Consider the following 57,671-nt stretch of genomic DNA (forward strand, 5'->3'; position numbering starts at 1 on the left):
TCGCTGTCAGAATCAGAGTCACTGTCAGAGTCAGAATCGCTGTCAGAGTCCGAGTCACTGTCAGAATCCGAGTCACTGTCAGAGTCAGAGTCGCTGTCAGAGTCAGAATCGCTGTCAGAATCAGAGTCGCTGTCAGAGTCCGAATCGCTGTCTGAATCAGAGTCGCTGTCAGAATCAGAGTCGCTGTCGCTGTCCGAATCAGAGTCGCTGTCAGAGTCAGAATCAGAGTCGCTGTCCGAATCAGAGTCGCTGTCCGAATCAGAGTCGCTGTCGCTATCCGAGTCGCTGTCAGAGTCAGAATCGCTGTCAGAATCCGAGTCACTGTCAGAATCCGAGTCGCTGTCAGAATCCGAGTCACTGTCAGAGTCCGAGTCGCTGTCTGAATCAGAGTCGCTGTCAGAATCAGAGTCGCTGTCAGAGTCCGAATCACTGTCAGAATCCGAGTCGCTGTCAGAGTCAGAGTCAGAGTCAGAATCGCTGTCGCTATCCGAGTCGCTGTCAGAGTCAGAATCGCTTTCTAAACTATTATTTTTATCACTGTCATGAGCCCACCACAAAATTCCTGCTGCGGTTAGCGGTACAGATAGCCATGCCCATGGAGATGCAGCTCCATCATGATAAAGCAGTGGTTCTATACTATCGATATAACTATAAGTAATATTTTCTAATAATGCCCCATTGGCATCAGTAAATTGTACCCAAATTAGCTTATGATTATTATCCTCAAAAACTAGACTATTATCAGTTGAATAATTACTCCCGTTAAAAAAATCAACTATTACTATTTGTTCACCATTTTTTAAAGTAACAATTGCGTTTCGACCATCTTGTCTAATTTCAGAAACATCATCTTTATTTACCTTTATTAAAATAACTGATGCTTCGGAAAGAGAGACTGTATCCTTTGTTGTAATTTCTAAGGTTTCATGACTCTCCTTAGAAATTACTCTTATCTCAGACATATTTCTTCCCCTTCACAGGATTATTTAATTAAACCAATCCAATTTAGAGCTCTTAAATTTCATTAAATAAGAAGAGCCCAAATTAAGGAATAAATTAGATAAAACAAAGGCCAACCTCAACGCATAAAGTAATTGTAAACATGAATTGCGTCACAAAAAAAGCAGTAGCAATCAGTTTATTTATTAACCAAATAAAACTTTAAAATAATAAATATTGTTTTTCAAAAACTTACTAACAAATAATAGTCAAAATATGCTTTTAATATTTTTATGTTTTAAAACACAAACAATAAAAACCACACATTTAAAACAAGATCTTATCTTTATTAATATCTATATAGCTTTTAAATATTTAAAAACCATATAGATATACATTTATTATCTTTCTCGTAATGCTTCTTTGGCTTTATTGAATGGTTTAAGCAAGTAATCCAGTACCGTTTTTTCACCCGTACGAATATCTACAGTTGCCACCATACCCGGTGTAATACCGTATGCCTTACCTTGTTTATTATAAAGCTTGTCTGAATCGGTTCGAATATAAACACGATAATAGAACTGGTCTTGTTTAACTTCATCACGAATCGTGTCTGGTGAAATAACCGTAACCTTTCCTTTTAAACCACCATAAATTGAGTAATCATAGGCAGTAATCTTAACCAGTGCTTCTTGTCCCGGTCGAATAAACGCAATGTCACGCGGTAAAATACGCGCTTCAATAAGCAACTGTTCATCAATCGGTACAATAGTCATCAACTTACCGTTTTGCGGAATAACTCCGCCATGGGTTGTGACTGCAATTTCTTTTATGACACCACGTACTGGTGCTTTAAACACTGCACGATCTAAACTGTCACTACGACCAAGTACCACTTGTTGCTGCGTTTCAATATCGGTATTGGCTTTCGATAACTCTTCACGAGCCTGCACAAAATACTGGTTCTGCACATCATTCATTTTATTTTGCAAATCATTTGCTTCACGACGTAAACGTAAAACTTCAACCTCACTGGCCGCACCTTTAGCAACCAAAGGCTCCGTCATTGCCAGTTCTTGTTGTACCAATTGCAAAGCCTGTCTAAAACCTGCAAGTGTTTGTTCGAGATTAGCTCTGCGGGACGCATATAGTGCTGTTTCTTCATGTACAAGTTTTGGCTCTTTCAGCACAATTTCAGGAAAAGCTAATGGAGTACCATTCACCTCTGCACGTAAGCGTGCTGAGGTTGCCTGAGCAGAAATCAGTAAAGATCTTGATTCACCGACATTCGATGCCAAACGGGTTGGATCTAATTGCGCAAGAATTTCACCTTTTTGAACAATGTCGCCTTCCTGTACATTCAGCTTGGTTAAAATACCGCCCTCTAACGACTGGATGACCTGCTCTTTAGATGACGGAACCACTTTACCTGTGCCTGTAGAAACTTCTTCAAGTTTAAATACCCATGCCCAGATAAAGAAAATAACTAAGCCAATCCCCACAATCCAGATCACTAAACTGGCACGTGGTAATGGTGGCTCACTATAAGAGACATTCATTGAACGGGTGAGTTCTTGTTGTGGTTCGCTCATGAATTATCCCCTTGCACTTGTTTTTGTTGGGCTGTTGATTGATTAAGGACCTGATCTCTTGGGCCATCCATCACGATTTTGCCTTCGTTAACGACAATAATACGGTCCACCAGTTCTAAAACAGCGCGGCGGTGAGTCGCAACCACCAAGGTCCGATGGGCCAGCCATCCTTTTAAATGATCAATCAGCTGTTTCTCTGCCACATCATCAATCGCTGCTGTCGGTTCATCCAGCAATAAAATGTTGGGTTGACGAATCAATAGACGGGCCAATAACAAGGCTTGTTTTTGACCACCCGAGAAACCAACACCACCTTCTAAAATCAGGTGATCGAGCCCTTCTTTTTTCTCTTGAACAAAAGGTAATGCACCCGTCACCACTAGAGCACGAAGAATATCTTCATCGGTTGCAAGCGGTGCGCCCAAAGTGAGGTTCTCACGAATCGTACCGTAGAAAAGTTGTGCATTCTGGTTGAGTAAACCCATATCACGACGTACATCAGATGGGTCAATTAAAGAAAGATCCAAACCATCTAAATGCACTGCCCCTTGAACAGGGACCTGCATGCCAGATAGAAGCTGAAGCAGGGTCGATTTACCAGCACCATTACGCCCTAAAATTGCAATTTTTTCACCAGCACGAATTTTTAAATGGCGAATTGCAAGGCTCGGACGTGGTTCATCTTCACTATATTGGAACAAGACATTTTTTAATTCATAGTCGCCATTTAAAGCAGCCTTGTGTACCAGATGTGAACGGTCAGCCTGATCAATCGGGCGTTGCATGAGTTCATCCAGACTTTGTTTAGCAACCTTCGCCTGCTGTAAACGTCCTAAAACGCCAGTAATTTGTGCAATCGGCGCCAACATGCGTGAAGATAAAATTGAACAGGCCACTAAAGCACCTGTGGTCATTTCACCTTCCATCACTGCAAAACATCCCACCAAAACCACAATTGCATAGGTCAAGCCCTGAATCTTTTGGGTCCATGCCATTAAGGTACCGACAATTTTACGTTGTTTCATACCGATATCGGCTGAAACTTCATTCATGTGGTTCCACTGGTTTTGGAAACGCGATTCAGCACGTAATAGCTTGATATCTTCAATACCCTGCACTGCTTCTACCAGAATGGCATTCCGGATTGAAGATTCTCTCATACCCTCTTGTGCGAGTTGCGCTAGCTTCTTCTGTACCAGAATACCTGGCAAAATCATAAGCGGCACAACCAGCAACATCACCCAAAATAGTTTCCCGCCAATAATGGCAAAGATGGTTAGGAACAGGAAAAAGAATGGGAAATCGGCAATTGCACTAATGGTGGTTGAAGTCACTAGTTCACGAACACCTTCGAGTTCACGAATCTGCGAAATAAAACTACCTGTAGACTTTGAACGATCTTTATTTTTGATTCTTAAGGCGTGACCAAATACACGGTCAGAGACAAGTAAATCTGCTCGTTTACCAATAATGTCAGATAGATAAACTCGGGACACACGTAAGATAAACTCAAAAATAGCGGCAATCAGTACACCACCAGCCAGCACCCATAAGGTTGGAACAGACTGTGATGGAACAACACGGTCATAGACTTGCATTGAGAAAACAATGGTTGCCAGTGCCAAAATATTGGCAATGAGTGAGGCAAACATAATATCAACGTAGCGCTTCCAGTCTCTTAAAACAATTGACCAGAACCAGCTTGCTTCATAGGGTTTGATATATTCATCAATACGTGCATCGGGAATAGAACTTTCAGGACGCAGGATATAGACATTCTTAATGGTATTTTTTAAGACATCTAAGCTTAAATTTTGAGAAAGTCCCTGATCCCCACTAAACTGGATACTGACATTACCTTGGGTATCGGCTTTATCAATAATGCCGACCTGTCCGTCATGAAACTCGACCATAACAGGTAGCCGCCACGGGTTCAGCAGCTCTAAAGAAAACGGTACTTTACGTAAGTTTAGTCCAACCTGACGTGTCATTAACTGTAAAACATCATCAAGGTTTTGATTCTGGTTCCAGTCAAGTTGTAACCGGATTCTTTCTTCGGAAGGCTCAATTCGATAATGTTTAGCAATCGTTAAGACCGCCTGTAACCAGGGCTGGTAATTTATTTTTGTCATCATGGTTGTACTTCGAACCCCTGAATTGAAATATTATTTAAGCCATAGGCTTGACGGGAACGTCCTGTTGCCGAGATGTATTGCACAATACTGTTGTAGATATCATAACGTGCAGTTTCGAGTTCTGAATTGGCACTATGAATAGCCTGCTCTGCATTCAATAAATCGACCAATGAACGTGTACCAAGTTTGTACTGCTCTTGATAAAGTTCACGTGTACGGACAGTCGTTGCCTGACGATTGGTCAGCACCTGCATTTGACGTTGTTTATTTTCAATTTGCTCACGGCTGGTTCTGATCTGGTCGAGAACATCCAGATAAACTGAATTGACTTTAGACTTTGCAGCTTCTTCTGCATAACTTGCCATTTTGACCTGTGAAGAAACGGCTCCACCTTGATAAAACTGACTGGTTGCTTCAAGCATGACAGAACTGTACAGACCATCATCTTTATCATTGTTCGGGTTTCTGCCGTTAATGGCCTGACTCACCGAACCTTTTACCGCCAAAGTCGGATAACGTGTTAAACGAGTCTGTTCCTTTTGTGCTTTGGCAACTTCAACACCCGCTTGAGCTGCGATCATTTTTGGGATGGTATTAAACTCAGGCTCATTATAGAGACCAGATTGCTTTACCAAATCATCAGGAATGACCCATGCCTTATTAAAAACATCTACTCCTACCAGAGTTCTTAGATGCTGCTGGTACTGACGTAATAAAGATTGCTGTGCAATGAGTGTCGACTGTGCAGACTCTAAATATGTTTGTGCCTGAACTGGATCAGCTTGGCTACTAATACCGGCATTTGCACGTAAATTGGCAATTTCCTGAATACGTTGAATCCCAGCAATTTGCTGCTCGGCGATTTTATTTAATTGAAGGTAACGCTGAATATTGACAATCGACTGTGCCACATCAAGTGCAATATCATCAATGCTGACCAGCACATTGGCCTGCTCGACTTGAACTTTGGCACGCTCAACCGATACACCTGATTTTACTTTGCCAAAATCAAAAACCATTTGAGTCGCAGATAACGTGAGTAACTGTCTCCCCCGCTCACCACTACCCAAATCACCTGTCGTTATTCCACCTGAAAGCTGTGGATAATAACCCGCCTTGGCATAATCAATACCTGCGTTTTGGCCAGCTAAAGTTGAAATGGCTTGAGAAATATTAGGGTTTCGTTGAACTGCATATTGAATCGCATCAATTAAACTAACTTGATTGTTCCACATCGCAGTAGAAGTCGGTAAATAGTTCCCATCATTTCCTAGTCGTTGAAATTGGCTCTGATCAAACCCTAAATTGCTTAATTTTTGGAAATCGACAGATCGGTAGCTTTCATCTGGCGTGGGTTTAAAGAGTTGAGAAACTTTTTTTGTCAAGCTTTTTCCCGAGTTAACAGACGCGGTCTCTGCCTTTGTAATTGATATCGATACACTAGAAGCAATACAAAAATATAAAAAAAACTTCGTACCTGATCTGATTATAAGTTGGAAATCATTGTGGGAAAAATGCAATTTACTCATTAGAAGATCTAATCTCTTGAAATATTGTAAAACAATCCAAAACTCAGTTAAAAATTATCAAAAATATTAAATTCCATACTTTAAATAAATAATTTTCAGAATAATTTTCTTTGCGAAAAAATAAAGTAAAAAATGATTAATTTTCAACAGCGGCAACTAAACACCTAATTTACTTATAATTTAAATTATAAAAATGAGTTTTAAACACATATATTTAAAACCAATTAAACACCTACAAAAACTATAAAATTCAATTATTAGAATAAATAATTTTCATAAAAAAAACCTACCTCTTGGGGAAGTGGTAGGCTATAAACTCTAAAAAATCATATTAGTAAAAATATATTATTTATTTAAATTCATCAATAATGATTTATTTAAAATAAAATTAAAACACATGATTAAAAACATATTAAACAAATAAAATATTTTCTATTTATTTTAGAGCACAACACATGTGCTTTAAAAAGGTTGCCAATAGTAGCCCTTTTTACATTTACATCTTTATAAAAATATATGATCTTTATGTGAGATCCAAATAAGCAAATACAGCCTTTTCAACTCGCTGCTGTAAAGAGAAGAACTTCTTTTAAACTAACAAGATGTCATAATTTCTTAAATATAATCAATCTTTTCCCGAGTACAAAACTGAGCCAACTAAAACCGCTTGTCCTGCAATGCTGACATGTAATATTGAATCTGTTTTCTCAACTGTCACTAGAACTCGCCCCGGTTTTTGTATTGCGAGACCTTGATATCCCCAATAACTTACTTTCTGGTCACATTCGATTAAATCGTAGTGAACAAGGTACGCTCCTGCTGGACCATTTGCATTACCAGTTACAGGATCTTCATTAATACCGATTGCAGGTGCGAACATTCGACCATAAGTAATAGGTTCTTGCTTACTACCTTCCAAGACAAATGGGAAAAAACCATTGCAACCTATTTCAGCGCTAATAGCTTTTAGTTTTTCATTGTTTGGAATTAATCCATCAAGCTTACTTCTACTCAGCATTGGCACCATAACCTTGGAATGCCCCGTCGTGACAACTTGTATTGGCAAGTCAGCAAAATCACCTTCACTCACACCCAGTGCGCTTGCAAGTTCACACCGTTGTCTCGCATTAAACGGTGGTAAAAACTCTACGCGACCTTGAGTCATTTTCACCAATAACCCTTCTGAATTTCCAAATATTGAAACCGGTAAATGACCAGCCCCCGTTTTTGCGATTAATGGATAGTCTGATTGGTGGCCTGTAGTTGCACGTAAAAAATGAGTGGCGATCGTCGCATGTCCACAGATCGGGACTTCATTTGTTGGCGTAAAATATCGAACATGTATGTCATGGCTTTGATCTTTAGGTAACAAAACAAAGGCAGTTTCTGAATACCCTGCGAATGCAGCAATATCTTGCATCTCTTGAGTTGTAAGATGGTCAGCATCTAGAACAACTCCCGCTCGATTTCCTGTATTTGGTTTGGTGGTAAATGCATCAACTACATAAATGGTCGTCATGGCAGAACTCCTCTGTTGTTAATATTGTGATCTCAGAAATAGCTCCCGCCATAACCAGAAAATCTTATTTAATTGCAGCAAGACATATCGCAGTTCTAAAAGGTTTATAGTCGCTTCATATAATGAGTTTTAAGTCTTTGTAGTGGTTGTTTGAATTGTATAAATCTAAACATCGGGGATACTATAGTTTTTATTGCAAACGCATTTTTTAAATATGGAAAGGTATGAACTGGGACGATACTAAAATTTTGTTAGCTATTGGCCGAACTGGTGGGTTAAGCCGCAGTGCAAAATTGCTTGGTATTAGTGTTTCTACCGTACATCGCAGAGCCGTTGAACTGGAGAAAAGTCTCAATGCGATTCTTTTTTCCCGAGACAGTGATGGCTATACACTCACCCACGTTGGAAAACATTTTTTTTCTTTGGCTGAAAAAGCAGAAGAGCATTTAATAGCGATGGAACGCTACAACGATCAAGGGCAACAATCACTGTTCCGTATTGCTTTACCTGAGTTAATCGGGCAGCAGTTGCTTCAGTCAAAGCTAACGGCATTACAACTAAAGCATCCAGATTTACAATTAGAGATATTAACGAGTGTCGTTCCTGTTGATTTTTCCCGACGGGAAGCTGACATTATTCTTCGACTTGTTCGACCAGAAAGTGGGCGTTACATTATTCGGCGACTTGGCCAACTGGAGTACGGACTTTATTGTAGTCAATATTATCTCGCCAGTTTCACAGAGCATGCTGAAACGGCTGATTTATTGAATCATCGTATAATCGGTTGGGACCGAAGCCTTCAATATACGTTCTTAGCACAATGGATGCGTGAACTCACCCAAGATGCTGCCCCTGCCTTGTCTTTTGATAACATGCACTCGCAACTACGAGCAGTTATTGAAGGACAAGGAATTACAGCCCTGCCTTGTTTTGTTGCCAAGGCTTCGGGTTTAGTGCCAATACTACCTGAGCAAACTTTAAAACAAGACGTGTGGTTAATGCGTCATTTAGATACTAAGGATAGTGACTATTCAACGTTGATTAGTGAGACGATTGAAAAAGAGCTACAAGAATATCTGTTGTGATAAACATTAACTTTTATTCTAATTTTGAATTCGAAAAAGAATTTTTAAGTTAAACCGAGTTATGTCTCACTCAAGTTGTAAAGAGTGATTTTTAGTTAAAATGATTGGCGAGAACTATCAAATCTGCTCATAAAAAAGCCGATTTGTGTCAAAATCGGAATTTTGCTTTTTTTGTAGTGGATAAAAATTTTTAACACTCTGATTTTAAAAATCTTTTTAAACATGGTTTCAGATAACGCCCATTATGTTAAATGGGGAATTTAAGTAATCTGAATAAGTTGAAAAAATATTTATATAATAATGGTTTATCACTTTTAAAAAGTCATTATGAAATATATCTTAGATACCTCAATTCTTCAGCCCTGCGATATTATTCTTACTCGTCAAAATAAACCAATATCTAAGACGATCCGTTATTTTAGTGATAGTGATTATTCACATGCGCTAACATGTTTATCTAATAGCTCTTTAATTGAAGCTACTTTAAAAGGACGTGTATTTACAGAGAATCCTGAAAGGTTGATATTTAATGAGAAAGAAGAATGTAAAGTACTTAGACTAAAAAGTGAACTTTCAATAGAAAATGTAAAAATAATAATTCACTTTCTTAGAAATCAAATAGGTACTATGTATTCAGTAAAAGAAGCTCTTTTAACTATAAAATTATCAGAAACTGATGCCTTACCAAAGGATCAAACTCAGTTTTGTTCTCGCTTAGTTGCTCAAGCTTATAAGGAAGCTAATATTTTTCTAGTAAGTAATCCGAACTATTGCACTCCAGAAGCCTTAAATTCTTCTGATTTATTAGAGACCGTTTCTGATGCTGTTCGTATAGCAACTAACGAAGAGATAAGTTTTGCTAAGCAACCTAGCCAAATAAAAGAAAATCAAAAACAAACATATATTTGGTTAGATGCTGCTACAGAGTTAGCTAAGCAAGAAAAATTTAAAATTATCACCCAAGGTGATGTTGGAAAATTTTTAATTCAATATCGAAAGTATGATCATGATATTTGTAAAAGCATTAAAAGTACTAACTACTTACAACAGTATAAATTGGATGAATTAGTAAATTCTTCAAGATATATTTTTAATTCTCATGCTCAAGTAAATTTTGATCGTGAATATAAAGTTAACTTTGAAATTATTGAAAGACATTCTATAAACTATTTTAATAGTATTAAAAACAGTCAAGATTTCAAGCTTGAATATTTTTCCTTATTAGAAAAAATGTACAAAAATCTGCTTATACAAGCTATCCAACGATTAACAACACTTGAAAATTATTTAGTAAGGGATATGCATCTTCATAAAAATAAAATTGAAAGTTTAATGAGTCTCTATCAAAAAGTTGAGACTTTAAAAGATAAGACTATAAGAATTATTAGTTAATTTATCTAAAATTAACATAATACAGCTTATGCGAAATTTAATTTTTATCTGATATAAATCATAGTCTTATTTTTAACGAAAGCCCAACTCATAGTACTTGGGCTTTTTTAATGATTTATAAAATATTTTAAAAATAAATTACTTAAGTCTAGAAATTTCAAAATTCAATCGATATGTCATAAAATTTATTAAGCAGGCTTCTCTAATTCTTTTTCTAAACAGTTCTTGAAAATAGGGATTTGTTAAAAAAATACCCAAAGCAACAATAAAATATACAACAGACTTATTTTCGATCTGAAGTAGCTTTAAAAGCTCAGAAAAGGACTCATCTACTAAGTTAAAATAAGTTGAAGTTATTAGAGAAACAAATAAATAGAAAAAAATACGATAAAAATTTCTTTTAAACATAACTATTTCTCTCCTAAATTATTCTAAGTGCATCAAAAATATAGCATAATTAAAAAACATTACACACAGAGATTTCTATAACCATGGCTTATGTCCGCTAGCTCAAATCCAAATAACCAAATACAGCCTTTTCAACTCGCTGCTGTAAATTTTTTAAATCACTTTCCCCTGCGATGCCTGCTGCGTTAATCATACCTTTGCTTAAAGCAATCACATCTTGTGCGGCTGTCTGAGCATGTGAAATACCAGAACGTATAAAGAGATCAGAAATTATGGTTTCAAGTTCGTGTTGAAGCTCTCTTTCCTCCTTGTCTTTTCCAATAAGTTCGGAAGCAAATTCTAAGGTTCGTGCCAACTGTGGACGGCTCAATTGATGTTGCACAGCAGCATGTATGATGAGTTTTAGTTTTTCTTTTAAATCTGTGGCATCACTTTGCTGTATGGCTTCAACTATACATTTTGAAAGCTCAGCCCGCTCACGTCGGATTAACTCGACAATTAGGGCATCTTTAGATGGAAAGTATTGATATAGGCTTCCAATGCTTACACCAGCAAGTTCAGCCACGGCATTTGTGTTAAATCCCGCAAACCCTAACGACTCCAGAATGCGAGCAGCTGCCTCTAAAATTGCTTCAAATGTGGCAACTGAGCGTGCTTGACGCGGACGTTTGCGTGGGTCTGGAAGTGTTTCTGACATAGGGCGAAATGCGAGTATGTAATGTGAGTAATCACTCATATACTGACTGAGTCATGTTGATATGACAAGCAAATGCTGTCTTTTCAGTTGAGTTACAACTCGGTCCAGTCATGGAGTGGTTATGTCTAGAACCTATACTTTTTTTATTCATTTAAGAGCTTTACCTGCTTGGTTGGCTTTAGCTCGTGAAAAGCGGGCTGAGTTTAGTACACAAAAGCTTGAACCAATTTTTGAGAAATACCCGACTGTAAAAATTCGCTGGTATGACGTTGAAGCGTTTAGCACTAAAGCGAGTGATATTGCTGTGTTTGAGACGACATCTCTGCAAGATTATTATTTTGTGATTGATGCGATTCGAGACTCTGAGTTTTGTACGGTGCCCTACTTTGAGTTTGTAGAGATTATTCCTGCAATTGAAGATGGGTATGTGGAGTATGAAAGTTCTTTGTAGAAGTTACGAATAATTTTTTTGCTTTGCACGGCCAGTAGATAGCATGGTTATAAATTTTAAATTAAAATACATTTAATGGCAGTTATTTAACTAAATAAATCTCATCGTAATTATTTGAAAATCATTTAATTTATAAAAATATTGTAGGTTTCCTATCTAAAGTTCCATTTTATAAAAATACTGGTTTATCAAGTTTTTATGAATGGATGTTAAAAATATCAGAGCAATCTGGTGATGAATATATTTTTTAAAAAACAAAGCAATTTTGCCAATTTCTTAAAGTAGAAAGAAAAATGTATGAGCGTTTTGTTATATGAATAATTTTTATAAATATTGGAAAAGACTATGGATAATAGAAATTTAAGTCAAAGAATTGGAACGATTGAAATGATAATTGCAATGCTTCTTTCAGGAAGCATTGGTTTATTTGTTGTCAAATCTGGTCAATTACCAATTAATATTGTCTTCTTTCGATGCATAATTGCTGCAATTTGCTTAATACCTATTTGTTTATTTTATGGATATTTTCAAAAAAAATATTTTGGATTAAAAGAAGTTTTATTGATGATAGCATCAGGCTTGCTCATAGTATTTAACTGGGTATTACTTTTCGCAGCATTCCCTAAAACTTCTATTTCTTTAGCAACAATTGTCTATCATGTTAATCCATTTATTATTTTATTTTTTGGGGCCATAGCCTTCCATGAAAAAATAAACAAAAATGATATTTTTTGGACTATCTTAGCCTTTGTAGGGCTAACTATTATTATTGGTTTAGGAAATTCTTCATTTAATTACAATGAGTTGTTTGGTTTACTTTTGGTCTTAACAGCAACTACGCTTTACTCAATCTCAGTACTTATCACGAAGAAACTTAAAAACACACCACCATTATTAATTGTTTTAGTTCAGACACTTAGTGGAGCAATTGCAATTGTACCATTTATTTCTATTCTACAAACTCCACCTGTCGGCAATCAATGGTTCTATATTATTTGTTTAGGTGTATTCCATACTGCTCTACTTTATTTCTTAATGTACTCAGCAATAAAGAAAATATCACTCAACAATATCGCAATATTGTCTTTCATATATCCGCTTTCAACAGTATTTATTGACTACATTTTCTTTGACCACTTACTGACTTCTACCCAGATCATTGGTGCTTTTTTAATTTTATTCGGTGTATTAGGAGTAAAACTTCATTGGAATATACCTGAACTTAAAAGAACATTACCTTAGTTTTATTTACACTTAACATGATTAAAATATAAGGATCTATCGAGTGAACAACAAAATACCTTTAATAGAAAATATACCACTTTATGAAAAGCATATTTTTTTGCAGTAATGTAAGAACAAATGGTAAAAAAAGTTGTGGGCAATTTAATGCTCAACAACTTACTCAATATGCAAAAAGTTTGATCCAACCACAAAATGCGGATAAAAAAATAAGAGTTAGTTCTTCAGGCTGTCTTGAAAAATGTGAACATGGTCCAGTTATGGTTATTTATCCTGATAACTTATGGTTCACATATAATACTGAAGATCAAATAGCTAATATTATTAGAAACTACATAGCAGATAATTCTGTAATGTTTAAAAGTAAAGTTATCTAGTTAAAAAGAAGGCATCAAAGGATGCCTTCTTTTTAACCTAAATTCATCAAAAAAATCTTACAACCTTATATAAGTTAACTTATTGAGTAAGGTTTAAATAATATTTTCCTTATTAAAGATGAGCTCAAATTTCATAAATACTTACATCTGCTCATTTTTTAAATAGATTATACTTTTTTTATTCATTTAAGAGCACTGCCCGCTTGGCTGGCATTACCTCGTGAAAAGCGAGCTGAGTTTAATACACAGAAGCTTGAACCTATTTTTGAGAAGTACCCGACTGTAAAAGTTCGGTGGTATGACGTGGAAGCGTTTAGCGCTAAAGCCATTGATATTGCTATGTTTGAGGCAACATCTCTGCAAGATTATTATTTTGTGATTGATGCGATTCGAGACTCTGAGTTCTGTACAGTGCCCTACTTTGAGTTTGTAGAGATTATTCCTGCAATTGAAGATGGGTATGTGGAGTATGAAAGTTGCTATACAATTTTGGCATAGAATTGGAAATCATGGCATTAACGATGCTAAAAACTCATGTAAAATGATATATCAAACACTATTTACGAAACATAGAAGTTATTCGAAAAAATAGAGCTATAAGGCTCTATTTTTTATATTTAAATTAATTTTCAGAAAAAAATTATATAATTTATTTAAATGCATTATTAATATTTAGAAATAGGAATAAATTAATGGATATTGAAACAACTGGGGTAAAAAAATATGCATTCCAAGATCTTGTATGCATTTCTCTTCTATTAAACCTGCACTTCACCGAGAATGTACAATTTTTTGTAGAGCCAGAGAATAGTGAGGATGCAAAGCTAATTACTGATGATCTAAATGGAATAAATGAAATTGAAATACAGGTAAAAGGCTCCCAAGAGAGTGTGACACCAACTAATCTAGCCCAACATTTAGCTCATTTTCCTAAGGGGAAAGCAGAGAACTGTCTTTATGACCGTTTGATAAATAATCCTCACCTTCTTGTTGTCTTTGTTATGACAGGGAGATGTAATGATGCAACATCCCCTTTTCTTTCTATGTTTGATAACTTCTATACACCCCATAAAACCACGAATATAAAAAAAGAAAATGTTAAGGCAATTATAAATGAATTTAACAATATTGAAGCTGATACCGCAGAATCCGAATTAACAACAAATAGGAAAGTTTATATCAATAATCTTTATAATAAATATAAAATTTTAAAAGTTAAAAAAGCTTTTGAGAGGTTAATAATTATAGAGAAAGTTACTGATAGTAGTCTTTTAAAAAACTGCTGTGATTCATTAAGAATAAACTATACAATCCCTGATGATAATCATCAATCAGTTATTGAGCGTTTAAAAACAGTAGTATTTGATGGCAAGTCCTCAAAACAAAATATTTTTAATATTTTTAAAGAGGAACTTTCTAAATTTATACCAGAAAATATATATCCAACAAATTATATTAAACAAGGTATTGAAGATAATTTAAAAGAGATTCTTTCTAAAAAAAATGCTCTATTAATTACAGGGTCACCGCGTATTGGTAAAACTTACATATCACGCTGGATCACTGCTGAATATTCAAAAATCGGTTTTGAAATAAAAGAAACTAGTGACGTAGCAGAAGCATCTCGTTTTATAATGGATCCCTCTAGCTCTAAACGCCTTGTATTAATTGATGACCCTTTTGGAGCAGCACATTCTGTTCCAAATGCATTACATGCTTTTCAACAATTTAAATCCTTGTTAAGCAGACTAAGTTCTAATAGAAAATTAATTACAGCCCAAGTTCAAGATAGACTATTAGAAGTAGCCTCTGCTGAAAGCTCTGATGAAATTATCATCGGGGATCATAATTGGTTGAATTTAAATAAAACTAATCCTATCTTTTTAAATTATTTATGGAACTCATTAGCTAATAAATATTCAGTTCCTAGTAAGTTAAAAGATATTGTATCTACTAAATTAGTAAATAAGGAATTATTTTTAGAAGCAGGTTGCTTGGAGTATTTAGCTATTCATCATTCTGAACTAAAAAATAATTTTAATTTAGAAAATATTAAACGTTTATCACATCAAGATGCTAAAAATTTAGGAAATGCATTAGCAGATGATGGATATAAACCAATTTTGAGAGCGTTAGCTATAGCTACAAACCATAATATAGAGATTTCTATTGCAGATTTAGCCTATATCCTTTATGACAAAAATGTTCAAAATATATTATCTATTTCTGATTATATGTGTACAAGTATGTCATTAGGTCAAATAGAACCTATAGACTATATAGATACAATTTTAATAAATTATGATCCTGAATACCAAATAACAGATATAGATGATACATTAATTGAAAAATTAGAATTTAGAAAAATATTGAATACAAAAAATTTAAAGGATATTATTTTTTCTCATCCATTTTATCGATCAGCTGCTGAGTATTTAGTCCAAAGAAATACTGCCAGAAAAGAACATGAGATTATTGATCTTGTAAGTAAAGGGATATTCTGCTTATCCTCTAAAACATCTCGTGCCACTACACGTAATCTTGAATGGATTTTTTATGGTCTAAAAGAAGCAGATAATCAAAAAGCTTTAGTAGAACTAGCCATAAAAGCTTTGAAATCCAGTTTCCCCTCTACCAGAGATATTTCATTTCAATTTTTAATCAACAACTACAACAACTTACCATCAAACATTGAAAAAAAAATAGATACATGGTCATATTTAGTTTCAAATTCTGAATTATTAGATAATGCTGTCTGGGTGAATGGAGAACCAATTTATCCGATGGGAAACGACATAACATTAGAATCAAATTTAGCGAACTATTTGGATTCTTTTTATGACAAACCCTACTCTTCAGAGTTAGATCCATTTTTTGAAGGAAATAATATCATTACCTCAGAAGAGGCTTGGGATTTCTTACAACTAATTGAGAAATATCCTGAGAAACTTACTATTTACGCTATCTCAAAATTACTTAGCTATGATGAGGCTTTAATTCGTTCTAAAGCAATCAATATTTGGTTAAGAATTCCAAGAAATGATGATAATAACCTACTTGAGCAAGTCTTTCTTGAAATTCATCCTGCTATTGCGAATAGTGCTTTAGAGAGTATTGTCAAAGTTTGGAATGACTGTGATAAAGAAAGACAAGAATTACTACTAAATGGACTAATAAAACTTGCTTCACAGCCTGCAAATGCATGTCAAATGATTGAGTATATAGTGGTTTTTGATAGAGAAGGACAAATTGAAAATCTTCCATGGATTATTTTCGGCAAAATTTTGTCAACTTTATTAGACTCAATCCCAGAGAATATTTATATAAGTGATCATCGTCTATACCACATTGTGGATATATCTATTAAATATCTTGAAACATCTATGCTAATCTCTATTATGAATAGTTGGCTGAGCTGGCTGGAAAAACAAGTAACTATAAAACTACCTACAGATTATGCCTTTGGGGTAACTACAATATTAATAAAAGCCACAATGAATCAGCCAGAACTAAGATTTAATTTTATTAAGAAGCTTTTAAATTTACATGGAACTGGGGCTGCTGTTAGAGTTATTTTTGATTTAGTATATGAATGGGATAATTTAACCCAAAAAGAAAAAGAAATGATAATTAATAAATTAAATAAAGAAAGAGTGGATAAATATTGGTTACAGGCAGCTGCACTTATTCAAAATAATATTCCCGATGAACTATGTCAATTGGTTCTTCCTCAAGATATCATCTTAGATATACCAGAATCTTTATTTACACTGGATAAAAAAAATAATGATCTGTTTCTAGCAGTTATTCGAATGTATTTAGGTCATCCACAACCTCTATGGTATCTAGGTACACATCATCGAGGAAAAAAATATTGGAAGCCTGTGATTGAACAGATTATTAAAGACTCAGCACATCCTCTATTCAATAAAGCATGGGAAGAAATATATTCATCACAAAATGATCACTACGTTGCTTCTTTTGTAAAACAGCTAAGTCCTGCTGATGTTGAAAAGGTCTTCGAAATATTATTAACAATAAAAATTAATACTACTGATAGCTATATGCCTGAGACTTGGAATTTAATTTTCTCAAAAGTAGAAGATCCTTTAGTTAAATCCCGCTGGCTTAAGAAAATTTCGTCTTATGCCAATGAAATATTTGACAATTTACCTCAAATAAACAAGTGGCTCATAGACTCAGAAATACAAAAAGATTTTTGGAAATATTTTAGCAATGATGTCGAACTTCTTAATATATCCTATATGCTCTATGAGCATATAAAACCTAATATAAATAGTACTTCTAAAAATGATTTAGAAAATAAAAAAAATATAATTGAATTATTAATTAAGATGTTTAGAAAAAGTCCACCTATACATTATTCCTCTTGCCAAATTTTAATAGATACGATTTCTGATATCGGTGCAGATAATATTATTATTGAGGAAATTACGAGCTACAAATATTCACTCATACAAAAAAGAAAAAATAAAATTATTAAAGAAGAGGATATAGAAGCTATTCAAAATTGGGTTTATTAATAAACCCAATTAAAGTAGTAAAAATCATATGATATCTAATATATGATTTTTACTACTTTAAATAATTTAGACTAGTTAATTGAAGTCATGAATAAACAAATTAGTATAGTCAAGCTACTGATTTTTATATATGATTGAAAAAATTCAATACTTTTTTGATACATGGATACTAAAAAGAAAGGCGATATTTTTGAAAATTTTGTTTTTGACTACTTTTCAGCTCTAATCCAAAAAGGTTATATGGGGCTTAATCCAAGTCACACTAAAATTTACAAGCAAAAGAAATATTATTCAAAGGATCGAGAAGACTACATCACCTTCGATGTAGCTATTGAAGTTTTCTTATTTGATCAAAAGGAACCATATTTAGTAATCCTAATTGAATGTAAAAATTATGAAAAAAATGTTCCAGTGGACGATATTGAAGAGTTTTCAACCAAAGTTAGTCAAGTCGGAAAACATTATACAAAGGCTATCTGCATTACTAAAAATGGCTTTCAGAAAGGAGCATTAAATGTTGCAAAAAATAGAAAGATAGGGCTGTGGAGAATTACCTCTAATGATAATCATGAAATTATCTTTAACAGAACGATTAATAGAATAAAGAATAACGATGAAATCATAAGTAATGCACTCACTTCAGAAAATTTCCAAGATATTTCTGCTACGAATATCTTTATTCAGACACCACTACGCTTTACAAGCATTCCAAAAGATTTAATTTATGATTTCCTTTCTTTGCAGAAAGATGTATCTCCAAAAGAATTTTTCACACAACACCGTGTAAATTCATACTCTAAAACTATCCCTTATAAATCTAAAAAAGAGTTAAGTATCCTTGCAGAAAACTTATTTGATAAATTTTATAAAAACGATGAGATAGATTTAAATGAAATAATAAATACTCTAGGTTATAAACTTATTGAGATTGATACTCCCGAACATCCAAATATTATTGGTAAGCTAGAAACTAAATTAAAAACTATTACCATTTTTGGAGTAGGGTTCTATTCTCAACATCAAATTAATTTTGCAAAAGCACATGAAATAGCACATATTTTTCTTAACCATAGCAAATATATAATTTCAGAGAACTTTTCACCAGCTATGGAATCTCACTCTGTAGATATAGAAATTACCCAAAATATTGATCGGCTAGAATTTCAAGCAAATTATTTTGCAGGTTGCTTACTACTGCCTGAAAATCGGTTAAAAGCAACTTTAAACTATTATTTACAACATTATAGCATTAGGAATAGAGGTTTCTCACCACTCTACATTGATTCACAACCATGCAATTTTGAAAATTATAGAAGAATCATTTTACCTTTGACTGAAATTTTTAACGTTTCTCAAGAAACAATGAAAATTAGACTAACAGAATTAGGTTTAGCTCAATTTGCTTTTCAACCTACTTCTACCCATAAGATAAAGAGGTCATATATAGATCGATTCTAAGCCCTCCCCCAAAACCTCTCCAACACCACATCCCTTTCATCCAAACTGTTTGAACTCAACACTTGTAGCATCAAGCCATCAATTAAGTTTAAAACCATATTTGCATCGGGATGAAATGCATTGCTCTCCAGGCTAAAGACCAGATCAAAAAGCTCTCGTAGTAGCCATTTTCGATATTCAACTGCCATGCGGTAAGCCGTTGGATAAAGCAGTTTTATTTCAAAAATAGCCTTAAACAAAAGATGGTAAAGGCTATTTACATCGACATGTAAGCACACAATTTCTTTAAGTTTATCGCTTGGTTTTGAGTAGCGGTGTGAGTAGACAATTGCCAGCACTTCTTCTTTCAGTCGGCTTTTTTGAAAGCTTATACACGTTTCTATGAGCTTTTCTTTGGAGTGAAAGTAGTTATAAAGTGTGGCTTTCGGAATTTTAGTTTCTTTGGCAATCAGGTCTACGCCTGTGTTGTGAAAGCCATAGAGATTAAATAGATCTACAGCGCTATGAATAACTTTTAATTTTTTTGAAGCCGTTTCTAAAGTTGGCATAATTTTACCGTTATAAATTCTTGTTGTTTCTAAATGAGATAAAAAGCCTGTGCCCTTTCTGGGAGAAAAAAAGGCACAGCAAAGCCGTAAGACGGTGCTTAACGCATCTCAAATTTTATTGTTGATATAAGTTTTTAGTCGTGACGAGCTAAAGCTTTAAAACGTATTTTCAATTAAACAGTTTTAAAGATGAGCTAAACGATATTGGAATAAAAGGCTTGGCAATGGTTGCCAATAAAATAGAAATGTTGCGCATGAGCGACTCCTTAGGTAAAAGAAGTCCTACCGCATTACTGTCAAATAATGGTGGCAGAACGAAAGAGGGTTGACAGACTGAACCTAAGAATCAGCACACCCGAGGGTGTCCCCCTTCCGTCCTACCGCAACAAAAGGGGGACGAACGAGTCTACATTAAAAAAAACGAGTTTTTTCAATGTGCTTAGGTTCCGGCCTGTCATAGCCGGCTGGCAATGTAGGCCAGCAGGCAAAGGATAATCTGAGAGTTGATAGGTGTCAATGTAGCTTTTATGACAAGTATTTAAATTTATTATTATTTTTCATTAGATTAACTTAATTATTATTTTAGATATTATATTTAATTGTATTTTTAAATTTAGAGAGAAGCGATCCATGCTTATTCGTTTCTATCTTTTAACTTTTAATATGAGACAACAAAACGGAAAGTGGGATTAGACAATCTCCGTCTGCCCCACTTGGTGATAAGCACGGTTAAAATAAACCAAACTTTGGTCATGCTCGCTTTGCTTAATCGCCACAATCGGACAAATAAGAATAGTGTGTGTGCCGACTTGTTGAATTTGTTCAATCTCGCAATCGAAACTTACCAAAGCATCATCTAACACAGGTGAACCTGTTTCTAACTCAATCCATGCGCCATGTTTAAAGCGTTCTTCTGGCGTGAGCTTAGATGAAAATGCTTTTGAAATATGTTCGTGGTGCGCGCCTAAAACATTCACAGTTAAGATTTTGTTATCTAGGAAATGTGCATGTGAACTCGCAGATTGGTTCATACAGACCAATAATGTCGGTGGTGTGTCTGTCACACTACAAACAGCAGAGGCAGTAAATCCAAAACGGCCAGACATGCCTGCCGTAGTCACAACACTAACCGCACTTGTGAGTAAAGACATTGCATTTCTAAAGTCTGTTGCTTGAACCATGACATTATTCCTAAATTGAATCGTACCTTGTCCTGAGTGTTTGCTATACCGCCCAACTCCATCAGGAAGGTACTTTATCGACAAGCGTTCTGAGTAGAACGACATGTAGTAAGTAAAATGAGGGTTACTTGTTTGATTATCAACTAACATCAAAAAAGTAACCCTTTATACCACTTATTGGTAAAGATTAAGCAGAGAGTTCAAAACCCGTAAGTTCTCTACGAACGATTTCTGCACCTGCACTTAAAGCATTTAACTTGCCACGCGCAACTTCACGTGAAAGAGGCGCCATACCGCAGTTTGTGCAAGGGTAAAGCTTGTCAGCATCTACAAACTGAAGCGCTTTACGAAGTGTGTTAGCCACTTCTTCTGGTGTTTCAATTTGGTTAGATGCAACATCAATTGCACCAACCATGACTTTTTTACCGCGAATGAGTTCGAGTAAATCGATAGGCACATGAGAGTTGTGACATTCTAACGAAATGATATCGATGTTAGATTTTTGCAGTTTCGGGAAAGCTTCTTCGTATTGGCGCCATTCCGAACCAAGTGTCTTTTTCCAGTCAGTATTGGCTTTAATACCGTAACCGTAGCAAATGTGGACCGCAGTTTCACACTTAAGACCTTCAATTGCACGCTCTAAAGTCGCAACGCCCCAGTCATTTACTTCGTCAAAGAATACGTTAAATGCAGGTTCGTCAAACTGAATGATGTCTACACCAGCAGCTTCTAACTCACGCGCTTCTTGGTTCAAAATTTTAGCAAATTCCCAAGCAAGTTTTTCACGGCTCTTGTAATGACCATCGTAAAGCGTATCAATCATGGTCATTGGGCCAGGTAATGCCCACTTAATTGGTTGATTGGTTTGCTGACGTAAAAACTTAGCATCTTCAACAAACACAGGCTTTTGACGAGACACCGCACCTACTACAGACGGTACGCTTGCATCGTAACGGTCACGAATTCGAACTGTTTCGCGCTTCTCAAAATCTACGCCATTTAAGTGTTCAATAAACGTAGTCACAAAGTGTTGGCGGGTTTGTTCACCATCGCTCACAATGTCGATGCCAGCAAGTTGTTGTTCGTGCAACGCCAAACGTAACGCGTCTTTTTTACCTTCAATCAGGCCTTCGTTTTCGAGTTTCCAAGGCGACCAAAGCTTTTCAGGTTCTGCAAGCCAAGACGGTTTAGGTAAGCTGCCAGCAGTTGAAGTCGGTAGTAATTTTTTCATGATCAATGACCCGTATGTTGATTAATTAGGAGCGTAATTAGCAGACCACTGCTCAAGAATCGCTTGGTATGGTTTGATAAATTGCTCTTCAACAAACTTCCCCTGCTCAATAGCCAAACGGCTACGTTCTTCTCGGTCATACACAATTCGAGTAAGTGAATAATCTTCATTCTTCAAACTTGGCTGATAAGATTTTCCAGCAACTGAATTTGCGTTGTAAATTTCAGGGCGGTAAATCTTTTGGAACGATTCCATGGTGCTGATAGTGCTGATCAACTCAAGGTTGGTGTAATCACTCAGCAAATCACCAGTAAAATAGAACGCCAAAGGTGCAGCACTGTTTTTCGGCATGAAATAGCGAACTTTTAAGCCCATTTTTTGGAAATATTCATCAGTTAATGAATAGTCTTCTTGCTTATATTCCACACCCAAAACTGGATGCTCATTTTCAGTGCGGTGGTACACTTTAGTTGTTGAAACACTTAAGCAAATCACTGGCGCTTTTTTAAAGTTTGCTCTGTAAGTCTCAGAGTTAATAAAGCTCTTAAACAAGTTACCGTGCAATTCGCCAAATTTCTCTGGAGTGCTAAAGGTAGACTGATTTTTATTGTGGTCTAACAAAAGCACACTAAAGTCATAGTCACGTACATAAGACGAGAAGTTGTTGCCTACAATGCCTTCAATGCGTTCATTGGTCTTTTTATCAACAATATTGGTTTTCAATATTTCGATTAAAGGAAGCGCACTGTTATGGCTTGCAGCATCAACATTCATTTCAACTGAAATGATTTCAAGTTCAACCGCATAGCGATCGCCTTTAGGGTTGTCCCAATGAGCTAAAGTATTAAAACGATTGTCGATCATCTGTAATGTGTTGCGCAGATTCTCTTGACGGCTCATCCCTCTCGCCAAGTTAGCAAAGTTGGTTGTAATACGCGTATTGTCTGCTGGACGATAGTTTTCATCGAAACAAATACTCTTAATCGTAAATGTAAATTCTTTACTCATTTTGATCAGTACCCTAATTTCTGAGATAAACCTAAAAATATTTCGAGCTCTTTTTAAACTTTCCAGCCTTGTCAGATTTGTGCCTTATGGTCTTATCAAAACTGAATTACTGGAACGCTTCAGAGCGTGAATAGATTTATACCGCAATCACAACATGAATAAAAATGATTTAGTCTCATTCAAAACTGAGTGAAATTCATGTTTAGGGTTTAATAAAGACGTATGAAGTTAAATATTTTTCATCTTGAGGAATTTTAGACAGCAAAAATTCAATATACGGCGCTCGCCTAGCACCTTAATTATTTTAAATATTTATTATTATTTTCAATAATTTAAACAACAAAACCTTTAAAATAATGCCTAAATTTAAAGTAACTTATGCTGACTCTCATTCATCTCTGCTTTTAGCCATTCTAAAAATATAATCTTCCGTGGGTCTTCTTCAAAAGCCCTATGAGAAAGTAAATAATAGGCTGAACCGTCTTGTACAACTGGTGATTTTTTTTGCAGTAAGTTCCACTCTAGCTCTTTTTCAATCATATAAATTGAAATGACTGTGGCTCCAAGTCCAGCCAAACAACCTTCTAAACATAGATAAAAATGTTCGAGTTCAACTTTAGCGTATCCTTTTAAACTCTGCTTTAACTCTGCAATGCGGCTAATGCTTTTGAAAAAATTCGGTCTAGAGGTCGAGATAAGTACGTCTTTTGTGTCCGATGACGTAGTTGCTTGAATCATTGCGATGTATTCATCGGCAATTTTCTCGCTATAAATATGCTCTCCCCAATCAAAATCATTTCTGCGAATTGCTATATCAATATTATCTTTTTCAAAGTCGACCACCCCACCTGCTGTGAGTAACACCACCTCAAAATCATGACCAAGCTTTTTAAATTTTGATAACCGAGGAATGAGCCATTTCATCGAAAGTGTCGGTTCACACGACAAAACCAGTTGCTTGTTGTGAGTTTTAGGCTGGCTTAGTTGTATTAAACATTCATCGAGTTGACCAAAAACCTGATGGCAACAATTCAATAAAATTTCACCCTGCTCAGTCATCACAAGTGTTTTATTTTTTCGATCGAACAAAGCCGAATTTAAAGCTTCTTCTAAATTATAAATTTGCTTGCTGACCGCACTTTGCGTCACAAATAATTTCTTTGCAGCTAAAGTGACGCTGCCATACTTAGCCACAAAATAGAAAAATTTTAATGAATTCAGCGATATTCTTTCTATCATTCCAAAAACTCATAGGTAGTTAGTCGTTTTTATCGATTTTTATTTCTAGGTTTCTGTTCAAAATAAAAATCATCTTTATTAAACCCTATTTTAGATGATGAAAAACATATTGAATATCGATATCTATCTTCACAAACCTAAAACCCCGACATCTCTTGCAAAAAGAATAGCAATTTTAAGTAGTGTTTTCGCCCTCTTATATACATTCCAAAAAGTACAGAGTGGTTCCCTCATTTTCAGTGAGGGTGCAAGATAATGGCAGAGTTTATTGCGGTTATTCTCATTACGATTTTGGCGGTGGTTAGCTCCGGTGCTGACTTCGCGATTGTGACCAAAAATAGTTATCTGTACGGTCGAAAAATAGGTGTATTCACTTCACTTGGAATATCGCTTGGCGTGTTGGTACATGTGACCTATACGTTAGTTGCTGTTGCGTTTGTGATGACTTATACGCCGCAAATTTTGAATATTGTTAAGTATATTGGTGCGATTTACCTGATCTATATTGGCTATAAAACCTTTACTCAAAAACCAGTTTTAGACACTGCCGCCTTAACTTCTATAGGTAGTTTTCAAGCCATAAAATACGGCTTTTTTACCAATGCCCTTAACCCGAAAACCACGCTATTCGTGATTAGTACCTATACTCAAATTGTGAGTTTAACCACGCCTAAAACCGTTCTTTTGGCTTATGGCTTTTTTATGTCATTTGCACATTTTGTATGGTTTTCATTGGTGGCTGTGCTGTTTTCATCCATGCTGTTAAGGCAAAAAATGTTAGCCAAACAAGTGCAAATTAATAAGGTGATTGGTTCAATTTTATGTGCTTTAGGTGTGATTCTTCTTTTTACTCAGTTTCAATAGACCAATGAATTTTAAGAAACTGTAGAGTGTGGACTGAGTCCTGTGTACAGAACTCAGTCCATTCAAGCGAGTTATGAATCTATTTTTTAAGTATTCGATTCAGATAAATCATTTACATTCCAACGATTTGCTCTTTTAAATGTTCCGACATCATTAAATCGAACCCCCATATCACGCATAACTTTATGGGCAACAGGCGCAGTCATTTGGCGAATGTAGAAAGGCTCTTTCACTACAAAATGATGAATGGCATGCGTCGAACCAAAGTTAAAGCAAAAGAGTTGGAACGGCATCATCCACCACGGTGTTAACACTTGAGTTTGTTGAATCACATTGCCCAATTCAACATCACCGTAGTAATGCATATTGCTTGTCACAAAGTGCAGGCAGAAAGTACGCAGCACATTTGGCGCAATCCACACCACAGTCAAAATATTAATCACATGCATAACATTTAGGGTTGTAGCTGACCACGCAATCGGTGCATTTGCCAAGCTTGAAACCATATCAACTGCATGGAAGCCTAAGAAGATATACCAAAGAGACCAATGAATAATTCCAAGTGGAAAATAAGCTAAGAACGCACGTTTAAAAATAACTTTTCTAACAGTCCAATTGCTTGCAGCAATAACGCGTAGCAAAACTGCAAAGCCATTGTCACCGATGGCGACGAGTCGGCGTATGCTCCACTGCTCTCCATTGGTGAGCGCTCTTTCTTCTAAATCAACTTCAGTGCCTGAATTTTTATGGTGATTAAAATGAAGCTCACGGCGTTTCCACGGGTTAATGGTACTTGGGCGAGCTAACCACACTAAGCCCATCATTAAATGATGTGCCCATGGTTTTTTTCTAAAATACATCCAGTGAATGAGGTCGTGTTCTAACTCATGGGTAAGAGATGCAAAAAACGCAATAATGGGAATTGCGAACCACGCTGAAAGATGATGATTGATATAAAGAAAGGCTGTAGCAATCATTCCAACGAGGGAAACAAATAGAATCATCGCCCCTATTGCGTTTTGATGGTTCAAAATGGGATGGCGCTTGCGTAAAGCCACACCTTCCGCTGTGACTACTTTTTTAATGTGTTCCGTTTTTTCGCTATCGCTCATTCCAGCAGGATTTTTATATATGTAGGTCATCCGTTATTCCTCAGTTTTCTCATGTCCCTACTTTATTTATATCTACCTTTGTACGCTTAGCTCGAAACGCCAATCTATTGGCTATGGATGCCAAAATAGAAAGATTCAAAACAAACAAAAGATTTTTTAGTTTTGAATCTTTTATACTGCTGACAGGAATATGAGTCACAAGTTATAGGACATAACATGCCACAGACAGCAACGGCACTGGCTAGCTGGGTTAAAGCGATTCAAAAAGCGCTTGAGAAAGCAGGTGTGGATAGCCAACCTTTATTAAAACAAGCAGGTTTAGATGTTCAGGCCCTAAATGATCCAGATGCACGCTATTCATTAAAAAACACAGCAAATTTATGGAAACTAGCCGTTCAAGCGACTCAGGACTCATGCTTTGGACTTAAAGTTGCCAGCCAAGTCAACCAAAATACATTTCATGTGTTGGGCCATTCACTCATTACCAGCACAACACTAAAAGAAATGTTTTTAAGAATTATTCGTTACTTCCGCATAGTGACCGACATTCCTGAACTCGAATTTTATGGTGAGGGAAAAAATCATTATTTCGTTATTCATGTTCCCGACGAAGTTCAACCCGAATCTATCGATGCTTTTATCTCTGTTTTTATTCGTTCAAGTCGCGCGTTACAAGGCTCTGTTTTTTCGCCCTTACGCATTGAACTAAGACGCTCGGAACCAGAAGATCTGGAAAACTTTAAAAGCATTTTAAAAGCCCCGATTGTGTTTAATGCGCCCAAAGACATGATTGTGTTTGACACAGCAACCATAGAACAGCCTTTAGATGGTGGGAATCCTAGCCTCACTCAAGAATATGATGAGATTATTAATCGTTATCTCGCACGATTTGATAAAGAAAATATATTGGCTCGTGTGAAAGTAAAACTCATTGAAAAATTATCTACAGGTGACTTTCAACAGCAAGACGTTGCGAAAAGTTTAGGCTTAAGTATACGCAGTCTGCAACGCAAGCTTTCGGCAGAAAATACGTCTTATAGCGAGCTACTCGACAATACACGGCACGAACTGGCTTTGTCGTATATCAAAAATTCAAGCCACAATATTACCGAAATTGCCTATATTCTTGGCTTTACCGATGTGAGTAGTTTTACCCGTGCTTTTCGACGTTGGACAGATTTATCACCGCTACACTATCGGGAAAAACATCTGTCTTTCTCTTAAATTTTTAAAAATTTTAGATAAAAAAAAGATGCATTCATGTGCATCTTTTTTATGAATATCTTATTTTTTATTTAACAGTTCAAGCATGGACACTGTGGCGACTTTAGCTCCGACTGGCAAGGCTTTTAAATCTACAACATAGTTCGGACTGTGCGGAATGTAAGGTGCGGGTTTGCCTTGCTTTACTGCATTTGCAAACACAACCGGATCTGCCACACCAATGAACATAAAGTTAAACGGAATGTCTTTTTGATCACCTAAGAGATGATGAACATCTTCTGACCCCATAAACGGTGGGAAATTGGTTAAGACTTGTTTGTCACCTAATAACGCTTTTAATGGTCCATTTAAACGCGCAGAGAACTCTTTATTGTTGACTACAGGCATGGTCGAACCTTTGAGCGTTAAAGTAGGCAATTGATCTTGACTCATACCCTGCATTTCGGCTGCGCCTTCACTCATGAGCTTAATGTTATTTAACATCGTTTCACGTACTTTTGGATCAAACCAGCGCATATTCATTTTGACCAACGCGGTTGAAGGGATCACGTTATTCGAATTTCCGGCTTGAATTGAACCAATAGACAATGCTGCAGGTTGCTGGGTGTTAACTGCGTTGCCCATAATAGTTTGATATTGAGTAATGGCATTTGCAGCCATGCTAATCGGGTTCTTGGTTAAATATGGGAGTGAACCATGCCCACCAACCCCTTTAAATAAAATATCAAGTTGATCGGTTCCCGCCATGCGTGGTCCCGGTGCATTGATTACCGTTCCAACAGGTGCAGGTGTGGTATGAACTGCAAAAAAATAATCGGGTTTTGGTAAATTATATTTTGTCCACAAACCGTCAGTCACCATTGCTTTAGCACCCGTTACAGGCTCTTCAGCAGGTTGTGCGACTAAAATAATGGTTCCGCTCCATTCCTTTTTTAGAGCTACCATGGTTTTTGCCATACTGAGCATCCATGTCACATGCGCATCATGACCACACATGTGTGCAACAGGCGTTTCGGTTCCATCATCGAGTTTTACCCGCACTTTACTTGCATAAGGTAAGCCAGTCGCTTCTTGAACAGTATTGGCATCCATGTCGGCACGGTACATGACCGTTGGCCCTGCACCGTTTTTTAAAATGCCAACCACACCTGTCTTGGCTATTCCAGTTTTAACATCAAACCCTAATGACTTAAGCTCTTTGGCAACAATGGCAGAGGTACGCGTTTCCATAAACCCAAGTTCAGGGTGCTCATGAATATCTTTATAAACCTTACTTAACCATTCTGTTTGTCCATCAATAATCGTTAACGCTTTTTGTGAGACAGTAGGTAAATTAGATGGGTTTACTTCGGCATGGAGGACAGTTCCATAACCTGCCATCAAAGTCGATAACCCTAAAAATATGCCGTTTTTGATGATTTTATTCATGTAATTAAAACCTTATAAATGAATGATTTAATTTTAAAATTTATATCCTATTTTTAAGCCATAGCTTATAGAGTGATTATCCTTAAACTCACCCACATAATAGTCACTGCCTGCCTGTGCGCCAAGCTGAGCTTTTGCATCGCCTAACCAGTAATATTTCACACCACCAGAAATAAAGTATTGCGATGTTGGACTGTATTGGGCTCCCACTCCTAAGTTGTAATATCCCTTGGTTGGGCCACCCGTTGAAACTTTATCGCCAGCTCCCGAGTCCCAGCCCACTGATACAGAACCTAGCCATTTAGTTGAAAAACGTTGCCCTAGTCCTAAATTTAAAGCCCACTGGTCATCATCATAACGAACCAAATTAAACCCTTCTGGACGGCTTGGTGTTGATAATCCCCCAATAACTTTTGAAATTTCACCAAAACGGTAAGGTTGTAGCGCCAAATCACTCCAATTTACCCAACGCAAGCTCCCAAACAATAAAGCTCCTTGGCGTAAACCTGTTTGAAATTCTAAATTCACTGAGTTTGGAGATTTAAATTTGGTTGTGCCAGAGCCTTCGGTATTGGGTAACTCTGAAATAATATGATTTAAATAATTTTTCTTTTGCTCGGTCATCTGCCCGATAGAAATCATATAGTCGAGATGTTGGCTAACTAAATCGCGTCCTTGCTGAGTCGTTAACATATCAATTAACGGCGCATTTTCAGTTGCGTTTACTTTGTGGGTAATGGCAGACCGATAGGTAAGCGAAACTTTAACGGCCTTTTCAGGAATTTGATAAGCCAGTCCAGCCAACCAACCCCAATCGCCCACAGTTTTAGTTTGAAAGTCATAGCCATTATAAAGACTAAATACATTGCCTCTTAAATTGACCTGACTTTTGAAGGTTTGATAAACCGGCCCTGCAAAAATATTCCAATTTTTATTAGGTTGATATCCAGCAATGAAGCTAAAACTTTGAATATCAAATTCTGATTTTGCATTTCCTGTGGGAACTTGACCAGAAGTAGCATTTGCAAGGCTTGTAGTCGTAATACCTGGAAGCATAACTGTATCTTTCGGGGTTGCGACAAAGCCATTTACACCAGAATATTCGGTGTCAGCCCCAAAAGGCTGATCGTAAAGCAACCCAAATGAATACTGCGGTGCCAACTGTAATTTTAAAGCCGCAGTCGGCCGATAATCTGTATTGGCAATATCGGAAATTGACTGATGTGAAGGGTTAGTACCAGATTCCACTCCTTTTAAATCAGTATCTGTCACACCTAAACTGGCTTCAAAGTAATTTCCCGGTTGTAAAAATGCTGATACGGATTGGCCTGTTTTATCAAATGCCGCAGCATGTAATGCACTTGTACAAATTGAAGCGATTCCCAATACTAATGTTCTATTTCTTACTACAAAAATCATGGATCCATCCTGGATTTTTTTATTTTGATTGTTCACTTTATTAAGATTTTGAGTGGTGTGCTTAGCCCCAAACGCCAATTCGTTGACTGTAGATGCCATATTTAAAAATTATAAGATTACCTCTTTGTGACGAGATAAGTCCTTTTGAACTCAAGATTAAAGACGACGATGATTTAAAACTTTCAGATAATTTTTTAAGAAACTTTTGTATTTATTGCTGTTAATATTAAAGCGCATGATAGATTTCCCAATCCTTCATATCTCTATAAATCACGGCACACCAAACTAGAAAAGCTAAAGCAATGATATTTATATACCTTCGCTTTAGCTTATAAATTTATCGGATATACAGTCTGTAGATTAAAATAGTGCATACATCAGTAATCTACATCTTCAGCTAAAATTCATATTTCGCCATCATTTCTATACGCTTATCTTTCCCTACTTGCTGACTTACGGTGTTGCGCTCACCATAGACATATTCAACCCCAAAAGTTAAGGGTTTATTGGGTTTAAACATCAGGTTAGCCCAGCTTTGTTGTAACTTCTTATTTGCATCTTTTGTTATTACATCTTTATCTTCATAGATCAATGCGCCATGACCTATTGTACCCCTTAGCTTTTCATTAAATTGATAAGTAAGGCCCATTTGAAATGCATCAAAATCAATTAATTCGACATCATCTCCGTTTTGGATATGACGAACATTATCAGAGGTAGCCAGTAATAATTTATTGTCTCCAGAAACATGCGAATAGTTGCTATTAAATAATAAAGATGGTGTGATTTTATAGCGAAGACCTAATGCTGCACCCCATCCCATTTTAGTCTCATCATTTTCATTACGTAGACGGACTTCCTGAACTAAACCACGTGCAGTCATTACGCCTTTATCAGTGGCAAATTCATGTTTCAATTTACTTGCCAATAAAGGCAGGCGGTTCTCGTCATTGCCTTTTTCTAAGCTTAAAAAATAAGAGGTTGATGTATTGATTGGCCCTGAATAACGCACCATTGGATTACGATTGGTACCACCACCTAAAGCGGTATTTGAATCTAGCATTTCTGGTGCTGTTTCAGTTGAAAGAAAAGTAGACGTCGTTTGACCGATCAACCAACGATCATAATTTAAATAGACATGTCGCAGACGAGCATTGTCTTTATTTGCCCCGCCGCGAAAATCTATTTCAATTTTCCCTTTTAACGTCTTTTCCCCTACAGCAGTATTAAAATCTAAACCAATACGAGAGGCATTTACGGTCGAATCCAAGCGATCTTCAGTAGATTTTTTATCAGGATCCCCTTCTAGTAACACACCATTAATGCGGTTAAACATACCTTTCGCGCCTTCAAACTGATATGCAGCATCAGCACGAACAAAGCCATACAAATTAACATCGGCACCGGATTTTGATTGCCATTTGAATATAGCTTGAGTATTTTTTTCGGGCGGCGTGATAACATTTGCCGTAGGTACGTGTGGAACCTGTACGCTAATTATAGGTGTTGCTTTTTGAGTCTGAAGCATTTGTCTCAGTTCATTCACTTCAGCACGCAACTGTTCAAGTTCACTGTTCTGATTGGCATGGGTAAATGTGGTGAGAGTGGTTAAGCTAACGATTAGTACTGTCTTAGCTGAGTTAAATTTCATTTTGCATTCCTTTGTTTTATTTCAATAAACCGTGTTGTTCATCCATTTACAAAAATTGTAGATATACTCTCCCCCTAAATAGCTTTTTTCAGCTACTTAGAACGTCTTACTTTTTAGATTTAAAAAACCATTGAAGACTGCATTGATAAAAAAAACGTGTAGTGAGAATTACAAAAATTAATCTTGAGAGCTGAAAGGCAACTACAATGGGTACTGCGAGACCGAGAGCTTTAGCCATCAGTGACATTTCTGCAATGCCTCCGGGGGAAAGGCCTAAAATCAAGATTTGTTTTTCCGTATGGCTTAAGTTGACCAGTAATAACGCAAAGCTAATCGATAACACCAAAGCCAGCAGATTGAATATCAGTGTTATTCCAATAAACTTTTTATTTTTCTTTAAAAAGCTAAATGGAAATTTGCTGCCTAATGACCAACCAATACAGACTTGACCAAAGGCAGTAAACCATTCAGGCAATTTCATCTGAAGTATTCCGCAAAATGATAACAACCCGATAATGGCAAGTGGTCCCAAAATCCAAGCATTCAAAAGATTAAAAAATTGAAAAACCTTACCCACAAACAGGGCCAGACCAAACAGCAATACGACCTGAAAAAAGTTAAACTGGTCCGACACTGGTATCTTTAAACCAGTCCATTCAACTTGAAAATAAAGTTCCATGAAAATTGGAACCAACACAACTAGAACCACAATTCTCAAACTATGGGCAGCAACGACTTTCTCAACTTGAGCTTGATAGCGTTCTGCAATATTCACCATTTCACTGGCACTGCCAATGGCCGAAGAAAACCATGCAGTTGCCCAATCCAATGCATTAACTCGATATTGCAAACCAGCCAGCAACGTACCCAACACAAGTGACCATGCCAACCCAATTAGAATAAAGCCCCAATATGCCGCCACTGCCTGTACCAAGGCTGGTGTAAAGTATAAGCCTAAGGCCATACCAATAATGACCTGCCCTATGCGTCGCCAATGTGGATCACAAGCAAGTGGATGACCAACGCTACCGAACAATAAAGCCGTCAATAAAGGTCCAAGCAACCAAGGCAAGGGAATATACAAATATTTGGCAATTAAAGCTCCGACCAGAGCAATTGCTAATCCTTTGAGATTTGAGCTTATTTTTTCCATAATTCTGAGCAATAATAGTCAACGAATGCTGACTATTATTGTTGCCCTATTAAGCTTGTTGTTTTTTGATAAACAAGTACTTACGAACGATTGGCAAGATCAGTAATAATCCTGACATGATCCAAAGCCCCATACTGATATTACTGCTCCACAAGATGCCAAGTTCCCCTTGAGAAATCGACAAGGCACGGCGTAAATTTGATTCCATCAACTCTCCAAGTACGAAACCAAGAATCAGCGGTGCCAATGGGAAATCAAATTTTCGTAAAATATATCCAAACACACCCAAGCCCATACATAACAGCAAGTCAAAGATATTGCTATGAATAGCATACACACCAACAAAACTAACACTTGCGATGATCGGGATCAGAATATAATTAGGAATACTTAACATGCGGGCAAAGAAACCCACCAGTGGCAAGTTCAATACCAACAGAATGATATTACCCACCATTAAAGATGCAATTAGTGACCACACCAGTACAGGTTGCTGAACAAATAACTGTGGACCTGGTGTTATATTGTACATAAGCAATGCACCCATCATTACCGCAGTTGTACCTGAACCTGGCACACCCAAGGTCAACATCGGGACAAATGAACCACAAGCTGCTGCGTTATTCGCACTTTCGGGTGCAGCAAGACCGCGCAGATCACCTTTACCAAACTTACTACTATCCTTTGCCATTTTGCGTTCAGTGGTATAGGCCATTGCACTTGCAACTGTTGCACCTGCTCCAGGAAGAATACCCAAGAAGAAACCAATCACTGAACTGCGGATAATAGCAACTAACGAGAAGAAGAACTCTTTAAGATTAAAAAGAGAACGCTTTCCTTGTTTTAAGGTAACTTGACCAATTGTGGTACGTTCGAGTAGTAATAGAATTTCACTTACACTAAATAAGCCAATAACCAAAGTTGTAAAAGCAATTCCGTCACTTAAACCTACACTGTTAAAGGTAAAGCGATACACACCTGTAATTGCATCCATTCCCACAGTTGAAAGTGCTAAGCCCATGAGTGCCATAATTAAGGTTTTAAAAGGCTGTGTACTAACCAAACCAGTTAAACAAACAATTGCAAAGACCATCAGCGCAAAATATTCAGCGGGACCAAACGCAATTGCCCATTTCGCCAATATAGGAGCAAACAACACAATTCCAATAAAGGCGACAGTACTCCCAACAAAGGAACTGACCGATGACAAAGACAGTGCGATTCCGGCTTTTCCTTGCTGTGCCAATGGATAACCATCTAACGTGGTCATAATGGCCCCAGCATCTCCGGGTACGTTTAACAGAATCGCTGAAATACGTCCGCCGTATTCACAGCCCAAATAAACTGCTGCCAATAAAATCAAGGCACTATCTACGGGTAAACCCAAGGCATAAGCAAACGGTAGTAAAATTGCTACCCCATTAATTGGGCCTAAACCTGGCAATAACCCTACAATCGTTCCAATAAATGCGCCAATCAAAGCAATTAAAAGATTCTGCGGTTGCAAGGCAACCTCAAACCCCATCATTAAAAAACTTAATACATCCATATCGGGTCATCCTTAACCAAAAAATCCAAGTGGTAATGGCACATCCAAGAAACGGTCAAACATATAGTAGGTACTCATGCTAAGTACCAAACCTGTCACCAAAACCGGTATGGTTTTGCCATGGAAAAGTTTGCCCACTGCAATGGTCATTAATAGGGTTGCAACAATAAAGCCTAGCCATTCAAAAACTAATGCATATAGCGTTAAAGCCACCACACACAACGCTAACTTAACGACTAGATGTTTTGTCCACCCCAACTCAACGGGTTCAAACATAATGGCTGGTCGAATAGTTAGATACGCTGCACTCGCTGTAATTAACCCCATTAACAGAATAGGAAAAGCTTTAGGGCCCACTGGATCGTAGGAAATTGGCGCTTCAAAATTGCTCGCATAGATCAACAAAAATAATCCGCAAACCGTAATAATGGCGATAAGAATCCGTTCAGATTTCATCATCTATCCTCAGAAAAAAACTGAGCTGAAAAATAGCTTCTCAACCCAGCCTATTTGTTATTGTGATAATTTATATTCTTGCGATAACTGCCGCATTTCCGCGGTCTGTTTATAAACATAAGCAGTGAGTTCTTCACCTGTCATCTGAAATGGGAGTAGATCCTGATTTTCACGGACTGCATCAAATTTCTGGTTAGCCATCATTTTATCAAAGGCATTTTTCCACCAACCATAGGCTTCATCACTGACCTTTGGTCCCATATAGAAACCACGGATGACTGGCCACTCTATGTCGTAGCCTTGCTCTTTTGCAGTAGGTAATTTTGAGAACTTCCCGTCTAAACGCTTGTTTGCAAAAACTGCCAAAACCCGAATATCACCAGACTCTAGATATGAACTTACTTCACTGATATTCCCTACCCCGACTTGAATATGCTGCCCCAGTAATGAAGTCAGCACTTCCCCACCACCTTCAAGTGCAACAAATCTTAAATTGGCAGGACTAATACCTGCTTTTTTTGCCAACATTGCTGTTTGCATCCAGTCTTGACCACCCACACTTCCGGCACCACCAAAGCTCAGTGCTTTTGGGTTTTCTCGGAGTGCTTTCATCAAGTCATCTAGGTTTTTCAATGGTGAGTCTTTATGTACCGAAACCAGACCATAATCTACGGCGACCCCAGACAACCATTTCACATCTTTTTCAGTGAAGTTTCCGAATTTTCCTTGTGCCAAGTTCAAGAGTGAACCAGTGGAAAATGCAACTACTGCATTATTATTAGCAGGATCACTGTTTACGATCTTATTATAGGCTACGGCACCTACCCCACCTGGCATATAGGTTACGCGTATTGGGTCTTTAAGCTGGTCTGTTTGTTTAAAGCCAGATTGGATTAATTTACAAGTCATATCAAACCCGCCGCCCGGCTTTGCTGGGGCTATACATTCCGGACGTTTTGGCTGACCAGCCTCTTTAGAAGCATTTCCTGAACCACATCCAGCCATTGTCACACTGACGCATGTTAATGCGAGTAAAGTTAAATTTTTCATGTTACATACATCCTTATAACGTTTTGCTCTATTCATATTTTGATTTTTACCAATCTCCATAATCGACCTCCTTGGCACGATCATGTTTACTGGTTTTTAGTTTTAATCTTGTGTTTTGAAATGCGCTCTTTCACAGCGAACTTCAGCAATGCTGCGTTACTATAAAAATTACGAATCAACCGACTAAAAGAAATAGCTAAGTGGAGGGAAAGTTATGACAACCACCAGATCTATAATGAGTAATTAAAACCTTTGCAAAAATATCCAAAAATGCTGGTTTTAATTAATACTGATGAATAACAATAAGATAGTAAAAACATAATCTATTGAGTTGTCTTTTGCATATCCATGCTATGGGTAACGTTTAATATTCAAATAAAAAAACCTATTTACCCAATCTTCCCTTCTGATCAAATGAGCTCAATACTCATATGTTTTTCCAATAGTTATTTAATCAGGTGCGCTTCTTCATAATTTGCAAACCCATCATATTTTTTAATGCATCATGCATTTAATGCTCTCCCTTTCTAATTTGAGAAGATTAAAGCACAGAATAAGAAATCATCGTGATACCAATAATTTAAAGGGGGCATTAGTAAAATTAAATAGGCTTAAAATTCCAAGTAAAGAGAGTAGGAGAAACTGAAAAGGGTCGTTTTATTATTATTGGAATATGAAGTTAAAGATAACTTTTATAAGAATGGATAATTATTTATAAGAGAATATACAGCTGTTAATATACAAAAAATCTATGAAAATTTAACGCTTACTAAAATTAATACGGACATTTATATATGGAAATCAAGCAAATAAAGTATTTTTTGACGGTCGTTGAAGCAGGCAGTATTGGTAAGGCAGCCCAAAAACTTGATGTTGGTGCTTCGGCAATTAGTCAACAAATTAGTAAACTAGAACAAGAGTTAAGCATTCGCTTGCTGCAGCGTAATGCCTTTGGTGTCACACCAACTCCCGCAGGTCTCGCATTTTTAAAACATTCTCAACTTATTTTACGTCAAGTGAACTTTGCAATAGATGCTGCACATTCTGCAAGACTTTCTGGACATGTCAGCCTTGGGTTTCCACCGACCATTACCGCTTTGATTGGCATCCCTTTAATGAAATTAATGTCTGAACGCTATCCAGACATTCGTCTTGAGATTGTCGAAACACTGTCGGGTAATCTCATTCAAGCCATTAACTCCCGTCAGCTTGATATTGCCATTATTTTTACCAATGAAATTGATAAGCAATGGTCGATACAACCATTGGTACGCGAGCAAATGTATTTAATGGCACGCAAAGAAGTGCTCGAAAAATACGGTCTTGCTGAATGCATCAAAAGCGGCATTATTCAGTCCCAACAAATTGGTGACATTCCTTTAGTACTGCCACGCCAGCGCCACAGTCTAAGAAAATTACTTGAACACAAGATTGGACAGCTTAATGTCGTCTATGAAATTGATGGCCTGCACTTACTCATGGATAGCCTGATTCACCTTGAACTTGCCAGTGTCCGCCCCGGAAGTGCTTGTCTCCAAGAGTACAAACATAAGCTTCAATTGCTCAAACTGGTTGATCCTGAAGTTGAGCGAATCAATTACTTGGTGAGCCTTGCCGAAGAAGAATTATCCCCTGCAGCACTCGCTGCTAAGTCTGCAATTAAAGCGTGTGTGAAAGAGCTTATTCAAAATCAAATCTGGCCATGTTCTGAAATTATTTTATAAAAGGCCATTAATTTTATTAAATACCCAATTAATTTTGCCCTCTCACTCCCTCCTGCTTTTTGAGATTACATTTTCGTCCGAATGATAAGTGGTTTTCTGTTTATCAAAATATAGATGTGTAGTTTGAACTGGAAACAAGGCATCACATTTTCTACGAAGGGTCTCTCTAAATCTCATCTCAAACCAATTTTTATTTAGGTTTATTGATTGAACCGATTTAGGTCCGACCTCGAAAATCGTGAATGTTTCCATTCTGTCAGGCCAAGGAGGTCTCCAATGGATGTCGTGAATAACCCTAGGGCTACTTTTAAAAAAATATTAAATGTAACGAGTGGCAACTTTTTAGAACAGTACGATTTTTTTCTTTTTGGTTTCTATGCCACTTATATTGCAGCAAAATTTTTCCATTCTGAAAATGAATATGTCTCTTTAATGATGACATTTACCGTATTTGCTGCGGGCTTTCTTATGCGTCCTCTTGGCGCTATTTTCTTGGGTGCTTATGTCGACAGAGTTGGGCGACGTAAAGGTCTTATTGTGACCTTAAGCCTTATGGCAATCGGAACCATCTTAATTACCTTTGTGCCAGGTTATGAAACCATTGGTATTATTGCGCCAATTTTGGTGGTAATTGGACGTCTATTACAAGGCTTCTCGGCAGGCGTTGAATCTGGCGGTGTTTCTATTTATTTAGCTGAAATTGCAACAGATAAAAACCGTGGATTTATCACAAGCTGGCAGTCTGGCAGCCAACAGATTGCTGTTGTGTTTGCCGCATTACTTGGTTACTGGCTCAACACCATTTTAACTACTGCTCAAGTGGGTGAATGGGGCTGGCGTATTCCGTTCTTAATTGGTTGTTTAATTATTCCTTTAATCTTTTTATTCCGCCGTACTTTAGAGGAAACTGAAGACTTTAAAGCTCAAAAAACTCATCCAACTTCTAAAGAGATTTTCAGCACACTCGTGAGCAACTGGCGTATTGTGCTTGCCGGTATGATGATGAGCGCGATGACAACGACTACTTTCTACTTTATTACGGTTTACACCACAGTATATGCAAAACGTACTTTAGAAATGTCGGTAACAGATAGCCTGTTAGCAACCGTATTTGTTGGTTTGTCGAACTTTTTCTGGTTACCAATAGGTGGACTACTTTCAGACAAAATTGGTCGTCGTCCTGTTTTAGTCGGTATTACCACACTTGCTCTCTTTACAAGTTATCCAGTTTTAAGCTGGTTAGTGAGTGACATTAGTTTCACTAACCTTTTGATTACACTTGCTTACTTCTCGTTCTTCTTTGGTCTGTACAACGGAACCATGGTCGCAACGCTTGCCGAAGTGATGCCAAAACGTGTACGTACAGTCGGCTTCTCTTTAGCGTTCAGTCTTGCAGCAGCTATTTTTGGTGGCATGACCCCGATTGCCTGTACATATCTAGTCGAAAATACGGGTAATGCAAGTGCACCAGCATTTTGGCTGATGTTAGCTGCGGTATGTAGCCTCATCTCAAGCTTATATCTATGCCGCGGTTCCAAGCAGAAAAATTCTGAAGCAATTGCTGAACCTGTGAAGGTTAGCGCTTAAAACAAACTACAACTTAACCTGAAATTTTAATGAACAGTACGGCAGATCTTCAGTCTCCGTACTGCGTCTCTTGCAACTAAAGTGAGGCATTATGAAAAAGTCCCCTATCTTCATGACCATTTGCCTAGCTAGTGCAGGCTTAGGATCAACACTTGCTAACGCAGATACAATCGAAGTGATTAGCTCAGGCGGTTTTTATTCATCTATGGAAAAACTCATTCCAATATTTGAAAAGCAAACTGGTCACACGGTTCACCTCTCATCTGGTTCATCAATGGGTGCTTCACCAACTGCAATCCCAAACCGTCTTGACCGTGGTGAACATTTTGATGTTGTGGTATTGGCTGCTCCTGAACTAAACAAGCTTGCAGAAAAGGGTTATGTAGACCCAAATTCACAAAGTGCTTTAGTTAATTCAAGCATTGGAATGGCTGTGCCTAAAGGTGCCCCAAAACCTGATATTAGCTCTGCAGCAAAATTCGAAAAGGTTTTATTAAATGCAAAGCACATAGGCTATTCGGCAAGTGCGAGCGGCACACATCTTGAAAAGAATGTTTTCCCAAGCTTCTCGCCTGTGGAATACAAAGTAATTTCTGGTAAAGCAGAAAAAGTGGTAGGTGACCGCGTTGCAAAACGTATTGCGGAAGGACAGTTTGATATTGGCTTCCAGCAAATCAGTGAAATCAAACCTTTCACTGGCAAATATGGTCAGGTTGATTTAGTCGGTCCAATTCCAGCACCTTATCAGAAAGTCACCGTGTTTGCGGCGGGCATTGGTAAAAACTCTGAACATGAGAAGGTTGCAAAAGAGTTAATCAAATTTGTGAAATCGCCACAAGCAACACAAATTATTGAAGAACAGGGTCTTGAGCAGGTTAAAGAATAAAAGCTCTAAAAGGCAACGTCTTGAGGTGATGTTGCCTTTACTCTATTGCCGGTTTACTCAAAGCAATAGAACAAAATATATAGCGATAAACCAGTGTAGAATTAATCCATAAAGGTTAATGTAGTATTTGCCGTGGAACTCAAACAATTAAAGTATTTTATTGCAGTGATCGAGTCAGGAAGCTTGGGTAAAGCTGCAAAAAATCTCGATATTGGAACGTCTGCATTAAGTCAGCAAATCTCAAAATTAGAAAGCGAACTCTCCATTCGCCTTTTACAACGTACCGCTTTGGGTACAGTTCCCACCCCTGCGGGTTTAGCTTTTTTTCAACAAGTTCAACTGGCGCTTAGGCATCTAGATCATGCCGTAGATTCTGCTCATTCTTCACGTTTAAGTGGTCATGTTACCGTCGGTTTTTCTCCGAGTGTTGCAGCGGTTATTGGTACTCACTTTTTAAAACTCATGAGAAATCGCTATCCCGACATTAAAGTACGTTTAATTGAAGGGTTATCAGGTGATCTCAAGGCATTGGTCAATGCAAGACAACTCGATGTTGCTATCATCTTTAGTGACGATGTAGACCCTCAGTGGGCGATACAGCCTTTAGTCAAAGAACAGATGTTTTTAATTTCGCCTAAAGAAGTGCTGAGCCAGTACCACCTTGAAAGCTGTATCGACACTCAAACCATTACCCATCCACAACTAAAAGAACTTCCACTGATTTTACCGAGCCAACGACATGGGCTGCGTTTGTTGCTCGAACAAAAAATTCATCAGCTTAAAGTGGCCTATGAAATTGATGGGCTACATTTGCTAATGGAAAGCATTAGCAAACTTGAAATGGCAACCATCCAACCTGCGGGTGCAGCATTAAACTCTCGGCAAGACTTATGTTTACTGCGCGTTGTAGAACCTGCAATTGAACGTATTAACTATTTAATTAGTTTATCTGAAGAAGAAATCTCGCCTGCCACTTTAGCCACTAAAGTGGTGATTCGTGCCTGTGTGACCAACCTGATTAATGAAAAACGCTGGCCAGGTGCGGAGATAATAAACACTTAAGCCATTAGTGTTTATTTTTACTAAACACCCATTCAAGCCCAGCCTCTCACTCCACCTTCTCTTTTAAAGCTACATTAGCCCTAGCTGAGAAAGGGAGAAATCCATGCATGATGTGATTGTAATTGGTGGTGGGAATGCCGCACTGTGTGCCGCGCTCACGGCAAAAGAAAGTGGCGCGTCTGTGCTAGTAATAGAAGCAGCACCTAAAGAATGGCGTGGTGGTAACTCACAACACACTCGTAACCTTCGCTGCATGCATGATGCTCTTCAAGACGTATTGGTCGATGCCTATCCCGAAGAAGAATATTGGCAAGACCTACTTAAAGTAACTGCCGGAAAAACCAATGAGCACTTAGCCCGTCTGGTCATTCGTAGCACGGCGACCTGCCGCGACTGGATGCGTAAACATGGTGTGAATTTTCAGCCGCCGCTATCGGGTGCTTTGCATGTTGCGCGTACCAATGCCTTTTTTATGGGTGGCGGTAAAGCCCTCATTAATGCGTATTACCGTAGTGCCCAAGAACTTGGCATCGAAATTTTATACAACACAAAAATTAAAGACCTAAAGTTAACTCAAGGACATTTTGAAGCCGCAATTGCTGAAGATGGTCGTGTGTTTAAAGCAAAAAGTTGTGTATTGGCCGCAGGTGGTTTTGAGTCAAATCTAGAATGGTTAAGAGAAGCATGGGGACAAAATGAAAATGGCGAATGGCCTGCCGATAATTTCATTATTCGTGGTACTCGCTTTAATCAAGGCAACTTACTCAAATTTATGATAGATCAAGGTGCCGATATTATTGGTGACCCATCACAATCTCATTGCGTCGCTGTAGATGCACGAGCACCGTTATATGATGGCGGTATTTGTACTCGTATTGACTGCGTTTCATTGGGTATTGTGGTCAATAATAAAGCCGAGCGTTTTTACGATGAAGGCGAAGACTTCTGGCCAAAACGTTATGCGATTTGGGGCCGTCTTGTTGCCAAACAGCCACAGCAAATTGCCTATTCCATTATTGACTCAAAAGCCATTGGGCGCTTTATGCCGCCTGTTTTTGCGGGTGTAAAAGCTCACAGCATTCAAGAGTTAGCCGAAAAAATCGGGCTAGACGCAAAAACCTTATGCAACACCGTAGAAGAGTTTAATCAAGCCTGTGTGCAAGGCACCTTTAACCATACTGTTTTAGATGACTGCACCACCCAAAATATTGTGCCCAACAAAACGCACTGGGCTGTTCCTCTCGACCAGCCACCCTTCTATGCCTATGCCCTTAAACCCGGCATTACCTTCACCTATTTAGGTTTAAAAGTCGAAGATGATGCTGCGGTACGTTTTAACAATAAAGCAAGCCGCAATCTATTTGTCGCAGGTGAAATGATGGCAGGTAACGTACTCGGTCAGGGTTATACCGCAGGGGTCGGCATGTCGATTGGAACGACGTTTGGACGCATTGCTGGAAAAAATGCAGCCCACTATGCACTTTCACAAGGAGTTGAACATGAATGCTAATAGCAAAGCCCTAATTCCAGTTGTTCAGCTCTCTGATCACGAACAAGAAGTCCAAAGAGCCCTACAGATTTGTAATGCTTGTCGCTACTGTGAGTCATTTTGCGCTGTTTTTGCGGCGATGACCAAACGTCTTGAGTTTAACCAAGCCGATATTCATTACTTAGCAAACCTATGTCATAACTGTGGGGCTTGTTTACACGCTTGCCAATATGCTCCACCGCATGAGTTTGGCGTAAACATTCCAAAAGCGATGGCGCAAGTACGTTTAGAAACTTATCAAGAGTTTGCTACACCTCAGCCTTTAGGTCGACTTTATAAGTCTGTCGGGATTCCTTTTGTCTCGGCTTTAACACTTGTTTTCTTTTTTTGCATGTTAGCCGTAGTGTGGTGGAAAGGCACTGACTTATTTGCAGGTTACCAAGGTAATTTCTATGCGATTTTCCCGCATAACTTTTTAGCACTATTGTTTGGAGCGACCTTTACAGTTGCCATTGTGCTGCTCGGCATTGGAATTAGTAAGTTCTGGCGACAAACCTCTAAAGTCATTCATGGCAAAGTTGAGAAACCAGACCTTGTTCAAGCCACCCAAAACGTATTAACACTTAAATATTTAGATGGCGGTCATGGTAAAGGCTGTAATGAGCAAGATGACCGTTACACACAAATCCGCCGTGTGTTCCATCACCTGACGTTTTATGGCTTTATGCTCTGCTTTGCAGCTACAGGTGTAGCGACTTTATATCACTATTTTCTTGACCTACATGCACCTTATCCTTACCTAAGCTTGCCTGTGATTTTAGGAACTTTGGGTGGAATTGGCTTAGTCATCGGACCATCTGGCTTACTCTATTTAAATCTTAAACGTCATCCATTACATGGTGACCGTGAGCAAAAACCTGTAGATCGAGGCTTTATCTTCCTTCTGCTTATCGTTAGCGCTTCAGGGTTAGCACTCATGGCATTTCGCAATACCCCTTACATGGCACTTTTACTGATTTTCCATTTAGCCACGGTCATGACGTTCTTTATTACCATGCCATTTGGAAAGTTCGCACACGGTTTTTACCGCAGTGCTTCTTTACTCAAATTTGCCATCGAAGAGCGTATTTCGAAGAAGTCATAATTTCACTCAAAAGTATTCACTATCTTGGCATAGTGAATACTTTTATTATTTTTAAGCTCAAAACACTTCATGCCTTCCCTACTTTTTACTATTTAAAATTCCTAAGCCATACATCGGCCACTTGGTGCTCGCTTTAATATTATTAATCAGTATCGCCACCAAAACTAACGACACGGCACCGACTAAAACAGGGAAAATTAAGAAGCTCCACTCGTAATGTATGCTGCTCGCGGTAAGCAAAATAACCAAAGGATTGGCCCCAGCAGGTGGATGAATACACTTAAAAATCTGCATGAGTGCAATGGCACAGCCCACTGAAAAAGCAATTGTAAATATAGAAACACCAACAAATTTTAGAAAAAACAAACCCACAAAAGCCGAGATAAGATGCCCAAATATGATATTTCTCGGCTGTGCTAAAGGAGACTGCGACACGGTATAGAGCAAAACACAGGTCGCACCAAACGGCGCCATGATAAAAATATTGTGTGTGAGCTTACTCAACCACAACAGTAGAAAAATACTGACTGTCCCCCCAATAAGGCTTCTTAAAATATCAATTTTATTGGGCGATGGAGCCAGTTTTTCTTTGCCATAAAAGATCGAGAACATGGTTTTATTCCTCAAACAAAAAGTTGCTTTTTAAAAAGCATATAGATAAAATCCAAAATAGTACAGATCTGTACTATTTTATTTTTTGGAAAAGTTTTATGTCAAAATCTGCCTTAAAAATATTAGATACAGCCGAGAAGTTATTTAATGAAAATAGTTTTGTTGGAGTTGGCGTTGACCTAATACGCGATGAATCTGGCTGCTCTAAAACCACCATGTACACGTACTATAAAAATAAAAATCAGTTGGTGAGATCTGTACTGATTGCACGTGATGAACGGTTTAAGCAAAGCCTTTTAGGCTATGTGGGAGATGCAACGGGGTTAGAGGCCATCAATAAAATCCTTGATTGGCACACCAATTGGTTTAGACAAGATTTTTTTAAAGGCTGTTTATTTGTAAGAGCCGTCGCTGAATCTAACCAAGATGATCAAGACATTATTTCTATTTCTAAAGCCCATAAACAATGGATTAAAGTACTGATTGCACAGCACTGCAATATACCCAATGGTGAAGCTTTATCTGAGCTGATCTACACGGTGATTGAAGGGTTAATTAGCCGCTTTTTAGTCGATGGCTTTGACGAGTCGCTTGTGATAAATATGAAAAATTCGATTAACCAATTATTTAATATTCATCAACATTAGCATGAGAACTTAAAATGGAAGTGGACCATATTTTTATTTGTGTACAATCAGACGCTCCCGAAGCTGAAACTTTAAAAAAATTCGGTCTAACAGAAGGTTCATCCAATAAGCACCTGGGTCAAGGTACAGAAAATAGACGCTTTTTCTTTAAAAATAGTTTTATCGAATTAATCTTTTTAAATAATCAAGAAGAAGCCTCAAGTGATCTCACAAAACCCACCCTGCTTTTTGAACGACTCAGTGCTCAAGATAATATCGCGTCCCCTTTTGGTATTTGTTTTCGACCTAAAAATAAAGATGATAACGGCGCAAAATTTCCTCATTGGGTTTACAAGCCGAGCTATTTGCCAACTAGCTTAGAAGTAAATGTTGCTAAAGATTGTGTTGTATCTGAACCGATGTGGTTCTTCCTTTCATTTGCTTCACGACCAGACCTTGCTGCGAAAGAAAAACAACAACCACTTGTTCATAGCAAAGATTTATCAGAAATAACTTCTATCAAAGTTTCTATTCCAAACCTCGAACAGCACCCTACTTCGTTACTGTTCAACATGCTCGATCATTTTGAAGTGACAGATGGATCAGAGCATTTAATGGAAATCAGTTTTGATCATGAGCCTCAAGGAATGATTCATGATTTCAGACCAGTGCTGCCACTTATTTTTAAATATTAAGGCTCTTATTTTCCAATAATAAAACTGTGATTTATTGCAAATCACAGTTTTATTAAAATTGAATAACATTAAAAATAGCTTAAGCAATTTTCCCATCAATAATGCCTTTCTCTTTTAACGCAGCCAGTTCTTCTACTGTTTTAAATCTCGATAAGATTTGAGTAGTATGTTCACCCAGTTCTGGTGGCGCATGATGGTATTCAACTGGAGTATCAGACAGTTTCATTGGTGAACCAATGGTTTGGAAGTTTTCATTTAAACGATGAGGAATATTCACCACCAAATTACGATGCACAATTTGTGGTTCAGCCAAGGCATCTTCAATTGAGTTGATGACACCCACCGGTACTTTTAAAGCATGAATCATCTCAACCCATTCTTTGGCAGTTTTTTGCAAAAAGTGCTCTGATAATAAAGGAATCAGTTCATTTCGATACTTTACACGGTCTTGATTACGCACAAACTTTTCATTTTCGAGCAGCTCTGGGTAACCAATCGCAATACACAAATCTTTAAACTGCTTGTCGTTACCACACGCAATAATAAATTCTTTATCTTTAGCCTTAAAAGTTTGATACGGCACAATACTCGGGTGTTGATTACCCATGCGCTGTGGTGCTTTACCTGAAGCTAAATAATTCATTCCCTGATTTGCCAGTGCCGCAACCTGCACATCAAGTAGTGACATATCAATATATTGACCACGCCCTGTGTGCGAACGTGCAATCAAGGCCGCTTGAATGGCAATGGTTGAATACAACCCAGTTTGAATGTCTACAACAGCCACACCAACCTTTTGCGCACCACCACTACCTGCAACATCATCAGGCTCGCCGGTAATGCTCATTAAGCCAGACATACCCTGAATAATAAAGTCATAACCGGGTTCTTCCGCACGCGGACCATCTTGCCCAAAACCGGTAATCGAGCAATAAACAAGATTGGGGTTGAGCTCACTTAATGACGCATAGTCCAAACCATATTTAGCCAAAGACCCTGTCTTATAGTTTTCAATCACCACGTCGGCAGTCTTGGCAATTTCATAAATTAAGGCCTGACCTTCAGGTGTGGTAATGTCCACCGCAACCGAATATTTATTGCGGTTGGTACACTGAAAATAGCCAGATTCACGGGTCATGTTTCCGTCTTGATCGGGCATCCATGGTGGTCCCCACATGCGGGTGTCATCACCAACTCGAGGACGTTCAATTTTAATCACTTCCGCCCCAAGGTCTGCCAAGATTTGCCCACACCACGGACCTGCAAGCACACGACTTAAATCTAAAACCCGAATTCCTTGTAATGCACCCATAACGATACCCTTATCTTTTTAGAAGGCACTAACGCACCTTCTTGTCATTGTTTATGATTGTTTTTGCGGATCGTACTGACGATCTTTAATAAATAAGCCCGGCAATACACCCGCAACAAAATACGCAGCACCCATCACAATAAAGGCCATGGTAAACGTACCGCCCGATGCCAAGAAACCAATGGTAGCTGGTGCAATAGCTGCCCCGACACGACCAATGTTATAGGCACCGCCAATGGCTGTTCCGCGCACATCGGTTGAAAAACTTTCAGCCATATACGTCGCGTTTACACCGTATGGAATGCCATATAGGAAGCCAAAGGTGATCAATAAATACAAAATATTGTCAGGCGTATTAAAGAAAATAATGATTGGCAAGAACACGGCACTGGCAATTGTTCCGAACACAAAAACAGCACGGCGGTTAAATTTGTCAGCAAGATAATCCGCTAAAATTTTGCCTAGAATCATTGCGGTATATGAACCCACCATATAACTGGTTAAGTTTTTAAAGTTCATATGCACTTCTGTTTCTAAATAACTTGGCATCCAGTTGTTAATACCGTAATAGCCAAACTGTAAGAAGAATGCTGTAGTCATCCACAACAAAAACATTTTACGGTGCTTAAAGTTATTAAAAATTTGCTTATAGATGCTGCTACTTTTTGGTTTTTCATCCACCACAATTTCTTTAGGCTGCCTATTGCCTTGTAAACTTTCAATTTTGGTGAGCTGCCAAGATTTTGGTTCTGGCACAAATCGTTGTAGAAAAATATTAACAAAAGCAGGCACCACGGTCAGAAAAAACAAAACACGCCAGCCATGATCGGGAATAATTGCACCAGCTAACAGCGTCGCAGCAATATAGCCCACTGTTTGGCCAGTCTGTAACGTGCCCAATACTGTTGTACGGTAAGTTGTCGGCACATATTCAGCCATTAAGGTATTACAGGCCATATAGAGTGCTCCAATTCCTAAAGCACCAATAAAGCGTAAAGCCATAAATTGCTCGAAGCTTTGCGTAAAACCTAATAAACAAGTCGCTACCGAAAAGAAGGTTACCGAGTTGGCAATGGTTCTTACACGACCAAACTTGTCACATGCCCAGCCACCTAAAATACCTCCAACGCCCATTCCTGCCAAAGAAGCACTGCCCAATGCACCTGCTTGAAAGGTACTTAAACCAAACTCTGCCTTTAAACTGGTCAAGCTATAAGACAGCAGCATAATATCAATGCCATCGACCACCATCGCAAAATAGGCAAATAACAACGCCCATTTCCATGTATGAGGTCCGATCTTTTCATATGTTCCAAGGTTACTTGGAAATGTATTTCTTAATTCTTTCGATATTACTTGAACGTCATTGTTCATCATTAGCTCCTCATTTTCCCAAATGAGTCATCGATAGCTTACTTATGTTTTCTGTATGACTTAATCTTTTATATTTTCATAACTTTACATTTAGTTTTAAGTACACAGAGGCACATCTTCACATGAGTATCCTTACGATGAATCTTGTCATTATCCATAAATTTTTGCGTAAAAATCCCTAAAGGCGCTCGCGAAAGAACACCTCTATCTTTTAAAAATGAATTAGTTAGTTACTAAATGCTGCGATGCCTGTTTGTGCACGACCTAAAATCAATGCGTGAACATCATGTGTACCCTCGTAGGTATTCACGACTTCAAGATTGACCAAATGACGTGCTACACCAAACTCATCGCTAATACCGTTTCCACCCATCATGTCACGTGCCATGCGAGCAATATCAAGCGCCTTTCCACAGTTGTTACGCTTAATTAAAGATGTGCCTTCAACTGACGCAATACCTTCATCTTTCATGCGTCCGAAACGTAAAGCTATTTGCAAACCTAATGCAATTTCAGTTTGCATATCTGCCAGTTTCTTTTGAATCAACTGATTTGCAGCCAAGGGACGACCAAATTGCTTGCGGTCCATTGTGTATCGATGTGCGGTATGCCAACAGAACTCGGCAGCACCCATTGCACCCCATGCAATGCCATAGCGGGCACTATTTAGGCAAGTGAACGGGCCACGTAATCCTCGAACTTCAGGGAATGCATTTTCTTCAGGCACAAAAACGTTATCCATCACAATTTCACCCGTAATCGATGCACGGAGACCGACCTTGCCATGAATGGCAGGTGCAGATAGCCCTTCCCAGCCCTTTTCTAAAATAAAGCCTCGAATATCACCCACATTACCTTCAGCAGAAACTTCTTTTGCCCAAACCACAAATACATCGGCAATTGGGCTGTTGGTAATCCACATTTTTGCGCCACTTAAACGATAACCACCGTCAACCTTTTTAGCACGCGTAATCATACTGCCTGGGTCTGAGCCATGGTCAGGTTCTGTTAAACCAAAACAGCCAATGTATTCACCAATTGCCAATTTAGGCAAATACTTCTGCTTTTGCTCTTCGGTACCAAATTCATGAATCGGAACCATCACTAATGAGCTTTGTACACTCGCCATAGAGCGATAGCCCGAATCGACATATTCAATTTCACGTGCGACCAAACCATAACTCACATAGTTCAAACCTGCACCGCCATATTGCTCAGGAATAGTTGGTCCCAATAAGCCAAGCTCTCCCATTTCACGAAAAATAGACGGATCTGTTTTTTCATGACGGAATTGTTCAAGTACACGGGGTTGCAGGCGTTCTTGGCAATAGGCATGAGCCGCATCACGAATCATGCGTTCATCTTCGGTAAGCTGTTGCTCAATTAAAAATGGGTCTTGCCAGTTAAATTGAACTTTTGCTTTTTTTGTTGTCACCATGTGATTCATCGCATCCTCTGCTTGATTTGATCTTCTTTATTTAACTCGATGTTATGCGTGAAAAATGCAGTAATCAAACGATAAATCTTCATGCAGATATGCGACTTACGCATATTTAAAATAAGTCACATTAAATTTAGATATTTAATTGGTTGTATTTCATTAAAAATGGCTTATTTTTATACTAAACTCTGCTATCTGCATTTAGGTCATATGCTGTTTTGAAATATGACGACAAATAAAAGGATTTATTTATGCGAAGAAGTATCCCATCAATTCAGGGCCTGATTTGCTTTGAAAGTGCAGCAAAACATCTAAGTTATACCTATGCTGCGCAAGAGTTATGTATTACTCAAAGTGCGGTCTCTCGCCAAATTCAGCAGCTAGAAGATTTCTTGGGAGTTGAACTCTTTATACGTACTCGGCATGGCGTTGAACTCACCATTGCAGGTCAACAGTATTTTAAAAGCATTAAACCCTACTTATTAGGGCTAGAGAAATGTACGGCCGATGTGATTTCTCATAAGGGTTTAGGTGGAACATTAAAGCTAGGTGTCGTTCCTACCTTTGCAACACGCTGGCTGTTACCCAAACTTCATCTTTTAAATCAAAAATACCCTGAAATTACGGTTCACTTAGAGACCAGTACCAAACCTTTTTTATTTAATGACAATATTTTTGACGCTGCTATTTTTGCAGGCACACAGCAGCAAATTGACCACTGGCCCGACATACAAGCGCATTATTTAATGGATGAGGAAATTGTACCTGTATGCTCCCCGAGGCTGATCGAAAAGTATTTTCCAGATGCCATGATGATCAATGAAAATACCTATGATTTAAGCCCCGAAGATTTACTAAATATTCCCTTACTTCAACAAACCACTCGGCCTAGCATTTGGCAAGAATGGTTTCTGACTCATCACATGCAACATCCAAAGCCCTTTGATGGACAACGCCATGAGTTATTTTCAATGCTTGCCGTTGCTGCCAGTCATGACATGGGAATGGCCTTAATTCCGCAAATGTTGATTGAGTCGGAACTACAAAAAAAAGAACTTGTTATTGTTTCCAATAAAAAACTAAAAGGCAGCCGAAAGTACTACCTCATCCATTCAAGCCAAGACATCACACCGACCATTCAGAAATTTGTCGACTGGATTTACTACGAATTAGAGCAGCTAAAAAGTAACACAGCTCTATAGCTATTATTGAATACCCAATATTGCGATTTATACTCATAAAAAAAGGTTGTGATTAATGAGATCACAACCTTTTAATTAACCGTAATTTACTTTGAATTAATGACTCATCAATTGAATATCTGAACCACTACGTTTCGGGTCAATCAAAATTTTGGCATGCTGTTCAGGATCGCGTAACGCTTCAAATGCACTCGTAACACCCTCTAAGCCGACTACACCGGTAATCAATGGTGAACAGTTCACTTTACCTTCTGCAATCATGTGTAGCGCATCTCTAAACTCAAGCGGTGTATACCCCAACACAAATTGAATTTCTAACTCTTTATTAATCGCAAGTGCGGGTTCTATTTTGTCACTTTGCATGCAGACGCCCACCCCAACAATTCGGGAAAACAAAGGTGCACCTTCTATAATTTGCTGCAAAACACCTGGTACGCCCACACACTCAAAAATAACCGGACGTTTTGGCAAAGCGCCTAACTTATCAATCATGCGCCACCCATGCCACCATGGTAAGCGTGTCGCTTGTAACTTATCAAACAGCCCCATGCCCATGTTAATTGCATCAGATACATTGCCCAGCAAACCAAACTCTTTCCAGTTAGCAAATGGCGATGTTTCTTTAGGGTCTACCACAATATCGGCACCACATTGCTCAGCAAGCTTACGGCGGTTTGGCGAAAAATCACTGGCAACTACAGTTTTAACCCCAGCCGCTTTAAGCATTAAAATAACACCTAGCCCGACAGGACCGCAGCCAATCACAATAGCAGGCTCACTGGTTTTAACACGGCTACGGCGAACAGCATGCAATGCAACTGCCATAGGTTCAGTCATGGCAGCACTATCTACATCTAAGCCATTGGGTACTTCAAACATCAGGCTTGATTGAGCAAGTACTTGCTCTGCATAGCCACCAGATGCATTTGGAGAAAGCCCTGTAGATAAATAACCATGCTGATCTACATTTAAAAGAGGCATTGCACAAACAAGTGTGTCGGCTTTAAATTTATGACGAGTTTTTGGACCATAATCCAAAACTTTGCCACAAAACTCATGTCCCAGTACGAATGGATCGGTAGATTTTGCTAAACCATTAAACCCGACACGTGCGGCTAAATCATGCATGTGGTCGCAGTGATGTTGCATATGCAAATCAGAGCCACAAATCCCGCATCGAACCACTTCTAATAACACCTGTCCTTTTGTAGGAGTTAATTTCGGCTGATCCACCACTTCTAATTTTGATTGATGACAAAGTACCGACTTCATTTGAACGCTTCCTATTTCTTCTTTTCATTTACTTGCCAGAAATAGATTTCTACAGATAAATTAATCGCCTTATCAGTTTGGTCTTTAGCAAGCCTTCACTCATATTTACAAGTAACAGATGAAATACCAATGACCATTCTTTAGCCAATCCATTGTTAAAGAGTCAACAGTAGACAGGCTCAGCGAGATTAAAAACAATAAAAATCTTAGTGCTTGTATATTACACAGACTGCGTTATCTTCTTAGGCCAGAACAATGTCATCAAAATTAAAACTTAAACCAATATATTAAGTTCAAAAAACTCAACTAAATCCCTTTTCACAAAAACATAGCAAATCCAAACTTTTATCAATTGCTTCAAACAGGCATGATGAATTGATATGAACAGATAAGAAGAAACCTATGATTACAAAAACACTTCCCCTTACAGATATTCATCGCCATCTTGATGGCAACATCCGCATTCAAACGATTTTAGAATTAGGGCAACAATACCATTTAGATTTGCCTGCCTACGACGTTGAAACGTTACGTCCGCATGTACAAGTCATTAACAACGAACCGGATTTATTAAGTTTTTTATCTAAGCTAGATTGGAGCGTAAAAGTATTAGCCAGTTTAGATGCCTGCAAACGAATTGCACTTGAAAACATGCAAGATGCTGCACAACAAGGCCTAGACTATGTAGAACTTCGTTTCTCACCAGGTTACATGGGCATGACGCATCAACTACCGCTTGAAGGCGTTGTTGAAGCAGTCATTGCGGGTGTAAAAGAAGGCAGTCAAACTTACGGGGTAAAAGCGAATTTAATTGGCATTATGAGTCGTACTTTTGGTCAGGAAGCCTGTGAAAAAGAATTAAATGCTTTACTTGCCCATAAAAATGATATTAAAGCTTTAGACCTTGCTGGAGATGAACTTGGTTTTCCGGGCAATTTATTTATTGATCACTTTAAAAAAGCACGTGATGCAGGTTGGCACATTACGGTACATGCAGGCGAAGCTGCCGGCCCAGAAAGTATTTGGCAAGCCATTGAAGAATTAGGTGCTGAACGGATTGGACATGGTGTTAAAGCGGTTCAAGATTTGAAGCTGTTAGATTATTTAGCTAAACATGAAATTGGCATTGAATCTTGCCTCACCTCAAACGTTCAAACCAACACAGTACCTTCATTGGCACAACATCCATTAAAGACTTTTTTAGAGCATGGCGTTCTTGCGACTATTAATACTGATGACCCTGCTGTAGAAGGTATTGAGATACAACATGAATATTTAAGTGCTGCCCCATTGGCAGGATTAACCGCTGAGCAAATTTATACAGCTCAGGAAAATGGACTTAAAATCGCATTTTTATCAGATAAAGAAAAAAATGAGTTAAGACAGAAATATCAGTAACAGAGAACAGAGGTTATATGTATATAAGGAATACGAGTTCAAATATTGGAGTGAGTTTGAATTAAAATTTTGAAATAGAAAACAAAAAAATTCCTTCTATCGATAAGATAAGAAGAAATTCTTTTTAATATTTGGGATATTTTATAAAGCTTGAACGCTTTTAAATATGGTCGGAGCAGTAGGATTCGAACCTACGACTCCCTGGTCCCAAACCAGGTGCACTACCAGGCTGTGCTATGCTCCGAAATTGGGGTGAATGACGGGATTCGAACCCACCACAATTAGGCACATAGATATATATAAATCAGTTATTTAGGTTACAACCATTCTTTAAAAATACTAAATATGGGAATTTTGGTTCTTTTATACAGGTTAGTGGCCAAGCTTTAATTGTTATTTATGTCCACTTTTAGAGACGTGCTGAATCAATGGCTTAAGCTTTATTGGCAGCTCTATACGTTTTGAAGTAATGGAGTAATAAATAAAAAAAGTGCCTAGAGTAATAGGCACTTATAAAAGGTTTTGAATGTAAGGTTTCGAGTAAGTCTGAAGTAAATAGAATTACATCGTGATGTAGTTGTTTAGCTTGGTAATGTAATCTGGCAGATCCTCTGCAATTAGCTTACCGTAATGTTTATAAATCATAGATGTATCACTGTGACCAAGCTGCTCTGCAATCCATTCTGGAGGAACTTGTCCAGACGTTAAAAGTTGGCTTGCGAATGTATGTCTGCCTTGGTTAATCCCACGTCTCCGCACCTTTGCCTTGTTTAAATGTTTATTCCAACGATAGCGCAGTTCATGATATTCAAAATGATTCGACCGTTCGTGGTTAATCCAGACAAAACGAACTTTTTCGGCTCTCCTGGTCTTATTATCACGCTGAAGTACTTCAATTGTTTTTGCTCGAGCATTACCTGTGATTTGATATTGTTTTTTGAGAGCCGTAATTGCCGGTTCAAGAAGTTTGATTTTCCTCTTTCTGCGTCGATTCTTGGTGACCCGATAAATTCCCCGGACATAAGATCTAGAAATTTGGATAGTACCCTTCTCTAAGTCAATATCTTCCCAAGCGATCGGGATCTGCTCCGACATCGAAAGGCCAGTCCAGAACAAACAAGGCAACAAATTTTGAATATCGAGATCCGTTTCAGTATTTAAGATCATTGCAATCTCAACTTTGCTAAATGGATCTGGTTCTGGCGTATCAACTTGGTGAATTACAATGTTTTCAAATGGGTTATAAGGCATTTGACGTTCATCGCGCCATATCGCATGGATCTGCGAAAAACGAGTAATAATTTCTCGTACGGTCTTATTGTTTAAGCTATCTTTTAAGTGCTCAATCCACTTTTTAAGCATGTTTGTATTTATATCTTTTGGGTTAATTTGGCCCCATTTTGGAATGATGTGATTGTAAACATGGCCCTTATAAGAATCATAAGTACTCGGTGCAACCTCTTTAATGGTTTGGCTCAAATAAAGCTGGGCATAGTAAGTAACCTGATTATTTTGTAAGTGTTTTGAGTTTGGAAAATGTTTGGCCAAGCTGAATTGCTCCAGCTGTATTTCTAATTTTATTAAGTTGGCCAGTTTCTCTGCTCTATCTTGATTCTCTGGAGTAAAGGCCCAGTCTAAAGTTTCTTTAATGGCTGGTTCTGTTGCGATCGGACGCATCCAAATTCGCATCGATTTACCACGGATTTCGAGTCCTGCAGACATAAGTAGACCTACATTTAAGTATCTTAAAATATTGACATATTTTATTTAAATAACTTTTTCATCGGAGGTGATTAAAAGGTGCTTAAAAGGTGTAGGATTTTATATTGCACAATAGTGAATCACTATGTCACTATACTCAACATTCGCTTCATGAAGTATAATTTTTTTATTATTTGGTGGAACTCATAAAAAATGTCTATAAAAGTTTACGACGTTGCATATGACAATGTAATTAAGAGCCATTTTGCAATTGGATCAACAAGTTATTCTTATGCTATAGATGAGTTATTTCATCTAATAGATAAATTAAAAATTCAAAGAAAATTATTAGAAAACAAAATTTATAAACGCTTAGAAAATGATTTAAAAGTTGGATGTATTATGCCTCCAATTACTGTTGCTTTTATTTCTGAAGAAAATCTTCAAAATCCACATGAAATTAAAAACTATATAAATCAAAATATAAAAAATGCGTTCATATTAGATGGCATACAGAGATTAAGTACCTTAAATAGAATTTCCAAAGAAATTCATCAGGATGTCCTGGACAGAGGTATTATTACTTTGAATATATTAATATGTCCATCAATGGATAATTTACTATATAGAATGATCACACTTAATAATGGTCAAAAACCGATGACTCCCAAACATCAAATTGAGATCTTAACTACAAACGACCCTATATTTAACAGCTTGGAAATGCGATTAACAACTGAAAGAGAAGGATACACAAAAGATACGATTAGCAGAGCTGACATTGTAAAAGCATATTTAGCATATATAAGCAATTCTACTAATATTGATAATAATAAAATTATTGAAAGTAAATTAGAAGAGTTAATAGCCGAAAATATAATGACATCATTTGATGATAAAGAAGTAGATTTCACGGATATTATAAAATTAATTTCATCATTTATTGATGATGATGATGAACTATTAAAATGGTTTAAAGTATCCAATAACTTAATAGGCTTCTGTGTTGGAATACGAAATTCATATAATGTTTTAGATGAGGAATCCATAGAAGGCTTTAAAGATAATATTAAAATATTTGATGAAGCTCTGAAAAGTTTTGACTCTTCTAAAATTAAAATTGGTATGTATAGAAGAAATGCTGTAAAAGAATTTATTTACAGTTATGATTTTTTACAAAATAAAAGTGTAAATGAAGTACTAGATTACATATCAAATAAAATTTAAAGTGGTTATGTAGAATGTTAGAAAAATTTGAAGCCAGAGAATGTTTTCAAAATATTCCTACTAATTTTCCACAAAACTTAGCTATTAATATAAGTCCTCATATAGCTACATCTTATGACCTTCTTTTAATAAGGTTATTATTAGGAAAATTAGATATTTATTGCAACAAATCTCAAAAAATAGTTAAACAAAGAATTAACTATTACAATTTACCATATAAAAAAGAAAGATTATCTACAAATTTAGGGACATATTTTGGTACTACTAATCTAATTTTATCTAACTCTATCAGAGCTGGTATTAACAGAAACTTCTACAAAGAAATTTTTTTTGAATTTTCAAACTACTTTACATGTATGAAAAACAAAAATTTTGTTAATGGTTTTGTCCACTTATATAGAATACTTGAAAGAATTTCTTATGCACTTCCATTAATAT

The 57,671-nt window shown here is 37.6% G+C and carries 49 protein-coding genes and 1 tRNA gene (1 of these 50 running past the window's edge); 23 read left to right on the forward strand and 27 right to left on the reverse strand.

Annotated elements, in window-relative coordinates; translation table 11 throughout:
- The 5 genes from F936_RS19655 to F936_RS15755 all read right to left on the reverse strand — a co-directional run.
- Nucleotides 1-962, reverse strand: a 962-nt coding sequence (locus tag F936_RS19655) for a BapA/Bap/LapF family prefix-like domain-containing protein (protein ID WP_005048788.1), incomplete at its 3' end; no start/stop codon positions are given.
- Between the two features lie 378 nt (nucleotides 963-1,340).
- The gene (locus F936_RS15740) at nucleotides 1,341-2,531 is read right to left on the reverse strand and encodes an HlyD family type I secretion periplasmic adaptor subunit (protein WP_005048791.1); all 1,191 of its coding nucleotides are present in this window, start codon (nucleotides 2,529-2,531) and stop codon (nucleotides 1,341-1,343) included.
- Nucleotides 2,528-4,666 (reverse strand): type I secretion system permease/ATPase, encoded by a 2,139-nt coding sequence (locus F936_RS15745; protein WP_005048794.1) that lies wholly within the window; start codon nucleotides 4,664-4,666, stop codon nucleotides 2,528-2,530. Before F936_RS15745 ends, F936_RS15740 begins: the two co-directional genes overlap by 4 nt.
- On the reverse strand, nucleotides 4,663-6,195 hold the full coding sequence (locus tag F936_RS15750) for a TolC family outer membrane protein (protein WP_005048795.1): 1,533 nt from the start codon (nucleotides 6,193-6,195) through the stop codon (nucleotides 4,663-4,665). Before F936_RS15750 ends, F936_RS15745 begins: the two co-directional genes overlap by 4 nt.
- Nucleotides 6,196-6,820: 625 nt before the next feature.
- The gene (locus tag F936_RS15755) at nucleotides 6,821-7,714 is read right to left on the reverse strand and encodes a PhzF family isomerase (protein WP_005048797.1); all 894 of its coding nucleotides are present in this window, start codon (nucleotides 7,712-7,714) and stop codon (nucleotides 6,821-6,823) included.
- A 224-nt stretch (nucleotides 7,715-7,938) separates the two neighbouring features.
- Here F936_RS15755 and F936_RS15760 point away from each other — a divergent pair, with 224 nt between their 5' ends.
- A complete protein-coding gene (locus F936_RS15760; RefSeq protein ID WP_005048798.1) occupies nucleotides 7,939-8,799 on the forward strand; it encodes a LysR family transcriptional regulator in 861 nt (286 codons plus the stop codon).
- A gap of 327 nt (nucleotides 8,800-9,126) precedes the next feature.
- On the forward strand, nucleotides 9,127-10,191 hold the full coding sequence (locus F936_RS15765) for a YiiX/YebB-like N1pC/P60 family cysteine hydrolase (protein ID WP_005048799.1): 1,065 nt from the start codon (nucleotides 9,127-9,129) through the stop codon (nucleotides 10,189-10,191).
- A 138-nt stretch (nucleotides 10,192-10,329) separates the two neighbouring features.
- Here F936_RS15765 and F936_RS19600 read toward each other — a convergent pair whose 3' ends face one another.
- Complete coding sequence (locus F936_RS19600) at nucleotides 10,330-10,599, reverse strand: hypothetical protein (protein ID WP_005048802.1); 270 nt, start codon at nucleotides 10,597-10,599, stop codon at nucleotides 10,330-10,332.
- A 97-nt stretch (nucleotides 10,600-10,696) separates the two neighbouring features.
- Complete coding sequence (locus F936_RS15775) at nucleotides 10,697-11,296, reverse strand: TetR/AcrR family transcriptional regulator (RefSeq protein ID WP_017389997.1); 600 nt, start codon at nucleotides 11,294-11,296, stop codon at nucleotides 10,697-10,699.
- Nucleotides 11,297-11,417: 121 nt separating this feature from the next.
- Here F936_RS15775 and F936_RS15780 point away from each other — a divergent pair, with 121 nt between their 5' ends.
- The 7 genes from F936_RS15780 (at nucleotide 11,418) to F936_RS15805 (ending at nucleotide 19,368) form a co-directional block, all read left to right on the forward strand.
- Nucleotides 11,418-11,747, forward strand: a complete 330-nt coding sequence (locus F936_RS15780; protein ID WP_005048804.1) for a darcynin family protein — start codon at nucleotides 11,418-11,420, stop codon at nucleotides 11,745-11,747.
- A gap of 140 nt (nucleotides 11,748-11,887) precedes the next feature.
- Entirely contained in the window at nucleotides 11,888-11,998 is a 111-nt protein-coding gene (locus F936_RS19660; RefSeq protein ID WP_369442728.1) for a hypothetical protein, read from the forward strand.
- Nucleotides 11,999-12,092: 94 nt separating this feature from the next.
- On the forward strand, nucleotides 12,093-12,989 hold the full coding sequence (locus tag F936_RS15785; protein WP_005048805.1) for a DMT family transporter: 897 nt from the start codon (nucleotides 12,093-12,095) through the stop codon (nucleotides 12,987-12,989).
- An 83-nt stretch (nucleotides 12,990-13,072) separates the two neighbouring features.
- A complete protein-coding gene (locus tag F936_RS15790; RefSeq protein ID WP_005048808.1) occupies nucleotides 13,073-13,366 on the forward strand; it encodes a (2Fe-2S) ferredoxin domain-containing protein in 294 nt (97 codons plus the stop codon).
- 162 nt (nucleotides 13,367-13,528) lie between these two features.
- The gene (locus tag F936_RS19075) at nucleotides 13,529-13,864 is read left to right on the forward strand and encodes a darcynin family protein (RefSeq protein ID WP_026055564.1); all 336 of its coding nucleotides are present in this window, start codon (nucleotides 13,529-13,531) and stop codon (nucleotides 13,862-13,864) included.
- A 194-nt stretch (nucleotides 13,865-14,058) separates the two neighbouring features.
- Entirely contained in the window at nucleotides 14,059-17,910 is a 3,852-nt protein-coding gene (locus F936_RS15800; RefSeq protein ID WP_005048810.1) for an nSTAND3 domain-containing NTPase, read from the forward strand.
- A gap of 162 nt (nucleotides 17,911-18,072) precedes the next feature.
- Nucleotides 18,073-19,368, forward strand: a complete 1,296-nt coding sequence (locus F936_RS15805) for an ImmA/IrrE family metallo-endopeptidase (RefSeq protein ID WP_005048812.1) — start codon at nucleotides 18,073-18,075, stop codon at nucleotides 19,366-19,368.
- Here the strand turns inward: F936_RS15805 and F936_RS15810 are convergent.
- From F936_RS15810 to F936_RS15830, 5 genes are all read right to left on the reverse strand, one after another.
- Nucleotides 19,365-19,916, reverse strand: a complete 552-nt coding sequence (locus F936_RS15810) for a TetR/AcrR family transcriptional regulator (RefSeq protein WP_005048814.1) — start codon at nucleotides 19,914-19,916, stop codon at nucleotides 19,365-19,367. The two genes, F936_RS15805 and F936_RS15810, sit on opposite strands and share 4 nt — an antisense overlap.
- 689 nt (nucleotides 19,917-20,605) lie before the next feature.
- Nucleotides 20,606-21,097, reverse strand: coding sequence for a flavin reductase (locus F936_RS15815; protein ID WP_003655947.1), 492 nt, complete (start codon nucleotides 21,095-21,097; stop codon nucleotides 20,606-20,608).
- 187 nt (nucleotides 21,098-21,284) lie between these two features.
- Entirely contained in the window at nucleotides 21,285-22,328 is a 1,044-nt protein-coding gene (locus F936_RS15820) for a methionine synthase (RefSeq protein ID WP_005048816.1), read from the reverse strand.
- A 21-nt stretch (nucleotides 22,329-22,349) separates the two neighbouring features.
- Nucleotides 22,350-23,336, reverse strand: coding sequence for a DUF1852 domain-containing protein (locus tag F936_RS15825; protein ID WP_005042907.1), 987 nt, complete (start codon nucleotides 23,334-23,336; stop codon nucleotides 22,350-22,352).
- Between the two features lie 366 nt (nucleotides 23,337-23,702).
- Nucleotides 23,703-24,575, reverse strand: coding sequence for a LysR family transcriptional regulator (locus tag F936_RS15830; RefSeq protein ID WP_005048818.1), 873 nt, complete (start codon nucleotides 24,573-24,575; stop codon nucleotides 23,703-23,705).
- 255 nt (nucleotides 24,576-24,830) lie between these two features.
- Here F936_RS15830 and F936_RS15835 point away from each other — a divergent pair, with 255 nt between their 5' ends.
- Nucleotides 24,831-25,439 carry a LysE family translocator gene (locus F936_RS15835; RefSeq protein WP_005048820.1) on the forward strand — a complete coding sequence of 203 codons (609 nt, stop codon included), beginning with the start codon at nucleotides 24,831-24,833 and terminating at the stop codon, nucleotides 25,437-25,439.
- Between the two features lie 86 nt (nucleotides 25,440-25,525).
- Here F936_RS15835 and F936_RS15840 read toward each other — a convergent pair whose 3' ends face one another.
- A complete protein-coding gene (locus F936_RS15840) occupies nucleotides 25,526-26,551 on the reverse strand; it encodes a fatty acid desaturase (protein WP_080595382.1) in 1,026 nt (341 codons plus the stop codon).
- Between the two features lie 216 nt (nucleotides 26,552-26,767).
- On the opposite strand from F936_RS15840, the gene F936_RS15845 reads away from it, so the two are divergent.
- Nucleotides 26,768-27,775 (forward strand): AraC family transcriptional regulator, encoded by a 1,008-nt coding sequence (locus tag F936_RS15845; RefSeq protein ID WP_005048825.1) that lies wholly within the window; start codon nucleotides 26,768-26,770, stop codon nucleotides 27,773-27,775.
- A 60-nt stretch (nucleotides 27,776-27,835) separates the two neighbouring features.
- Here F936_RS15845 and F936_RS15850 read toward each other — a convergent pair whose 3' ends face one another.
- From F936_RS15850 to F936_RS15880, 7 genes are all read right to left on the reverse strand, one after another.
- The gene (locus F936_RS15850; protein ID WP_005048827.1) at nucleotides 27,836-29,203 is read right to left on the reverse strand and encodes an amidohydrolase; all 1,368 of its coding nucleotides are present in this window, start codon (nucleotides 29,201-29,203) and stop codon (nucleotides 27,836-27,838) included.
- 33 nt (nucleotides 29,204-29,236) lie between these two features.
- Complete coding sequence (locus tag F936_RS15855) at nucleotides 29,237-30,622, reverse strand: hypothetical protein (protein ID WP_005048830.1); 1,386 nt, start codon at nucleotides 30,620-30,622, stop codon at nucleotides 29,237-29,239.
- A 397-nt stretch (nucleotides 30,623-31,019) separates the two neighbouring features.
- Nucleotides 31,020-32,273 (reverse strand): DcaP family trimeric outer membrane transporter, encoded by a 1,254-nt coding sequence (locus tag F936_RS15860; RefSeq protein ID WP_005048832.1) that lies wholly within the window; start codon nucleotides 32,271-32,273, stop codon nucleotides 31,020-31,022.
- A 106-nt stretch (nucleotides 32,274-32,379) separates the two neighbouring features.
- Nucleotides 32,380-33,426, reverse strand: coding sequence for an AbrB family transcriptional regulator (locus F936_RS15865; protein WP_005048834.1), 1,047 nt, complete (start codon nucleotides 33,424-33,426; stop codon nucleotides 32,380-32,382).
- A gap of 49 nt (nucleotides 33,427-33,475) precedes the next feature.
- Entirely contained in the window at nucleotides 33,476-34,975 is a 1,500-nt protein-coding gene (locus F936_RS15870; RefSeq protein WP_003655925.1) for a tripartite tricarboxylate transporter permease, read from the reverse strand.
- Nucleotides 34,976-34,987: 12 nt separating this feature from the next.
- Nucleotides 34,988-35,434, reverse strand: a complete 447-nt coding sequence (locus F936_RS15875; RefSeq protein ID WP_080631702.1) for a tripartite tricarboxylate transporter TctB family protein — start codon at nucleotides 35,432-35,434, stop codon at nucleotides 34,988-34,990.
- A 54-nt stretch (nucleotides 35,435-35,488) separates the two neighbouring features.
- Nucleotides 35,489-36,541: a Bug family tripartite tricarboxylate transporter substrate binding protein gene (locus F936_RS15880; RefSeq protein WP_005048839.1), complete on the reverse strand. Its 1,053-nt coding sequence runs from the start codon at nucleotides 36,539-36,541 to the stop codon at nucleotides 35,489-35,491.
- A 734-nt stretch (nucleotides 36,542-37,275) separates the two neighbouring features.
- On the opposite strand from F936_RS15880, the gene F936_RS15885 reads away from it, so the two are divergent.
- The 6 genes from F936_RS15885 (at nucleotide 37,276) to tcuB (ending at nucleotide 44,373) form a co-directional block, all read left to right on the forward strand.
- Nucleotides 37,276-38,205, forward strand: a complete 930-nt coding sequence (locus tag F936_RS15885; protein ID WP_003655918.1) for a LysR family transcriptional regulator — start codon at nucleotides 37,276-37,278, stop codon at nucleotides 38,203-38,205.
- 276 nt (nucleotides 38,206-38,481) lie between these two features.
- Nucleotides 38,482-39,792 (forward strand): MFS transporter, encoded by a 1,311-nt coding sequence (gene tcuC, locus F936_RS15895; protein WP_003655916.1) that lies wholly within the window; start codon nucleotides 38,482-38,484, stop codon nucleotides 39,790-39,792.
- 91 nt (nucleotides 39,793-39,883) lie between these two features.
- Nucleotides 39,884-40,678 carry a substrate-binding domain-containing protein gene (locus tag F936_RS15900; RefSeq protein ID WP_005048841.1) on the forward strand — a complete coding sequence of 265 codons (795 nt, stop codon included), beginning with the start codon at nucleotides 39,884-39,886 and terminating at the stop codon, nucleotides 40,676-40,678.
- Nucleotides 40,679-40,810: 132 nt separating this feature from the next.
- Nucleotides 40,811-41,740 (forward strand): LysR family transcriptional regulator, encoded by a 930-nt coding sequence (locus tag F936_RS15905; protein WP_005048843.1) that lies wholly within the window; start codon nucleotides 40,811-40,813, stop codon nucleotides 41,738-41,740.
- Nucleotides 41,741-41,843: 103 nt separating this feature from the next.
- Nucleotides 41,844-43,250: an FAD-dependent tricarballylate dehydrogenase TcuA gene (tcuA, locus tag F936_RS15910; protein ID WP_005048845.1), complete on the forward strand. Its 1,407-nt coding sequence runs from the start codon at nucleotides 41,844-41,846 to the stop codon at nucleotides 43,248-43,250.
- The gene (gene tcuB, locus F936_RS15915) at nucleotides 43,240-44,373 is read left to right on the forward strand and encodes a tricarballylate utilization 4Fe-4S protein TcuB (RefSeq protein WP_005048847.1); all 1,134 of its coding nucleotides are present in this window, start codon (nucleotides 43,240-43,242) and stop codon (nucleotides 44,371-44,373) included. Before tcuA ends, tcuB begins: the two co-directional genes overlap by 11 nt.
- A gap of 78 nt (nucleotides 44,374-44,451) precedes the next feature.
- Here tcuB and F936_RS15920 read toward each other — a convergent pair whose 3' ends face one another.
- Complete coding sequence (locus F936_RS15920; protein ID WP_005048850.1) at nucleotides 44,452-44,985, reverse strand: HPP family protein; 534 nt, start codon at nucleotides 44,983-44,985, stop codon at nucleotides 44,452-44,454.
- Between the two features lie 98 nt (nucleotides 44,986-45,083).
- Between F936_RS15920 and F936_RS15925 the strand changes: the two genes are divergently transcribed.
- A complete protein-coding gene (locus tag F936_RS15925) occupies nucleotides 45,084-45,632 on the forward strand; it encodes a TetR/AcrR family transcriptional regulator (RefSeq protein ID WP_005048852.1) in 549 nt (182 codons plus the stop codon).
- Nucleotides 45,633-45,646: 14 nt separating this feature from the next.
- The gene (locus F936_RS15930) at nucleotides 45,647-46,306 is read left to right on the forward strand and encodes a VOC family protein (protein WP_005048855.1); all 660 of its coding nucleotides are present in this window, start codon (nucleotides 45,647-45,649) and stop codon (nucleotides 46,304-46,306) included.
- A 79-nt stretch (nucleotides 46,307-46,385) separates the two neighbouring features.
- Here F936_RS15930 and F936_RS15935 read toward each other — a convergent pair whose 3' ends face one another.
- The 3 genes from F936_RS15935 to F936_RS15945 all read right to left on the reverse strand — a co-directional run bounded on the left by F936_RS15935 (nucleotide 46,386) and on the right by F936_RS15945 (nucleotide 50,439).
- Nucleotides 46,386-47,618 carry a CaiB/BaiF CoA transferase family protein gene (locus tag F936_RS15935; protein ID WP_005048858.1) on the reverse strand — a complete coding sequence of 411 codons (1,233 nt, stop codon included), beginning with the start codon at nucleotides 47,616-47,618 and terminating at the stop codon, nucleotides 46,386-46,388.
- Nucleotides 47,619-47,669: 51 nt separating this feature from the next.
- The gene (locus F936_RS15940; RefSeq protein WP_005048861.1) at nucleotides 47,670-48,992 is read right to left on the reverse strand and encodes an MFS transporter; all 1,323 of its coding nucleotides are present in this window, start codon (nucleotides 48,990-48,992) and stop codon (nucleotides 47,670-47,672) included.
- 226 nt (nucleotides 48,993-49,218) lie between these two features.
- On the reverse strand, nucleotides 49,219-50,439 hold the full coding sequence (locus F936_RS15945) for an acyl-CoA dehydrogenase (protein WP_005048863.1): 1,221 nt from the start codon (nucleotides 50,437-50,439) through the stop codon (nucleotides 49,219-49,221).
- A gap of 245 nt (nucleotides 50,440-50,684) precedes the next feature.
- Here F936_RS15945 and F936_RS15950 point away from each other — a divergent pair, with 245 nt between their 5' ends.
- Nucleotides 50,685-51,635: a LysR substrate-binding domain-containing protein gene (locus F936_RS15950; protein WP_005048865.1), complete on the forward strand. Its 951-nt coding sequence runs from the start codon at nucleotides 50,685-50,687 to the stop codon at nucleotides 51,633-51,635.
- 96 nt (nucleotides 51,636-51,731) lie between these two features.
- Here F936_RS15950 and F936_RS15955 read toward each other — a convergent pair whose 3' ends face one another.
- Complete coding sequence (locus F936_RS15955; protein WP_005048867.1) at nucleotides 51,732-52,907, reverse strand: zinc-binding dehydrogenase; 1,176 nt, start codon at nucleotides 52,905-52,907, stop codon at nucleotides 51,732-51,734.
- 402 nt (nucleotides 52,908-53,309) lie between these two features.
- On the opposite strand from F936_RS15955, the gene add reads away from it, so the two are divergent.
- Complete coding sequence (gene add, locus F936_RS15960) at nucleotides 53,310-54,305, forward strand: adenosine deaminase (RefSeq protein ID WP_005048869.1); 996 nt, start codon at nucleotides 53,310-53,312, stop codon at nucleotides 54,303-54,305.
- Between the two features lie 167 nt (nucleotides 54,306-54,472).
- Here the strand turns inward: add and F936_RS15965 are convergent.
- Nucleotides 54,473-54,549, reverse strand: a tRNA-Pro gene (locus tag F936_RS15965).
- Between the two features lie 317 nt (nucleotides 54,550-54,866).
- Nucleotides 54,867-56,027 (reverse strand): tyrosine-type recombinase/integrase, encoded by a 1,161-nt coding sequence (locus F936_RS15970; protein WP_005048871.1) that lies wholly within the window; start codon nucleotides 56,025-56,027, stop codon nucleotides 54,867-54,869.
- 192 nt (nucleotides 56,028-56,219) lie between these two features.
- Between F936_RS15970 and F936_RS15975 the strand changes: the two genes are divergently transcribed.
- On the forward strand, nucleotides 56,220-57,233 hold the full coding sequence (locus F936_RS15975) for a hypothetical protein (protein ID WP_005048873.1): 1,014 nt from the start codon (nucleotides 56,220-56,222) through the stop codon (nucleotides 57,231-57,233).
- A 14-nt stretch (nucleotides 57,234-57,247) separates the two neighbouring features.
- Nucleotides 57,248-57,671, forward strand: partial view of a hypothetical protein gene (locus F936_RS15980; protein WP_005048875.1) — the 5' end (the start) only. It continues 461 nt past the right edge of the window; the window shows 424 of its 885 coding nt (coding positions 1-424); the start codon lies at nucleotides 57,248-57,250; the stop codon falls past the right edge of the window.

The sequence above is a fragment of the Acinetobacter calcoaceticus DSM 30006 = CIP 81.8 genome, from assembly GCF_000368965.1.
Taxonomy (GTDB): domain Bacteria; phylum Pseudomonadota; class Gammaproteobacteria; order Pseudomonadales; family Moraxellaceae; genus Acinetobacter; species Acinetobacter calcoaceticus.

What these genes read in the sequence shown, in the direction of transcription:
- F936_RS15740 (WP_005048791.1), bottom strand. Translation starts at nt 2,531, where the DNA reads ATGAGCGAACCACAACAAGAACTCACCCGTTCAATGAATGTCTCTTAT.
- F936_RS15745 (WP_005048794.1), bottom strand. Translation starts at nt 4,666, where the DNA reads ATGATGACAAAAATAAATTACCAGCCCTGGTTACAGGCGGTCTTAACG.
- F936_RS15750 (WP_005048795.1), bottom strand. Translation starts at nt 6,195, where the DNA reads ATGAGTAAATTGCATTTTTCCCACAATGATTTCCAACTTATAATCAGA.
- F936_RS15755 (WP_005048797.1), bottom strand. Translation starts at nt 7,714, where the DNA reads ATGACGACCATTTATGTAGTTGATGCATTTACCACCAAACCAAATACA.
- F936_RS15760 (WP_005048798.1), top strand. Translation starts at nt 7,939, where the DNA reads ATGAACTGGGACGATACTAAAATTTTGTTAGCTATTGGCCGAACTGGT.
- F936_RS15765 (WP_005048799.1), top strand. Translation starts at nt 9,127, where the DNA reads ATGAAATATATCTTAGATACCTCAATTCTTCAGCCCTGCGATATTATT.
- F936_RS19600 (WP_005048802.1), bottom strand. Translation starts at nt 10,599, where the DNA reads ATGTTTAAAAGAAATTTTTATCGTATTTTTTTCTATTTATTTGTTTCT.
- F936_RS15775 (WP_017389997.1), bottom strand. Translation starts at nt 11,296, where the DNA reads ATGTCAGAAACACTTCCAGACCCACGCAAACGTCCGCGTCAAGCACGC.
- F936_RS15780 (WP_005048804.1), top strand. Translation starts at nt 11,418, where the DNA reads ATGTCTAGAACCTATACTTTTTTTATTCATTTAAGAGCTTTACCTGCT.
- F936_RS15785 (WP_005048805.1), top strand. Translation starts at nt 12,093, where the DNA reads ATGGATAATAGAAATTTAAGTCAAAGAATTGGAACGATTGAAATGATA.
- F936_RS15790 (WP_005048808.1), top strand. Translation starts at nt 13,073, where the DNA reads ATGAAAAGCATATTTTTTTGCAGTAATGTAAGAACAAATGGTAAAAAA.
- F936_RS15800 (WP_005048810.1), top strand. Translation starts at nt 14,059, where the DNA reads ATGGATATTGAAACAACTGGGGTAAAAAAATATGCATTCCAAGATCTT.
- F936_RS15805 (WP_005048812.1), top strand. Translation starts at nt 18,073, where the DNA reads ATGGATACTAAAAAGAAAGGCGATATTTTTGAAAATTTTGTTTTTGAC.
- F936_RS15810 (WP_005048814.1), bottom strand. Translation starts at nt 19,916, where the DNA reads ATGCCAACTTTAGAAACGGCTTCAAAAAAATTAAAAGTTATTCATAGC.
- F936_RS15815 (WP_003655947.1), bottom strand. Translation starts at nt 21,097, where the DNA reads ATGGTTCAAGCAACAGACTTTAGAAATGCAATGTCTTTACTCACAAGT.
- F936_RS15820 (WP_005048816.1), bottom strand. Translation starts at nt 22,328, where the DNA reads ATGAAAAAATTACTACCGACTTCAACTGCTGGCAGCTTACCTAAACCG.
- F936_RS15825 (WP_005042907.1), bottom strand. Translation starts at nt 23,336, where the DNA reads ATGAGTAAAGAATTTACATTTACGATTAAGAGTATTTGTTTCGATGAA.
- F936_RS15830 (WP_005048818.1), bottom strand. Translation starts at nt 24,575, where the DNA reads ATGATAGAAAGAATATCGCTGAATTCATTAAAATTTTTCTATTTTGTG.
- F936_RS15835 (WP_005048820.1), top strand. Translation starts at nt 24,831, where the DNA reads ATGGCAGAGTTTATTGCGGTTATTCTCATTACGATTTTGGCGGTGGTT.
- F936_RS15840 (WP_080595382.1), bottom strand. Translation starts at nt 26,551, where the DNA reads ATGAGCGATAGCGAAAAAACGGAACACATTAAAAAAGTAGTCACAGCG.
- F936_RS15845 (WP_005048825.1), top strand. Translation starts at nt 26,768, where the DNA reads ATGCCACAGACAGCAACGGCACTGGCTAGCTGGGTTAAAGCGATTCAA.
- F936_RS15850 (WP_005048827.1), bottom strand. Translation starts at nt 29,203, where the DNA reads ATGAATAAAATCATCAAAAACGGCATATTTTTAGGGTTATCGACTTTG.
- F936_RS15855 (WP_005048830.1), bottom strand. Translation starts at nt 30,622, where the DNA reads ATGATTTTTGTAGTAAGAAATAGAACATTAGTATTGGGAATCGCTTCA.
- F936_RS15860 (WP_005048832.1), bottom strand. Translation starts at nt 32,273, where the DNA reads ATGAAATTTAACTCAGCTAAGACAGTACTAATCGTTAGCTTAACCACT.
- F936_RS15865 (WP_005048834.1), bottom strand. Translation starts at nt 33,426, where the DNA reads ATGGAAAAAATAAGCTCAAATCTCAAAGGATTAGCAATTGCTCTGGTC.
- F936_RS15870 (WP_003655925.1), bottom strand. Translation starts at nt 34,975, where the DNA reads ATGGATGTATTAAGTTTTTTAATGATGGGGTTTGAGGTTGCCTTGCAA.
- F936_RS15875 (WP_080631702.1), bottom strand. Translation starts at nt 35,434, where the DNA reads ATGATGAAATCTGAACGGATTCTTATCGCCATTATTACGGTTTGCGGA.
- F936_RS15880 (WP_005048839.1), bottom strand. Translation starts at nt 36,541, where the DNA reads ATGGAGATTGGTAAAAATCAAAATATGAATAGAGCAAAACGTTATAAG.
- F936_RS15885 (WP_003655918.1), top strand. Translation starts at nt 37,276, where the DNA reads ATGGAAATCAAGCAAATAAAGTATTTTTTGACGGTCGTTGAAGCAGGC.
- tcuC (WP_003655916.1), top strand. Translation starts at nt 38,482, where the DNA reads ATGGATGTCGTGAATAACCCTAGGGCTACTTTTAAAAAAATATTAAAT.
- F936_RS15900 (WP_005048841.1), top strand. Translation starts at nt 39,884, where the DNA reads ATGAAAAAGTCCCCTATCTTCATGACCATTTGCCTAGCTAGTGCAGGC.
- tcuA (WP_005048845.1), top strand. Translation starts at nt 41,844, where the DNA reads ATGCATGATGTGATTGTAATTGGTGGTGGGAATGCCGCACTGTGTGCC.
- tcuB (WP_005048847.1), top strand. Translation starts at nt 43,240, where the DNA reads ATGAATGCTAATAGCAAAGCCCTAATTCCAGTTGTTCAGCTCTCTGAT.
- F936_RS15920 (WP_005048850.1), bottom strand. Translation starts at nt 44,985, where the DNA reads ATGTTCTCGATCTTTTATGGCAAAGAAAAACTGGCTCCATCGCCCAAT.
- F936_RS15925 (WP_005048852.1), top strand. Translation starts at nt 45,084, where the DNA reads ATGTCAAAATCTGCCTTAAAAATATTAGATACAGCCGAGAAGTTATTT.
- F936_RS15930 (WP_005048855.1), top strand. Translation starts at nt 45,647, where the DNA reads ATGGAAGTGGACCATATTTTTATTTGTGTACAATCAGACGCTCCCGAA.
- F936_RS15935 (WP_005048858.1), bottom strand. Translation starts at nt 47,618, where the DNA reads ATGGGTGCATTACAAGGAATTCGGGTTTTAGATTTAAGTCGTGTGCTT.
- F936_RS15940 (WP_005048861.1), bottom strand. Translation starts at nt 48,992, where the DNA reads ATGAACAATGACGTTCAAGTAATATCGAAAGAATTAAGAAATACATTT.
- F936_RS15945 (WP_005048863.1), bottom strand. Translation starts at nt 50,439, where the DNA reads ATGAATCACATGGTGACAACAAAAAAAGCAAAAGTTCAATTTAACTGG.
- F936_RS15950 (WP_005048865.1), top strand. Translation starts at nt 50,685, where the DNA reads ATGCGAAGAAGTATCCCATCAATTCAGGGCCTGATTTGCTTTGAAAGT.
- F936_RS15955 (WP_005048867.1), bottom strand. Translation starts at nt 52,907, where the DNA reads ATGAAGTCGGTACTTTGTCATCAATCAAAATTAGAAGTGGTGGATCAG.
- add (WP_005048869.1), top strand. Translation starts at nt 53,310, where the DNA reads ATGATTACAAAAACACTTCCCCTTACAGATATTCATCGCCATCTTGAT.
- F936_RS15970 (WP_005048871.1), bottom strand. Translation starts at nt 56,027, where the DNA reads ATGTCTGCAGGACTCGAAATCCGTGGTAAATCGATGCGAATTTGGATG.
- F936_RS15975 (WP_005048873.1), top strand. Translation starts at nt 56,220, where the DNA reads ATGTCTATAAAAGTTTACGACGTTGCATATGACAATGTAATTAAGAGC.